We start from the raw sequence: 56,774 nt of genomic DNA, 5'->3' as shown, positions 1-56,774 counted from the left end.
TCTTTCAGCGCAAATTCCGGATCAAAATCGACTTTGCGCGGGAAACGCCCAATGACGAGTGCTGCAATCTTGTCATACGCACCCATGTGTCGTAATTGCGTGAAATAGCGGTCAATCGTTTCCGGTGTCTCACTTTCGTCATCCTCGAGCATCAAGACGACACCATCAAACGATGGCAAGTATGGTGTTCCGGCAAGCAGTAAAAGTGTTCCCGTGTTCCCCGTCAGAATCGGCCCTTCTGCAACGCCTGTCTTAACGATCGTATATCCCGCGTTCGGAAGATGTTCCCGTCTTCGGTCGTCCGCAACATCCCAGCGTAAAATCTCGTCCGTCCACTCTTCAGACGCTTCGATCCGACCGATCGGCTCCGTCTGCATGAACGTACGGTTGAACGACTCTTCCGTATACGGATCAAGACCATCGAATTGACCAAACTGCGTCAGTAGTGCGGGTCCGACGAACGTCGTCAGTCCTGTCTGCTGGTAGATGCTAGCAAACAGTGCTGTGATATCACTGTAGCCTACAAAGATTTTCGGATTGTTCCGAATCAATTCATAATCGAGTTCGTCGAGCAACTGGTGCGAGTTAAACCCACCGATCGTCGAGATGATCGCTTTGATCGATGGATCTGCGAACGCCATATGTAAGTCTTGCAGCCGTTCGCCGATCGTCCCTGCCGTATGACTATGGACAGCCGTTGCGTTCGGCATCAAGACGACTTCGAAGCCCATTTTTTTAAGTGTTGCGATACCGCGGGCAAGACGACGCGGTACGTATGCTGCGACAGCAGACGCCGGCGAGACGATGGCAATCTTATCCCCTTTTTGTAAGCGTGGTGGTTTCACGAAAGTTCCCCCTTTTTCATTACAAGTATTCCCAGTATAACAAATTGAATAGGAACCGCGTACTCTCATTTTTCCATCCATCTTACAACTTCACGAAGAGCGAATCTCCGTTCTCAAGCAATTCTCCTTTTTCCGAAACATAATCGACCTTGACTGTCATATGTTGAAGAATCTTTTGTTCGCGCAACGACTTTGCCCACGCTGTGACCTGCGCATTATCTTGTTCGTGTCGCTTACGTGGAACGTCCACTAAGAGCGTCGGAGCGACTTCCTTCCTTAAATAAGCCTTTGAATCAAAACGCGCGTCACCTAGCCGCTGTATTTTATCGTTGTCATAAAGTACGGTCACGCTCAATTGATTGTTCAGTTGTTCGAGAGTCGGCGACGGGATCCGTCGCTCTAATCGATCTTCCCAAAGTGACGCATGATACGAGTCAACGAACCTCCCCGACTCCTCTTGTTGATAGACGAAAAACTCAGTATTCGTTTTTTCGTCTATCGCGCGTGCGGCATATTCAAATGGAAAATTGCCCATGTTGTCGTAAAGACTACCGGTCACCTTCGCTTCCGGAAGATGCTGTTCTAAGTAAGTTTTTGCTTTCCGCTGTACTTCAGTCTCTTTCGCTCCATCCGAGTTCATGTCCTGTGTAAAAGCGAAAGTCATCAATAAGGCACTACCTCCGATGACTCCAATTAGACTGGCAATCCCGATTATCCAACGTTTCATATACTCCCCTCCCATATTTTTACACTTAAAATTTTACCATAAAAAAAGAGTAGCGGACGAAGTCCACTACTCAGATATTGCTTATCGGATGGATTACTGGATGACAGCGTGAACGAGCGGGCGTTCTGCTGGTTTCGTTTCACTGATATGGTACGCGTGATCCATTTTTTCGATTGCTTGATCGAGTGTTTCTTTGTTTGAACGAAGTGTTGCGATGACATCGCCGACTTCGACACGGTCGCCGACTTTCTTGTGCAACGTGACGCTTGCTGCGTGATCGATCTCATCTGCTTTCGTCGCGCGTCCTGCACCGAGAATCATTGCTGCAACACCGACTTCGTCAGCGATGATTTCAGAGACATAACCTGCTTTTGAAGCGACGAATGTTTTTTCGTATTTCGTTTCAAGTGCTTTTGTCATGTCGTCAACGAGTGACGCGTCGCCACCTTGAGCTGCGATGAACTTCTTAAAGACGTCAAGTGCTGCTCCGTTACCGAGACGTGTTTCGAGATCCGCATATGCTTCGTCGAACGTCGGGTAGAACTCACCGAGGACTGCCATGTGTGATGCAATCGTTAAGGCGATGACTTTCAAGTCTCGGACATCTTTCCCTTGAAGGACTTCGATCGCTTCCTTGACTTCGTTTGCGTTACCGATTTCAAATCCGAGTGGCTGATCCATGTCCGTAATGACAGCAACCGTCTTACGATTGACACTCTTACCGATTGAAACCATCTCTGTCGCGAGTGCTTTTGCATCTTCGAACGATTTCATGAAGGCACCAGAACCTGTCTTAACGTCGAGTACGATGCTGTCTGCTCCTGCTGCAATCTTTTTCGACATGATCGAACTTGCGATCAATGGAATCGAGTTGACTGTCGCCGTAACATCACGAAGGGCGTAAAGTTTTTTGTCTGCAGGCGTCAGGTTACCCGTTTGACCGATGATTGCCATCTTGATGTCGTTGACTTGTGAGACGAACGCTTCTTCTGAAAGCTCAACGTCAAAACCAGGGAACGCTTCGAGTTTGTCGATTGTTCCACCTGTATGACCGAGTCCACGACCGCTCATCTTCGCAACCGGAATACCGATTGACGCAACGAGTGGTGCGACGATTAGACTGATCTTGTCACCAACACCGCCAGTCGAGTGTTTGTCGACTTTTTTACCGTGGATACGCGAAAGGTCGATCACGTCACCCGAGTTGACCATCGCCATCGTCAAATCAGCGATTTCACGATCTGACATTCCTTGATAGAAAATCGCCATCGACATCGCTGACATTTGGTAATCCGGAATCTCTCCGTTCGTGAATCCTTCTACCATTGCTTGAATATCAGCTGTTGCGAGTTCGCCACCGTCTCGTTTTGTTGCAATCAAATCTACCATACGCATAATCTAGTTCCTCCTCAGGAGTGGTTTGTGAGTTTTATAAATAGTCGTTACATTTTTTTGATCGAACCGCGAACGAGTGATAGGAAGTGTGCCCGGACACGTTCAGTCGTTTCGATGACTTCATCATGATGTAACGGTTGATCGAGAATACCTGCTGCCATGTTCGAGACACACGAAATCCCAAGGACCCGCATATCTGAATGACGGGCAACGATGACTTCAGGGACCGTCGACATACCGACGACGTCGCCACCAAGCATCCGTGCCATCTTGACTTCTGCTGGCGTCTCATACGTTGGACCTGTGTTTCCGAAATAGACACCTTGACGGACACGAATTCCGAGTTCGTCCGCTGTTTCTTGTGCAAGACGAAGTAATTCTGCATCATACGGCTTCGACATATCCGGGAAACGTGGTCCCATTTCGTCGACGTTCTTACCGATCAACGGATTCGTACCGAAGAAGTTGATGTGATCCGTAATCAACATCAAATCACCTGGTTCGAACGCTTCGTTACAAGCACCCGCTGCGTTCGTGACGATCAATGTCTCGACACCGATCGCTTTCATGACACGGACTGGGAATGTGACCATATCCATCGAATATCCTTCGTAGAAGTGGAATCGCCCTTGCATCGCAACGACTTGTTTCCCTTCAAGAGTACCGAAGACGAGTTGTCCTGCGTGTCCTTCGACCGTTGATACCGGGAAGTTCGGAATTTCATGATATGGAATCGCGATCGGGTTTTCGATCTCATCCGCGAGGACACCAAGTCCTGAACCGAGAATCAATCCGATTTCCGGTTTTGCCTGCATCTTGCTTTCTAAAAACGAACGTGTTTCATTCCAGTTGACTGTCATCTGAATCGCTCCCTCGAATTATAGTTCTGTTAAAAAGCTTGTTCCATGTGCCGGCATTTTGACGCCGAAGTTTTCTGCGACCGTCGCTCCAAGATCAGCGAACGTCTCACGGATACCGAGCGGTTTTGCGACACCATTTTTATGGTAAGCAAGCAGCGGTACGTATTCCCGAGTATGGTCTGTCCCAGCATGAACCGGATCGTTTCCGTGGTCAGCCGTGATGATCAAGAGATCGTCTTCTTTTAAGCGATCAAACACTTCCGGAAGACGTGCATCGAACTCTTCGAGCGCTTGTCCATAACCTTGTGGATCACGACGGTGTCCGAACAACGCATCGAAATCGACGAGGTTCAAGAAGCAAAGTCCGTTGAAATCACGATCGAGTTGCGTCACGAGTTGATCCATTCCGTCCATGTTCGACTTCGTACGGATCGCATCCGTGACGCCCTCGCCGTCGTAGATATCAGCAATCTTACCGAGTGAGATGACATCAAGTCCTGCTGTCTCGAGCTCGTTCATGACTGTCCGGTCGAATGGTTTAAGTGCATAGTCGTGACGATTCGCCGTCCGAACCCACGCTCCTGCTTCACCAAGGAATGGACGCGCGATGATACGACCGAGCATGTACGGATCATCCCGCGTGATGTCGCGTGCATATTCACAAATCCGGTACAACTCTTCTAACGGCACGACTTCTTCGTGTGCTGCGATCTGAAGGACGGAGTCCGCTGACGTATAGACGATCAACGCCCCCGTCTCGACATGCTCTTGTCCAAGTTCGTCGAGGATTTCCGTACCAGAAGCCGGTTTGTTCCCGATGATCTTCCGTCCTGAGAACTCTTCTAAGCGATGAATCAAATCATCCGGGAACTTTTCAAAGACACGGAATGGTGTATCGATCCGCAGACCCATGATCTCCCAGTGCCCTGTCATCGTATCTTTCCCTGCAGATACTTCCTGCATTTTTCCGTATGCCGCAAGCGGTGCTTCTTCAGCTGAGACACCTTCGATCGGTTCGATATGCGAGAGACCGAGTTTTGCCATATTCGGCATATTGAGTCCGTTGCGTTCACGCGCGATATGACCGAGCGTATGTGAACCAAGATCTCCGAACTGTTCAGCGTCCGGTGCTTCTCCGATTCCTACGGAGTCCATGACGACCAAAAATACACGTTTAAATGATTGAGCCATTTGCTGTTCCTCCTATATACGAGCTGTAGTTGTGCGATTCCCGTTACGATTTTTCCCGTAAAGGGACTAGACAAAACGCATCATTTGTCTGAAGTCAGACCTTTAAAAGACAGAACCATCATGCCCGTGGATGATGTTTCTTATACACGTCATGGAGTCGTGCTTTGTTAACGTGTGTATACATTTGTGTCGTCGACAAATCAGCATGTCCCAGCATCTCTTGCACGACGCGTAAATCGGCACCGTTCTCAAGGAGATGGGTCGCGAACGAATGGCGCAAGACGTGCGGCGTGATCTCTTTTTCGATCCCCGCTTCTTTTGCCCGTCGTTTGATCATCTTCCAAAACCCTTGTCGTGACAACCGATCGCCGCGACTGTTCAAGAAAACGTCATCTGTTTGTTGACCACCAAGACTGTTACGCGCGAGGTCCAGATACGTCCTAACGCTTTCAATCGATGTCGTACTCATCGGGATGATCCGGGATTTGTTCCCTTTCCCAAGACACGACAGATACCCCAGTTCGAGTTGCAAATCGTTCAACTTCAATTGGAGCAGTTCGCTGACGCGCATGCCTGTTCCATAGAGAAGTTCAAGCATTGCTGCATCTCGTCGTGTAAGCGGATCGACACCGACGACCGAATCAAGCAAGCGTTCGACGTCTGTTTGACTCCAGACGACCGGCAACTTTTTCTCCGGCTTCGGTAAATCAAGATGACGAGACGGATCATGTGTTGCAAGTCTCTCTTCGACCAAATATTGATGGAACGAACGGATTGAGCTCGTCGCCCGGCGAACCGTCGATCGTGACTTGCGTGCTTCAAGCAATCGTTCAATATGGTCGACGATATGATGTCGGTGAACCTGTTCGAACGAGGAAACTTCCGCTTTTTCGAGCGTCTGTAAGTATTGATTTAAATCATTTCGATACGCAGCTGCCGTATTCGCGGACATTTGCCGTTCAATCACTAAATAATTGATAAATGCTTCCAGTTGTTCACGCACTGAACTCATCCTCTTCGTTTACGAAATCGCTTACTTTCCCATCATATCAAAGGTGTAAACCGTTGTGAAGAGGTCTGACCTATAAAAATTGAAAAAGAAAAACCATCCGAAATTTCGTCGGACGGTCAGACTGTTTGTGTTTGCGATTGTTCCAACGCTTCCCGAGCATGACGCTCTTGGCAGACACGGCAGACGCCATGGAATGTCAGGCGGTGATCCTTGATTTTAAAGTGGAATCGGGACACGATTTCTTTCTCTACTTCTTCCAGCATATCGTCTAAAATCTCTTCGACGGATCCACATTCGATACAGACGAGATGGTGATGCGAATGACTCGCACCTTCTTGTCGTAAATCAAATCGGGATACGCCATCTCCGAAGTTGACTTTATCAACGACTTCAAGCTCCGTCAATAATTCAAGCGTCCGGTAAACCGTCGCAAGTCCGATGTCGGAGTTCTTTTCTTTTACAAGGAGAAAGACATTTTCGGCACTGAGGTGATCCGACTCATGTTCGAGCAGGACACGCACAGTCGCTTCACGTTGGGGAGTCAGCTTATATCCTTTACCGCTTAGCTGTTTTTTGATGCGTTCTACACGACTTTCCATCATAACGCCCCCTTTGTTCGAACTGATGCTATTATCATAGCTGATAATCAGTCTTTTTTCAAATTAAAATGATTATCAACTGAAAATCATTTAAATGAGAATCATTTTAAAGTACGGATCTGCCAATGCTGGATCGCCATGATCGTCTTCGCATCAACGATCGTTCCATTTGCAACGAGTTCGAGCGCCTCTTCGAGCTTCAATGTCTTATTCTCAAGGAACTCATCCTCATCGAGTTGACGATCACCGGCAGTCAGACCAATCGCTTCATAAATATGTACACGCTCACTACAGAAACCAGGCGCACCGTAAAAATCAAAGACATGTCGTAACTCTTTCGCGACATATCCTGTTTCTTCCTTTAATTCGCGTCCGGCACAATCGAGTGGATCTTCACCTTTCTCGAGCTTGCCTGCTGGGATCTCGATCGATAGACTTTCGAATGCTTTTCGGTACTGTTCCACGACGATCAAGTCACCTTGTTCGTCAAAAGCAATGATCGCGACGGCACCATTATGATAGACCAGTTCACGGACGGACGTATTGCCGTTCGGTAACGTGACGACGTGTTTCTCGACATCAAAGACTTTTCCTTCATAAATCACTTCACGTTCAATCGTTTTTTCTTCCATCATGTATGCCCCATTTCTATTCTAGTTTCGTTCACTGTCATGATTAGTATGCCGTTTCCGACGTATTGCCGCAAGACTTCGAAACCGTCTTTTTCATCAGATATGATACACTAGAATGCAGAAGTTCCAAACTTACAGTTCATACAAGAAAAGAGGGAATTGAACATGTCATTAGGATTAGGTACGATGACGATCTTAAAGCGCGGCCAGGAAGAAGCAACGGCAATCCTGCGGACGGCACTTGATGCTGGAATCACGCACTTCGATACAGCGGACGTCTATGCGAACGGAGCGGTCGAATCCATCATCGGTCAAACCTTCTCACAAGAGGATCGAAGTCGTTTATTCCTTGCCTCAAAAGGTGGGAATCGGATGAACGCGACCGGAACCGGTTGGACATGGGATCCGAGTTATGACTATTTGAAACAAGCCTGTCTTGAAAGTTTGAATCGTCTTGAAACCCCTTATCTCGACCTGTATTACGTCCACGGCGGCACGATTGATGATGATATCGATGCATCAATCCGCGCAATGGAAGATTTAAAAGCAGAGGGGAAAATCAAGGAATATGGTCTGTCGTCACTGCGGCCGAATGTCATCGAATATTGGCTCGAGCATAGTAATTTCTCTTACTTGATGACGCCTTATTCGTTGCTCGATCGTCGCATCGAAGAGTTGTTACCACGCTTAAAAGAGAAAAACATCCAAGTCGTCGCTCGTGGTCCACTAGCAAAAGGCCTCTTGACACATGAGAGTGCTTCACGCCTGCAGTCGGTTGATCGGTTCGAACAATTCGATAAGGAAACGCTTGAGGCAAGTCTACAAAAACTTCAAGATTTCCCGCTTCCGGCGCTTGCATTGCAAGCCATCGATCAACAGGTCGACATCGTCCTTCCTGGTGCATCGAGCGTGTCACAACTTCAGTCAAACGTCCAAGCGATGAAAGAGTCGATCTCGCAATCTCAGATCGATCAGGCGCTTGCTTCACTACCGGTTCATCACTACACAGAACACCGGTGAGGTTTAATAGTTCATCTCTCCGGGAATCTCCTTCTTTGTAACGTTCATACAGAGGAGGAGTTTTATTATGGCACGTATTTTAATCGTATCAACAAGCGCAGACGACATGAATGGTCACAAAACAGGATTATGGTTCGAAGAATTCGCAGCACCTTACAACCTGTTCAAGGATGCAGGACATGACGTGACAGTCACGTCGATCAAAGGTGGCGACGTCCCGATCGATAAAGCATCGATCGTCAAAGAAATCTTGCCGAAATTCCAAGATGCACGCCGTGCGTTGCACGACACGAAAGCACTTTCTGAGGTGGATCCAGCATCATTTGATGCAGTCTACTTCCCAGGTGGTCACGGTGCAGTCGTTGACTTCCCGAATAACCCACAAGTGGCGGGTGCCATTGAAGCCGTTATCAAAAAAGATGGCGTCGTCGCATCAGTTTGTCACGGTCCTGCTGCCTTTGCGCACGTCATGATCGATGGCAAACCATTCGTATCAGGTCGTCAAATCAACGGCTTTACGGATGAAGAGGAAAAATCAACAGGTCTCGAAGATAAAGTACCATTCTTGCTCGAGACGACACTTCGCGGTGAAGGAGCTACTTTCCTGACATCGGATGCAGGTAAAGAATTCGCCGTCATCGACGGCAATGTCGTCACAGGACAAAACCCGGCTTCAAGTGAAGCAGTCGCAAAACTAGTCCTCGCGAAACTCGCGACACAAGCTTAATAGATAGTATTCATACAAAATGGAGCACACGACATCATGTCGCATGCTCCATTTTTTCATACGTTATAGACGGTGAAGTGAATCCAATCGTTCGAGATCAGCTTCTGTCTCACGTGTTTTTTGTTCGAGTCGCTTTAACTCGTCCTCGAGTTTTTGTTGTTGAGCTTGCAATGCAGATCGTTCTTCCTCTGTATAGGAACGTGATACTTCTTTTTCTTTGAGATACCACCACTTTTTGACCTTTTGAGGTGGCGGTCCGAGTTCAATCTGTTGCTCATGTTGTTGAACTTCCTCCATTTGTTCCGCATGCGCCAATTGAAGCTGCTCTAATTCCGCCTCATAGGCAGTTTGTCTAGCTTCAAGAATCGGTGTCAGGTACGCGAGAATATGCGCAGTAAAGTCTCGCTCGACGACTCGTCGTAATACATCTCGACGAAGGGAGGCTTCCGAATTGCCTATGGCATTCTCCCACACGCTCGGATCCGCTTGTTCTAGAATCTCTTCTTCTTCCGCTTCTCCGAGCCAACGTAGTTTCAGTAACAACGGTTCAAGTAGTGCTTCTTCTACATACGCCGTGAATTGCGAATACGACGTTGCTTCTCGTGTCAACGGTTCCTGATGTAAGCGAAATAAGGCTTCCGCTTCTTCTTCAATCCAGTCTTCGTAATCATTAAAATACATCGTTTAGCTCCTTACTTCATATCATCAAAAACAACACTGGCTCGAATCCGCCACTTCCATGACAGTCGAGCCAGTGTTGTTAGACGTTTGCTTCGTTTTTTTTGATTTCCGCGATTGCCCAATCACACCAATCCAAGTAATTCAACATCATACGCAAGCCGTACTCACTCGTCAAGGTCTCGCCTAGTGTTGCACCGTTCTCGAGATGATCGTGACGCCAACTATGCATCATCTCAACAGCAAATTGGTGATGGCGTTTTGATTCCTCTAAATAGGCGATAGCTTCTCCTGGCGGCAGCAGATGTAAGAGCGAAACTCGCATCAAGTTTTCATCCTTCATCTTTGGTTTGAACTCGTTTGGTGTCCGTAGCCATTCGACAAGCTCCGTCCGCCCTTTATCGGTGATGGAATAGACTTTTTTGTCCGGCAGATCTTCTTGAACGATATGGACACTCGTCACGAGTTCTGCTTCTTCCATCTTTAACAACTCTCGGTATATTTGTGTATGATGTGCGGTCCAGAAGTGGATCATCTGTTTTTTAAAAGTCGCGCTTAAATCATAACCGGTCGCTTCCCCTTGGGTCAGCAGCCCGAGTAGTGCAAATCGTAATGCCACTGGCTGCACCTTCTTTCCTTCTTTTGTATATATACTTAATTATCTCAAATATATCTTAATTTCGCTACTCTTGCGTCGAACGAATGTACGATTAAAAAAAGACCTGCGAGCGAATCACATTCGATCGTAGGTCTTCATGCGTTATTGCTTTTCGATTGTTTCTATTTACGTAATTGCTCGATTCCTTGTCGTACATGTCTCCAGTAAGAAGAAGGATGCGGAACGAATTGACGACGATCGAACCATTCGCCTGTCGTGTCCTGAATGCGCTCGATGGACTCGTCAGCGATTCGTTCAAACTGCTCGATTGGAAAAGCAATCAATCGCTTCACTTCTGTTTCCTGGAGGACGTATGCGTCTATCGCTTGATCACTTTGAGCAAGAAAGACATGGCATCGCTCACAGTCCCAAAGCGACGCATCCCGAAACTCCTCTTCCTGGATGCCAAGCGGTATCAATTGATCCAATGTACACGTCAAACCAATCTCTTCCTCGAGTTCCCGGACACCATCCTCGATTGTCTCATTCGCAAGCAAATGACCGGCTGCCGTGATATCGATCATTCCTGGAAAGTCCTTCTTTTGTTCAGACCGTTGCTGGAGCAACACGACGTCCCGCTTTGGATCATAAACGAAACAATGAAACGTTTCGTGCCACAAGCCGTTTGCGTGGACTTCCGAGCGCGGACGAGGTCCGAGCAGGTTGCCCGCTCGATCTACTGTCATGATCATCTCTTGTTCACTCATCGTAACACCTTCGAAGCTTGATGGAATCGCTCTCCGACCGTATAGAGTTCAGCAATCAAAAAGACGATTGCGATCCAAATGATGGCGCTTGGGAACAGAATCATCGCTGTCAGGAATAAAAATCCTTCCGTCCGTTCGACGAGTCCTGGTTGATATTGAAACGACTTGTAGCCGTAATTTTCACTGACCGCTCCGATTGCAAGGAACATCGTCATCCCAATGACGAATGATGCGACGAGCAACAGAATGACGACCTGCGTTTCCGGAAATCGGAGTGCAAGACCAATCAATACTGACAGCTCGACGATTCGGTCGAGAACAAGGTCAAGAATCGTGCCGATCGGAGTCGTCTTCTCTTTTCGTGCCATCGTTCCGTCGATGACATCGAGCATGCCCGAGATCCATAACAAGACAATCGCTGTTCCCATCATGTCGTTATAGACGAAAAAGCCCGTTGCACCACCGATGATACCGGAAATAATCGTCACCTGCGTTGCCGATAATCCGATTTTCTTAAATAAGGTCGCCCCTTGATCAAATAGGGGTTGAACGATTTTACGCGCACGCGTATCTAACATATCACCCCTCCTTTCTAACGATATACCCTTCTTTCACCTGAATCGTCTCGTCTGAAGAGAGCACGAGACGTTCTCCGGACGCCCGTTCTACTTCGTAGAAACGTACACCGTATTGAATGAGTTCTTTTGTAATCGTAACACGTTCATCCGTTTCCTTCGTCGGTCTTGAGACCAAGTTGACTGCCGTCAACGGATGCCATGTTTCTTCAATCTGAATGCCTTCGCCAAAAAACGGACTTGTCTGGCTAAGCGTAATCGGTGTACCATGATCGACGATTCGCCCCTGTTCTAAGACATATACCACATCCGCCATCGCCATTGCCTCTTCCCGGTCGTGTGTGACAAGGAGTGTCGTGACACCTTGTTCCTCGGTCAACTTCCGAATCAATGTCCGAAGTTCCCGTCGTCTCGGTACATCTAGACTCGAGAACGGTTCATCGAGCAACAAGAAGTCCGGTTGACTTGCTAGCGCACGAGCTAAGCTTGCCCGCTGTTGTTCACCCCCTGAGAGTTCGTGGACGGCACTTTTTTCTCTTCCCTCGAGTCCCACGCGATGTAACCAGGATTTGAGCTCGATTGGTGTTAATTGTTTTGCACCGAGACGGATGTTCTGTTCGACGTTCAAATGTGGGAACAATAGAGACCGTTGAAACATCATCGTCACACCACGTTGATTCGGCGAAAGAACAGTGACATCTCGATCCCCGAATTGAATCACTCCACTCGTCACACGTTCAAGACCCGCAATCAGCCGGAGTAGCGTCGTCTTCCCACTACCGCTCGGTCCAACTAATGCCACACATTGTCCAGACGCGATCTTTAAATCGATATCAGATAATACACGCTTCGTTCCAAATCGTTTATTGACTTGTTGTATCGTGACTTCCATTTAAACGCCTCCGTACGATTCGTATCCAACTAGAAAAAATAACGGCTTGCAACGCATAAAAGAGAACGGGCAACCCGATCAACCACAGTGTCGCGAGACGCGCCGCCCCTTGAGAATTACCGGAATACGCCGGGAACACCTCCAGTGCGATCATGCGGACGATCCCACCACCGATTAACGCCACCAGTGCATACTGACTGATCGTGATCACCGTGACGAGCAACGTCACGGATTGTAGCGTCGATCGAAGCATAGGACCCGTCAAATAGAACCAACGTTTGAATCGATTCCCCTCGATCAAAACCATCTGTTCGAGCATCCGTTCCCCGAGCGCTTGAAATCCGTTCGTGTACAAGCGAACTGTATATGGCAAGGTCGGCAGAAGTAACACGAGCAGGACACCGAAAAACCGATCTGCTAGACCAAGACGAATCCATGTCAAATAAAGACCAAAGGACAGCAACAAGACAGGAACAAACAACGGTAAACTGATCAAGAACTCCGCTATACGAACACGTTTCCCCGCTTGAAAGGCAATCGCTTTTCCTGCCATGTATCCGAAGAGATGATTCAACAACACGACGGCACAGATCATCGCGACCGTCGTACCAAGCGTCGCTTCAAGACGCGGATTCCAATTCCACTTCCCCGGAATCAATCCGATCAAGGGGACAATGAATAGGAGCACGACGAATACAGTAGTACTAATTTTTTTCATTCGCTCCGCCCCCTACTAATCTTCGCTGCCAGTGGGCGTGTCAAACCAGTCATGAGCAACAAGAGGAAGAAAAGTCCTCCCGTCAAAACGACACTCATCGCAAAAGCGAGTGGTTGCTCTGATAAATCGCCTTGTGTATATAAATCGAACGCATAGACTCCGAGTAATTTCGGATAGGTCACACCAAGTAATGCAGGGATTTCATATGCGAACAGGATGAAGGCAAGTAAGATAAAAGCTGCTTCTAGCATCGGTACAAGTAAAAATACACCTCGCGCATGCCAAAAACGGCGCACCGGTGACAAACCGAGCATCGTACCGAGCTCTTGATAACGTGGATCAAGACGCCGAACCACCGGTAAGAGATAAAAAAAGACGAACGGAATTTCTTTATACAGATACGTCAGGATGACACTAAAATAATTCCCTTCGTGCGGTCCAATGACAGGCACATCACTGAGATAGAGGATGGCGAGATACGCCGCTCCTAGATGAGGAATGAATAACGGAATCGCAAGTAACGCGGCTAGTCGTGTTCTGCTCAAGAGCCGAGCGAGCACTACACCAATGATCAGCGCGAGCACCGTACTGACAATCGCCACGTAACTACTGACGGCTAGACTTTCTAAAAAGACATCATCCGTCAGTAGCTCGCGGTAATCAGCAGGTGAAGTCATCGAGACACTTACCCATAACCCATATAAGACCATGCCTGCCATCAAGATGGCGGCGGGATATGCGTTACCGCGCCACACGAGACGGCCATTCCTTACGGATCATCTCAAAGATGGACGGGTCGAGTTCCGTCCGGACCTTTCCTTCAAAGACACTCGGTTTCGGTGTTGACGGTGCAGCCGGTACATCAGCGAACTGTTTTTGTTCTGCCGTATCAAGTGTCGATAAATCAAGACTTGAACCGTCTCCCCAGTAAGTTGCATCATATTTTTTCAACTGCGCCTCTGGTGACAACAAGGTGTTGATCGCAACGAGTGCACCTTTCGGGTTCGGTGCATTGAACGGTACAGAAAGGAAATGTGTCGACGCGATTGAGCCTTCCTTCAAGACGATTGGACGTGTTTGTTTCGGGAACGTACCTGACTTCACTTCTTGTTCTGCCCGTCGTTCGTTGAAGCCCATCGTAAAGTCGACGTCTCCTTTTGCGTATAACTGATCAAGTTGCGCAAGCGTTTTTGGATACGTCTTCCCTTTTTTCCAAAGATATGGCTTGATTTCGTTCAAGTAAGCCCATGTCTTCTTAAAATCTGCTTTTGGATCCTTTAACGTTTCATTCGATTCGACACCATACATGACATGGCGGACGAAGGCATTCCCCGTAAAGTCCGTCACTTCCGGATAAGTGAAGCGCCCTGGATTCTCCTTGAGCCAAGACTTCAACGCTTTCAAGTCGGTCGGTGGCGACTTCACATCGGCTGCGTCATAGTGCAACGTGTATTGGACTTTCCCCCACGCGGCTTCCAAACCTTCTGTTTTTGTGCCGCTATCTGAACTTTGCGCGGCAGCATCGACATACTTCATGTTCGGGAGGACTTTCGTGATTTCGCCATACAGTAAATCATCTTTTTTAGCATTTAAAAAATTATCGCCATTGATCCAGACGACATCGATGACACCTTTTTCCTTACCTGCCTGCTTCTCAGCACGCAGTTTTTGAATAATATCCGCCGTCTCGATTGGAACCCGTTCTAAGGTGATGTTGTGTTCCTTCTTCAAACGCGGTGCTACGTACTCATCGATGTAGGCATTGATGCCGTCATCGCCGCCCCACATGTACATCCGAACCGTTGATTTTTCCGCTTCTTTTTCAATCGTCTGATAAGAAGTCCCTAAGACATTTTTCGGTTCCGGTGTTGCATCCGGTGTCCCACATCCTGCAAGCAGGGTACTTAAGGCAAGAAAGCTGATTACTTTTGTTTTCATTCGTTGTTCTCCTCCGTCATCACTTTTTGTCGAAACCTGATTTTCCTAACCACTCAATCAGCTGCGGCATAACGCCGTATCCTTTTGCCGAAAGCTCCATCCACCATGGTGCATTGACTTCTCGCTTGCGGCGCCGCATCGCCCGAACGACGGTCTGTGCAAGTTGTTCTTTTGATAAGACGATCGAAGCGACGTTTTTTTCATACTTTCGGCTAATGTCCGCTCTTACGAAAAATTCCGTCGCGATTGGTCCGGGATTAACCGTCATGACATGGATACCTTTTGGACGTAATTCCAGACGCAATGCATTCGAAAACTGTAACATTGCCGCTTTCGTCATGCAGTAGATCGTTGACTTCGGTGTCGGCAACTTGCCCGCCTGACTTGCAACATTGACGATCATGCCATTTTTTTTGAGTAATGGCAGACATGCTTTCGTTAAGCGAACGGGACTTAAGACATTGATTCGGTGCATCGACTCGATCGTTTCAATCGAGGTATCGTCTAGGAAGCTGAATTCCCCGAAACCTGCGTTATTAATCAAAATATCGATCCGTCCATAACGATTTGCGAGTGTATTCGCAAGAATTTCAGGCGCCTCTTCCAAATCGTAGATCAGGTAGTCTGCCTGCAGTTCAGACGCTAATATTTGTAATCGTTCCTCGCGTCGTGCGACTAAAATCAAGTTCGCACCTTCTTTGTGTAAAGTACGGGCTAGCGCTTCCCCAAGACCACTCGAAGCTCCTGTGATGACGATTGTCCGGTTCATGAGTTGCATTAAACTTCCTCCATTTTCGAATAGTAGAGGATACCTGATCGTTTCTCAACCGTGATCGCACCACGTGCGACGAGCGTATCAAGGCGTGCCTTCATTTCACTCATGACGAGTGGGAAGGATTTTTTTAATCGGTTACCATACGTCACTTGTGCTAATTCGAATAACGTGTGCTCTCCAGAAAAATACTTGAGTAGTTGATCGCCGCGCGCCTTTCGTTGCATCAACCGTTCTTCGACGAGTGCCGCAACATCCCGAATCGGAGCACCATGACCGGTATAGGCGATTCGGATTTGTTCACCTTGTAGTTTTTCTAAGGAGTCGAGGTACGCAAGGACAGGTCGTTTGACGAGCGCATCATCTCCTGGTTGCGGTTGTTCGAGCAACGGGTTCGGTTCGACCCGGTCGAGCAAATGATCGGCTGCGAACAACACACCATCGTCACTTAAAATTCCGATTTGGTCACTTGCATGCCCCGGTAGTTCGATGACACGGTATCGCCCAGACGGCGTAATTGCGTCGCCTTCTTTTAATGTGAAATCAAGTTGACCTTTACCAAGCCATTTCAAGGCAGATTGATAGCTTGGTAACATTTCTTGAATAGCTGACGGAACACCAAACGATGTCGCCAATCGCTGCAAGAACGCATCTCCATTGTTTAAGAACGTCTCATCTTGCTCCAAATACGGGCGTAACCGCGCATGTCCGTAAACCGGAATCCCTTTTTCTGAAAAGCGATGCGCCATCCCAGCGTGATCCGCATGGTGATGTGTCACGATGACACGATCGAGATCCTCGACTTGAAGATCATGTCGTGCCAAAATTTGTTGCATCGCTTGCCACGCTTCAAGTGTATCGGGGCCACAATCAATGAGGATGTTCTCCCCTTCTGTTCGTAATACGTAGCAGTTCACGTCTCCTACCGGAAATGGTGTCGGAATCGGAATCGAAATGATTTCGTCTGATACAGTCATGCCTACACGCCTCTTTTCTCTCGTCCATTTTCTTTCATTATAGAGAGAATGAAGCTATAGCGCCAAACTTTGTGCGTCAACGGATGACATTTGTTGTTTAGCATACGTTAGCGCTTCAAAAACGGATGCACAAAAAACCGACCTTTCCGCAGATTGAAAGGTCGGTTAACAACTTATTTTAAGTTAAGAACTGTTAATTTATCACGCGTCATCGAAGCGAGGCTTCGTCCGACACCTTGTACGCCGAGACCCGATGATTTCACACCGATGAATGGGAAGTGGTCAGGACCACGTTCCGTCCGGCCATTGATTTGAACAGAACCAGTTTCAAGCGCATCTGCTACCGCAAACGCTGCATCGATATTCTCTGTGAAGACACTTGCTTGAAGACCATACTCTGATTCGTTCGAGTACGCGATCATCTCGTCAACCGAGTTAACACGGATGATTGGGAGAACTGGTCCGAACGGCTCTTCCCAAGCAACGCGCATGTCGCGTGTCACATTGTCAAGAAGCGTTGGTTCAATCAAGTTTGCCGTACGTCCACCACCATTGACGAGCGTTGCACCTTTGTCAGTTGCATCCGTGATCAAGCCTTCGACGAAATCCGCTGATTTCGTATCGATGAGTGGTACGACGACACTGTCTTGTTCAGGTGAACCGACTGTCAATTTCGCGATTCGCGTTTTAAGTTCTTCAATGAGTGCATCCGCTTGGTGATCAAGAACGAAGACGCGTTTGATTGCTGTACAACGTTGACCTGAGTAAGAGAACGCACCACTGATGATATGGTCTGCCGCAAGTGACAGGTTTGCATCTTCAAGGACGAGTGCTGGGTCTTTTCCGCCAAGTTCGAGGACGAGTGGAATCATTGCCGATTGACGAGACAAATGTTGCCCTGTTCCTGTACCACCAGTGAATGTAATCATGTTGATTCCTGGGTGAGCTGTCAAGTAATCACCGATGACCGATCCACGACCTGTGACGATGTTGACGAGTCCAGCTGGAAGACCTGCTGCGACGAGTGCCTCGACCATCAAGATACCGCTGATCGAACCTTGTGTTGCTGGTTTGAAGACAACAGCGTTCCCTGTCATGAGTGCAGGTGCAAGTTTTGCTGCTGCCAAGTTGACTGGGTAGTTGAATGGTGAAATCGCAAGCACGACGCCGAGCGGTGCTTTTTTGATAACTGCGATTTTTTTCGCGCTACCGCCAGGGAACGAATCCCCTTGCATCATCTGACCGTCAAAACGAAGACCTTCTTCCGCTGTGTAGCGAATGATTTCAGCTGTCCGTTTGACTTCTTTGACGCCATCCGCACGTCCTTTACCGACTTCGCGCATGATGACTTCACCGATTTCGTCGGCACGTTTCTCGAGTTCCGTTGCCCACGCATGAAGCAATTCAGCCCGTTTGTTTGCCGGTTGCTTTGCCCATTCTGCTTGTGCCGTTTTCGCTGAAGCGATGGCACGATCGACTTCTGGTTTCGTCATCGCTTGAACACGACCGACAAGATCCTCTTTATATGGTGAAGAGATTTCAATCGTCTCTTTTGATTCACTTTCATGCCATTGTCCATCTAGTAAAAATGTGTAGGTTGTTGCTGTAGTCATTCCACTCTACCTCCATTTATTTTTATCTCTCTCATTTCAGTGTGTGGCTGCATAGCTTATTGTAATCAATTGGTCAGACAAATGCCAAACTTTTTGCTTAACATATTATGAAAGCGATTACAACACTTTTTTTGTCAATTCAGAACTAGAATTTTTAGCGTAGCATGCCGATAACTAGTCAGAAGTGAAGTGAAGGTAATGGAAAGGGGCACAATCATATGTACAATCAGCACGATATTTTATTAGAAGCCGGCACGAACGAACTCGAGATCGTCATCTTCCATTGCGGTCCGTATACGTTCGGAATCAACGTCATGAAAGTCCGGGAAATCATCGTTCCGCTCCCGATGACACCACTCCCGGGTACACCGGATGCTGTCAAAGGATTGATCGAGCTCCGCGGTGAGGTCATGACAGTGATCGATTTGCCGACGGTCATCGGCGTCCCCCATGACGAAGCAACCGAGGATCGACTAATCATCTGTGAATTTAACGGAGAAAAGAGTGTCCTGCGCGTGGACTCTGTAACAGAAATCCGTCGCATCTCGTGGGAGCAAATTGATACACCAAACGAACTTGCTCGTGGAATCGAAGGATTGACGAACGGTGTCGTCAAAACGGGTGACAAGATGATCATCTTGCTCGATTACGAAAAAATCGCACTCGAGCTCTCACGCAAGGATATCTTCGCCCGCGAAGAAGGACGTCGCGTCCAGTCCCGTGACCGGTCCGACAAAGTCATCTGGATCGCCGAAGACTCGGAAATGCTCCGGACGTTGATCATCGAAACACTCGAGGAAGCCGGCTATCATGGACTAAAATGGTTCATCAATGGAAAAGAAGCATTCGATGCTTTCGAACAAGGAAGTAACTGTGATCTCCTAATCACCGATATCGAGATGCCGAAGATGGATGGACTACACTTGACGAAACGACTCCGTGAAGATGATCGTTATGCGGAATTGCCAATCATCGTCTTCTCTTCCTTGATTTCCGACGATTTACGCCATAAAGGTGAGTCGGTTGGTGTCAATGCACAAATCACGAAACCGGAAATCGGTCGTTTGATCGAAACGGTCGATTCATACGTCTTATAAGAAAAAAAGCCGACAGCATGTCGGCTTTTTTGATCTATTCGATTGCTCAACGCAGCGCGTCAAGATTTTTTCCAGTAAAGACATCGAGCCAGACGACACGGAATTCCACCATGCATTGCTCAATCCGATCGACGATTTCTTGTGTTCCGGTCATTGAACCAGATTCTGCTTCTTTTTCAAGCAGTTCGAAATCATCAGCTAAATCATCAGCGGCAACGGAATAGGAAGCACCTTTTAGCAAGTGAGCGAGCTTTTCAGTTTGCTCAGCATCTTGCTTGGCGACGGCATCTTTTAGTTCAGGAAACTTTCGATCGAACTGCGCGATATACGTTTCTCCGATTTTTTGAAGGAACGCATGGTCTCCACCTGCGATCGATTGAAGTTCTTCGAGCTTCTTAGCATTAAAAAAAGGCATGTCTTCCCCTCCTCTGTTTTCATCTTATCACTAATCTTCACAAAAAAAAATCGGAGAATCATTTACACGCCGTCGTATCTATTTCTATAATGAGACAGTGAAGAGCAGGAGGGATAGACAATATGTTGACGATTTATCGAAGCGATGTCACCGGGGCAGTCAACGAGATACAGGAGTTCACGAAAGGTTCCTGGATCCATCTTGTCAATCCGACAAAGGACGAAGCCGACCAAGTCATCGCTGCTACGAAAATTCCAGAGGATTTCATTTATGACCCTTTGGACGTGGAAGAAAAACCACGTTTTGAAAAAGATGAAGAAGGCCTGCTGATGATCGTCGACGTTCCCTACATCGAAGAAGAATCATCAGGACGCCGTTATAATACGATTCCACTCGGTATCATCGTGACATCCCGTCATTTCATCACCGTTTGTTCGCAACAACTCGATGTGCTGACCTTATTCTCGAGTGGTAAATTGCGTGGCTTCCGGACGAATTATCGATCGCGATTCGTATTCCAGATTCTCTACAAAGTCAGTTCCTCGTATTTACGTTTCTTGCGTCAAATCGACCGTCGCATGGACGAACTTGAGGAAGAGTTACAACGTTCGATGCGAAATCAAGAAATCTTCCAATTGATGAACCTTCAGAAATCATTGGTCTATTTCATGACTTCCTTAAAATCAAACGATGGTGTACTCGACCGAATCATCAAGACACCGAGTCTTGAGAAACATGAAGACGATGAAGATTTACTTGAAGACGTCTTCGTCGAACACCGACAAGCGATGGAAATGGCTCAAATCTATAAGGATATTATCAGTTCGACGATGGATACATTCGGTTCCGTCATCTCGAACAATGTCAACTTCGTCATGAAGTTCCTTGCCTCGATTACGATCGTCATCTCGATCCCGACGATGATTTCCGGGATGTTCGGGATGAACGTCCACGTACCCTGGGAAGGAGAAGTCATCGGTTTCTGGATCGTCTTCGGTATGATGATTTTCTTCTCTGGTCTTGCTGCGTTCATTTTATGGCGGAGAAGGTTCTTCTAGTTCAAGTAAGTTCAGAGCTTGTATGGCTCAAAAAAGACTCCGCGACGGTGTTTCCGTCGCGGAGTCTTTTCGTTTAAATACTAGTTGATCTCGACCGTCACAAGACAAAGATCGTCCGCTTCATCGCTCTGATCCGGTTGAATCAACTGATGAATGTTCGGTCCTTGTTGTTCAATCAGGTTCTGGATCGCGTGGATCCCTTCATCAATGCCTTTACTGTAGAGTTCCATGAACCCATCCGTATACAAGTACACACATCCGGGTGAGACAATGTCAATCGACTTACTCGAATACGTCGAGTCTTCGAACATACCGACAGGAAGTCCCGTATTCTCAAGCGGAATGATTTGATCATTCATGCGTAACAAACCAGGTGGGTGCCCTGCGTTCGCATAGCTGAGCTTCATCTCATCTAGGTCGATGTAGAGGTAAACGGCAGTGAAATAGATTTCTGTCTCGTCTCCCGGGAACAAACGACTCATCTGCTGATTCAATTCTTCAAGTACTTGTGCTGGATCACCAATCCGGTGCACGAGTTCGAACAAAATCGAACTCATTCCCATCGTGATCAGCGCAGAAGAGACACCGTGTCCCATGACGTCAAACAGGATGATGCCGTATTTATTTTGAGAGATGCGGTACCAGGCGTACATATCTCCTGCTAATTTCTTAGAAGGGATATACGTCGCCATGATGCGGATCTCATCGTCTTCGATATTCGCACTGAGCACACTCTGTTGCAGTTTTTGCGCCAAATCAAAGTCTTCCTGTAATACTTTTTCATATCGTTTTCGCGCATCGATTGCTTGCTTCAGACCAATCGCGTTACGAACTCGCGCGAGCAATTCCGTTTTACGGATCGGTTTCGTCGTATAATCCGATGCTCCTGCATTCAGTCCATCAACGATGTCTTCTTCGTTGGATCGTCCCGAAACGATCAGGATCGGCAGTTCATCGAGACCAAACCGTTTTCGAATCAAACGTGTTGCCTCAATTCCGCTGATCCCTGGCATTTCGACGTCGAGGAGAACAACGTCCAACTGTTCGATGAATAACGGATCTTCCATCAATTCAATGGCTTCTTCCCCGCTCATCGCTTTGACGACGTCATAGCCTTCATTTTCTAACAAGCGCTCTAAGAGCATTAAATTGGTTAACTCATCATCTACGACCAAAATACTCATCCGCCGTCACCTCGTTCCGTTTAACATATTTATCTGAAATTAGTTTAGCACACAACCTACAATTTCGTTTAGACGGAAGCTGCATTTTCCGTCATACTAGAAAGTGAACGAAAGGAGGAGTGGACTATGTGGTTATATGTCGTCTCCATTCTCATCATCGTATTCGTCTTGGTCGCCTCGATCATCGTCATTTCGAAAGGATATGGCTACAAAGGCAACAAAGATGATATCGAAATCGATTATGATGAAATCAACCGAAAACTTCGTCACGAAAATGATGATGATTCATCCAACAAATGAACCTCTTAGACCATCATATCACGATGGTCTTTTTTAGTTCATTTCAAATACATGTTTTTTTTAGATGTTTTTGATTCGGTCACAAGGGTATATCCATATCATGGTTAAATATTATCTCAAGGGAGTGTTCATCATGGAACCGAAGCTTCAACATGATCCACACGCAACACACGCAGAACATCCGAATCGTCAATTTGATCAGGAAGAATCATCAGGTCGTCAAGTCAACCTCGTCACAGGGATGTTGCTCGGTGCCCTTGTCGGCGGTCTATTGACGCTACTTAGTTCTTCGTCCCGTCAGAACACGAAACAAAGCTTACGTGGTGCGAAGGATTCTGTTTCGACGCTCGCGTCTTCTATTAAGGAAGATCCGTCAGGCAAAGCGTCACAAGTCATCAATCAAGTGAAGAGTGCTTCAAGCATCATTCAAGAAGTGGCGTCTGACGTTCAAAATGTCTATGACAAAGTGAACACAGAACTAGAAACGGTCAAATCAGATGCTTCGACAGTAAAAGACACCGTCAATGAGACAAAAGGCGACTTAAATGCCATCAGCAGTAAAGTCGTCGAAGCGAAAGATGTCGCACTCGGCAAAGAAGAACCACCAGCTGAGCATGATGCTTCCGACAAACCAGCAAACAACTCTCAACAATCTGAGGAAAAACATAAAGGCGAAGGTATCTAATCCGATATACTTCTTAAGTTACCCCGACGCGTCAAATACGTCGGGGTTTTTTAACGTAGAAATTGAACGAGAATCGCCACACGTTCGCGCATACCGAATCGAAGAACTCCTGAAAGAGGTGTCGCAGCCGGAATTGCGTCCGTCTGTAAACCAAGTTGTTGTGCTTCTTTTCGAGCTCGATACAAATGGAAATCCGACGTGACGATCGAAACTTGATTAACATCATTTGGCAACAACGCTTTTGAAAATTGTAGATTTTCTGTCGTCGATGTCGAGTTGGATTCAAGGATCAATCGCTCTTCATTAATACCAGACGCTACCATTCCACGTCGCATTGCTTCTGCTTCCGAGATATCCTCATCCGGACCTTGTCCACCACTTAAGATGAAGCGGACATTCGGATGTTGTTTCCCATATGTCGCAGCCGCCTGAATTCGGTTATGTAGGATTTGCGACGGTTTTTCTCCTTTGACACCCGCTCCGAGAACGATGACATACGGTGACGTCCCATCAGCGAGGGGGCGCTCCCCTTTGTTGACGAAAATACCGACACTGTACCAGAAGGCGACACAAGCGACGAGCCCCCCACCAACCATCCATTTGATGTTTCGTTTGTTAAACGTGCGTTTGATCATACCGTACGACCTCTCTACTAAAAAATGGCTTACGGTAGGCAATACGAATGGTTTTCTAAAAAGTTTCAGCACAACAGGTTTGGACTTAATGAAAAGAGGCTGACTCGAAAAAGAATGACGCGTCTTTTCACGCCCTTTCCTCAGGCGAGACACAAGCCAGCTTTCCTGCTTCATTCAAGCAGGAAAGCTGGCTTGTTTGTCTCTGACAGCGCAAAGATGCGCTTTTTCCTGTAGGAGTTGCGTGAAACGCGTCATTCTTTTTGTTATAAGACAGGGGTGGCAGATCATCATTCTGCCACCCCTGTCTTTGTAGAGACTAACTGTTGAGTCAGCCCCTCTCCTATTTATTGACTCGTCATCAATTTCCCCAAATTGATGTTACGTATTCCGGATGATCAATGAATGGATTCCGGTTTTTTTGCCACTTTTCGAAGATGACATCGTTACGACGCATCTCGAAGCTATCGACTGGGTCAAGCTTGTTCCATGCTTTCAGCGTCGACAATTTGCCGTGTAACGGGTTCGTACCATTATTGACGTTTTCTGAGGCTTCGAGATCGATTTCTCCGCCACCTTCATAACGAACCGCCATGTAGAAGATCATCCGCGCGATGTCACCTTTGACACGGTTCGGTGGTTCCCACGAATCACCATCGCGGTAGCAATCGCATCCACTGTACTTCGTACCGCCATTATCGAAGTCAAGATTGCCCCGTGCACTATTGACGACGACATCTTCCGGACGCAAGTGATGCAAGTCTGTTCCAGGACCGTTCGTCGTACCAAAGTCACCGTGCGACTTTGCCCAGACGTGCTCCCGGTTCCACTGACCGACATTCCCACCATTACTGCTCTTTGAAATCGATTTCCCCGTGTATAACTCGATGACGTTATTCGCATTGTTTGGATCTTGATCCGTTTCTTTCAGTGCTGTCCATACCGTGTCGTATGACACTTGTGTATGATTATCGATGATATCGTGCAGCGATGCCTTCAACGCTGCCCCTGTCTTCCCCGCTGCTGGTAAATAGTACGCATCGATCGTCGATTGTGATGTGACCATTTGCGGACCTGCTGAAACTTGTTTTGGATCAACTGTTTTTGCTGTGACCGGTGTAAAGACGATTGACCCGAGTGCAAGTGTTGCGGCAAGCGCACCTGTGACCTTTGACTTCCAGTTCATGTGTGTTCCCCCTTGATTGGTATGTATGAGAGCTGGTGTTACACGCTCATTTTCACACCGAATCCATTCCTGGTGGAAGATGGACGATAGACCTGCTTTTTTAAAGGTGATTCGTCATTCAGAATATCCATCGAAAGGCAACGGTTAGATGGTCCTGATTTTTTTCATTTATGACGTCAATCCCATCAAAATAGTTCTTCAGGAGAAATATTCTAGGGTCAAAAGTCACGAACAAAAGAGACTGACAAATAAGAATCCGGGACGATATTCCTCCTGTCTGAAGCTTCCCTATAATAAATAATGCAAGCGCTTTCACAAATCATAAGGAGGTCTTTACGTGAAACAAAAAAGATGGATTTTAGCAACCGTCGCATCCGCTGCTTTTTTAGCGCCACTTGCGCAACCGATTGCAGTCGGCGCAACGGCAGACAACGGAACGATGATGCAGTATTTCGAATGGTATGTGCCAAATGACGGTAACCACTGGAACCGTCTCGGGAGTGACGCAACAAAGCTCGATCAGCTCGGAATCACATCGGTTTGGATTCCGCCTGCCTACAAAGGGACTTCGCAAAATGATGTCGGGTACGGCGCCTACGATTTGTACGATTTAGGTGAGTTCAACCAAAAAGGAACGGTCCGTACGAAATACGGCACAAAGGCGCAATTAAAAACGGCGATCGGACAATTGCATACCGCCGGAATCGATGTCTATGGCGATGTCGTCATGAACCATAAAGGTGGCGCCGATTTCACGGAAGCCGTCACGGCAGTCGAAGTCAATCCGGGTAACCGTAATCAGGAAGTCTCTGGCGATTATCAAATCCAGGCATGGACGGGCTTCAATTTTGCAGCGCGAAATAACCTCTACTCGAACTTCAAGTGGAAATGGTACCACTTCGACGGCACGGACTGGGATCAATCGCGTTCTAAGAGTGCCATCTATAAGTTCCGCGGTACCGGAAAAGCGTGGGATACAGATGTTTCAGGTGAAAACGGCAACTATGATTACTTGATGTATGCCGATCTCGACTTTGATCATCCAGAAGTCCAACAAGAAATGAAGAACTGGGGCAAGTGGTACGTCAACGAACTGGGTCTTGATGGATTCCGTCTCGATGCCGTCAAGCATATCAAACATGGTTACTTAGCAGACTGGCTTGCGAACGTTCGTCAAACGACGGGCAAACCATTGTTCACAGTCGCAGAGTATTGGCAGAACGATCTCGGCACGTTGCAAAACTACTTAAGCCGGACGAATTATCAACAATCCGTCTTTGATGCGCCGCTTCATTATAAATTCGAGCAAGCAAGTAAAGGCGGCGGGTACTACGACATGCGAACAATCTTTGACGGTACTCTCGTTAAGAGTAATCCAGTTCAAGCTGTCACACTCGTTGAAAACCATGATTCACAACCCGGGCAATCACTTGAATCAACGGTTCAGTCATGGTTCAAACCACTTGCTTACGCGATGATCCTGACACGGGAACAAGGATATCCGTCGGTCTTCTATGGTGACTACTATGGCACAAAAGGCACGTCGAATCGCGAGATTCCAGCACTTGCTTCGAAGATTGATCCATTGCTCAAAGCACGGAAAGACTTCGCGTTTGGGAAACAAAACGATTACCTCGATAACCAAGACGTCATCGGTTGGACACGTGAAGGTGTCTCGGACCGTGCGAAATCTGGTCTTGCGACGATCCTGTCGGACGGTCCTGGCGGTAGCAAATGGATGTATGTCGGTCTTCAGAACAAAGGAGAAGTCTGGACAGACATCACTGGAAACAACACGGCATCAGTTACGATCAACCAAGATGGCTACGGTCAATTCTTCGTCAACGGTGGTTCGGTCTCCGTCTATCGTCAACAATAAGCATTCAAAAAGGGCTCTTCCGTATGACGGGAGAGACCTTTCTTCTTCATTCAGCTAAACCGACACTCGATTTGATATGATCTTCTGTTTCAATCGCTTGTAAGAGGAAATGCGCCACATCTGCGCGATTAATCTGTTTCGCATCTTCCGGTACACCTGTATCCGCTTGACGATAAAGTCCTGTTAACGGACCGTTCAGTAAACGGAGTGGTCGGGCTACCGTATAGTTCAAATCTGCTTGTTGCAAAAGCGCGATCGCTTGGCGGTGATCCTTCAGTGGATTTTTCAGAATCCGCTGAGCGAGCATCCCTTGTACACCCGGTAATTCATCATCAACACCGGCAGACGCGACATAACCGATCCGGTCTACCCCCTGTTTTTTCATCGCTGTCACGATCCGGACGAGACTCCGTTCTAAAAAGCCGCTGTATGCAAGACTCTCTGTGCCAAGAGCCGTCAGGACAGCCTCTTGCCCGGAAACAGCAGCCGTCACCGCTTCTTGATCGAGCACGTCACCCTTAACGACGTGTAACCGTTCATCACGTAGTGTCAGCTTTTCCGGACTGCGGACGAACGCCGTGACCTCATGCCCGTGATCAATCGCTTGCTTGACCAGTTCTTGCCCCGTTTGACCCGTCGCTCCAAAAATAATCAATTTCATACAAAACACCCTTTCTCTTTCAAGAACCACTGATTCCATCATACCCTCACCACTTGAAAATGAATCGTCTCACATCGTCTTTATTTTCAGAAAATTGTTTTTATTTGTTAAGCGTGTATGCTAAAATCTTCCTAAGTACATATGGATATTTTTTCCTTAAATACAGGAAGGAGGATCGCTTGTGTTACGGCAACGCTTCATCATGTCGCTAGGTGTCATTCTAATCGGTCTGTTTTTGTTTCAAACCATCACGACGTACGTCTATACGCATTACATCATGCCGGGTCCTGTTAAAAATCCATCAGACTGGCGATACGTAGATGGAGACATTGATCGTAAAACTGATCCTGGTCACTCTCATGTTAAAACAAGAGACAAGATGCCATTTAGTCCAATCGCACGAATACCTGGTCCAAAGGAACTTTGGAAATCCCTTAAAGCGGATGCGTCTGTCTCCCCTCTTTCTTATCTACAATATGTCATTTTAATCAGCTTGTTTAGTTTCATGGTCTGGAAACTCGTTCAGTCGCGTCGCGTGAAAAAACGGCGCAGGTCTATAGGAGAAGTAACGGATGACGTTCCATTTACTCAGTCGATCTTTCGTCCTGCTTCTTTAAGAAAATCGCCTTATCTGTATGCATCGTATTCGTCTTCACGTGTCCGGGATCTCGTCATCCGCTTTGAGCAACACTTACCGCGCAGTCAGCAACGTCGTCCGAACGAAACGCTTGAAGACTGGTTGCGTCGGATCGAGGTCCCTGTCGATTTTCAGCTGTATCGGAATATCCGCTATGGCGACGTGTCAGAAACGATCGTCACGGACGATGAAATTCTACGCTTTGAACAACAACTAGCACGCTACTCAACCATTTAACCTTGGAGGGATTTCCTATGAAACTACAACAATTAAAAGACCAACTCAATTCGATCTATCTCGGTAAACCGGACGTCATCGATCTCTGTCTGACGGCACTCATCGCAGAAGGGCATATTCTATTAGAAGATGTACCGGGAACAGGGAAAACGATGCTCGCGAAGGCGCTCGCTCAGAGCTTTGAGAGTGCCTTCTCGCGGATCCAGTTCACGGCGGACCTTCTCCCGTCAGACGTCATCGGGTCGGACTTCTTCAACTTAAAGACACAGGAGTTCGAGAATAAACGCGGTCCATTGTTTGCGAACGTCGTCTTGATCGATGAGATCAACCGCGCTGTTCCACGGACACAATCGGCCTTGCTCGAAGCGATGGAGGAACGCCAGGTCTCGATTGGTGGCACGACGTATCAGATGCCAGCCCCGTTCTTCGTCATCGCGACACAAAATCCGATCGAATCTGCCGGAACGTTCCCGCTACCGGACGCACAACTCGACCGGTTCATGGTCGCGATCGAAGTCGGTTACCCGGATTTCGAGAACGAACGTCGCTTATTATCTGAGATTCTGACGAACGTCCGTCGATCAGCCGTCGGCATCGCGTCAGGTGGCGACTTGATTTCCTGGCAGGAAGAGGCACGCCGCGTCCATGCATCGCAAGACGTGCTCGACTATCTATTACACATCGTTCAAGCGACACGAAATCATGAACTCATTGAAGTCGGCGTCAGTCCGCGAGGAGCGATTGCGTTGCTTCGCGCTTCGCAAAGCTTTGCTTTCTTGAATCAGCGCGATTTCATCATTCCGGAAGATATTAAATATCTCGCAAAACATGTCCTATCCCACCGTTTGACGCTGACACTTGAAGGTGGAATCAAGACGACGAAAGCGGCTGTCTTGACACATATTCTGGACGACGTACCAGTTCCGGTCGAGATGGGGTGACAAATCATGCAGATTGAACGGTCCGTCCCGTTTTGGCTTGAACGTCGACTTTTTCCACTGTACGTCACGATGACGTTCATCTTCCTCTTCATTCCGCGTCTTTCCGTCCTCGGTTTCCTGTTCGCAGCTTTGGCGACAATTCATTTTGTCGTCGGTCGAACAGAAAAGCAGCTCCGACGGGACGTGGCAATCGAATGGAAACATTATGAATCATTGATGTTCAATCAAGAACAGACATCACTCCACTTGCAAGTCTTCGGGGTCGAATCCTTGAGTCAGCTCGGACTCGAAGCGACACTTCGTTTGCACACGGATGGTGGGGTCATCTTCCCAGAGATGGACCCGCTACACCCGGCAACATTTCATGCAGTGATTGACTCTGAAGACGCAGTAACGATCCCGATTCAGACGGTTCGCCGCGGACCAGCCGAGTTCGATGAGATCATTTTGACGATTCGCCTGCCTTGGAAGATGGGCGTCTATCTCTTTACGTTCGATACGTATCCGTCGTTTACGGTCTTACCATCCTTGACGGCTCAAGCAACGCCACTTCTTTTACAGCGTTTACGGATCGGTGATCGACCGGACCGCTACTCACCGCTCAAGAACAAACTCGTTCAGCTCGGTGCAAAACCTTACACGGCAGAACCGTCTAAAGAAATCGACTGGTATGCGACAGCAAAGACCGGTCGCCTGCAGGCGAAAGTGTTCGAAACGAGCAATCAGGATACGTTTACGATTTCCTTGAACTTATCGGCTCCGAGCGGTTATGGACTCCATCAACAATTCGAGACGTTCATTGAACAAGCGGCGTTCCTGATCAGTGAATTAATCAAGGAGGGCTGTAAGATCGAACTGTTCTTGAATCGACTCGACGGAGCGAACCGAATGACGCATATCTCGTTGCAAGAAGGACAACCACAATTAAAACATGTCCTGATGACGCTCTCGACGGTCTCGACGCGTGATTCATTCATCGCGACGCAACAGTTCGAACGTTATGTGCTTCGCCGAAAACATATGAATAGTCAGTTGATCCAGATTGGGAATGACCGGATCCTCGCCATCGGCTGAGGATCCAAAGAAAGGAGTTTTTCACCTCATGGTTTTTATCGCCCGAAAATCGATTCAACTCATCGTAGCTTTTTTTGTCTTGATTGCGATCAGCGCCCTTCCGGCGCTCGTCGCGCAAATGAAATTTAACCCAGCAAGCTACTGGGAAGGTCTGAAACAGCAATTTGCTCAATTAACGAAACTTGATGAAATTACCTATTTCAACGTAACCGCTCAAAAGGAATTCTTGTTGCTTCCTACCATCAGTCCATTTATTAAAGAGACGTTGATCATCTTTACGACAGCTATGCTGGTCTCCGCTGTGTGTGCGATTTTTTATGCTTATTTGTTTTATCGGAGTGGTCGCAAAACACGCATGATGCTGAAACAGACAACGCGGACGCTTGAGATGGTTCCGGATCTGTTCTGGATCATTCTTTCACAATTCCTTGTCCTTTATCTGTTTAAAACGACCGGGTATGACAAAATCGAAATTGCGGGATCCTATGCTGAGTACATTCGTTTTTTACCGATTCTTACCCTAACATTGACAACACTATTCTTCTTCATCAAATGGTTGACGACGCAAGTACTCGAACAGGAAGCTGCTCCTTTCCTTGAACTCGCACGGGCTAAAGGCATTCGTCCTGCCGCTCTTTTCTGGAAACACTTGATTCCGACAATGATCTATCGGTTTTATCTTTTTTTCCGAGCGAATATCATTACGGTCTTATCGAGTCTCGTAATCATTGAATACACATTCGAAGTCCAAGGTATGTTCCGGTTCGTCTTTTATAATGGACAAATGCCGATTTTGATGGTCATCTTGTTCTTAATCTATCTGCCGATCTTTATCATTGATTTACTGGCAGAATGGCTAATTCCGAACGCCTGGAAAGGGGGCATTTGATGCGTCGTACTTTGATGCGAGATCCTATCTTCTGGCTATGTTTAGTTTTACTCGCTGGTTTACTGCTGCTTAGTTTTGGAAATACGATCTTCCGTGATGGTCAAGTCGATCAAATATCGAATCGTTATGATGAAGATGGCACATTCATTGCAACTTCTCCTTTAGAACCTTCAAGTGATCAATGGCTCGGTACAGACCGCTCTGGATATGACCTCTTTCAATTGATGATTGAAGGATTTAAATGGACAGCCGGTATTTGTATGATTGTTGCGCTCGGTCGAATGTTTCTTTCGCTAGTGATTGCGATTCCGCTAGCATTTAGAAGTGCTCGCGTCAATCGATACTTAAAACTTATTCTTGATGGATTTTTAGTTTTACCGCTCTCGCTTGTCGCGTTGCTCATTTTGCTTCCATCACTTACGTTCTTTGATTCGACTGCTATCCCACCACTTTTTGATCGTGTATCGTTTGAATTGATCGTCTTGATTTTGCTTGGTCTCCCCTCTTTATCGCTTTATCTGATTGCTGAGACCCGTCAGTTGCTTAGTCAAGAATTCATGATTGTCGCTCAGACGCTCGGTGGCAGTCCATGGCATCGTTTCAGACACCATATTTGGCCACACCTTATTCCGACGTTGACAATCGTCTTTATGCAACAGTTCATTCAAACGTTGATGTTATTAGTGCATTTATCACTTTTCAAAATCTTTTTCGCTGGCACGGTTAATTTACATGTCGGAACTGCCCCAACGATTTTTGAGTGGTCCTCGATGTTCGGTTATTATTTCAACCAGTTTTCAGCGACGTCGTGGCTCAATCATATGTTCCTCGTTCCATTGATTGGACTAGCACTGGTTGTCTTTTTCAGCAATCTATTCATGAGTCGACTCGAACGGGCTTTCCGCTTCCGCCAGCAACTAAAACCAATCAAGCTATCGGTATCTCGTGCTCAAGACGAAGCCGCCGCGACATCGATGGTCGACCCTTTTACACTCGTTGCCCGGAACTCCCGTCACGATTCTGATTGACAATCCATTTTTTTCCTCTTACACTAGAAAAAAAACATGAAATGAGGGCGTCCAATGTAAGTCATTCTGAATTCTCACTCCTAACTAAATACGTACGATATGGAGGTCATTCAGAATGAACCGGTTTACGCTTTTATTGGTCAGTCAATGGATTGCGAATGCGGGAGATGCGCTCTATATCGTCTCCCTGATCGCGATGATCTATCAAACGACAGGGCAAGCGAGTCTCGCTGCCCTGTTTCCCGTTCTCGTTACAGCAGGCATGACGGGAAGCGGCTTCTTATTCGCCCAAGTCGCTCAACGTGTTCCCCATGCCTCCTTGTTGTTCGGCAGTCAACTCCTCAAGACGATTCTATTAGGCGTCATCTGGGGATTTGATTTACCACTGCCACTTATCCTCGCACTCGTTGGGTGTATCGCTTTCTTCGACGGATTTGCTCGTCCGATCGAAAGTGCCTTCATCCCTCGACTGTGTCAGGATGTCCAAAAAGCTAACAGTCTCGTACAAGGTTCGAATCAAGTGATTCAGCTCATCATGTGGCCGCTCGGTGCCATCTTGGTCAGCTGGTTATCGCCTCTTTCCGTCTTGTCCGTCTCGGCTGGTCTCTTTTTAGGTGCGAGTCTCATCAGCTATCTGTTCTACCGAAGCGTCCGCTCTCTACCTGACCCTTCGATGGAAGGGGAAGACGTCTCCTTCCGGTCAAGTATTCGCTATACGCGAACGCATCCTTTCGCGAAAGCCAACACGGTCCTCGTCGGAATCGATGCGTTCGTCAGTACGGCGTGGATTTCTGCTCTGTTCCTTGTCTACATCGACACACATTTCCAGCTATCGGAACGCTGGTGGGGCATTCTAAATGCCTTCTATCTGCTGAGCATGATTGCCGGTAGTTACATGATGTTACGTCGACGCAGAACACGTTCGTTGCTTTATCGTAGTATCGGCTTTTCGATTGGGGCGACCTTCTTGTTTGCCTTCGCTCCAATCGTCACACTTGCCGTGATCGCTTGTCTGTTCCAAGGCTTTGCGAGTCAAGTCCGAGCAATTGAGCTGAATACGTTGTTGCAAACGACGACACCACTCGAGCGATTACCATATGTCTACAGCGTGCAACAAACCGTTTATGCACTCTGCTTCTGTCTCGGTAGTCTATTGTTCGGATGGCTTGCCGATCTGTTTGCGATCGAGCTCGTCTATGCGCTTGCAGGCGTCCTCTCCTTGTTGATGTGGCAACCAGCTCGCCAAGTATTAGCACGTTCCTCTACAGAACAACGACACGTGTCGTAATAAATGACAGTCAAAAGGACAAAGGTCAATGCACCTTTGTCCTTTTTTTGATTCAGTTCTGACGCGTTCGCGTCACACCATACAATAGAAGCAACATAAGTGAGACGAGACTGAGCGCGGCATAGGTCATCTGAAGCGAAAAGACACGTTCGACGAAAACGAATAGTATGCCGGTCCCAAGTACGGATATGCGTTCGATGACCGAAATCAGCGACGCAAACGTCGCACGTCCGCTTTCTGGCGCTACTTTTTGAATAACTGTCGTCACATACGGCTCAGCCCAGCCGTAGCACAAGTACAGCATGCCGAGTAACCCGATACTGACAAGCGGGGAGGCAACCGACAATCCCGCAAGACACACGATATAGATTATCGCCCATCCGACAGGTGACCGGAAACGAGATAAGGACGCACCGATCGCCTGCATGATTTGGAATAACACGAAAACGAGACCCATATAGATCATCGGTATCGTTTGATCCCGTAGATAGAGTTGCCAAAACTCATCGACGAAATCAATCGTCGCCCCGTATAACAAGACAAGACAAAGAATTCGGACGTAGACGCGTCGAAACGAAAAACCGTTTAGCAACGTCTTCAACGAACTCGTCTCTCCGTCTTGTTCTCGCGATGCTTCCTTTAAGAAAAACGTCAGGAGTATTGTTCCGAGCAAAACCCACCAGGACACGTAATAGTGCCAGATCAAGTCTACCGATTGTGCGGCGTAACTCCCGACGAGTGCTGCGAGTCCGGACGTTAACAAACCACCAATCGAGATCTTTCGCCAGACCGTCTCGAATCGCTCCTCTATCCTATGCATTCGCAATGTTTCATAGACGTGGGCTTCAAGCGCTCCACTAAGTGCTGCGCCACCGATCCCGGCAAGGATCATCGCCAAGAGGAAGGCAGATAGTGAGTAGGCTTCAAGCAACACAGTGAATGACAACCACTCGCATACGAAACCAACCAGAATGAACGGCTTTCTCCCCCACCGGTCGGATAACAAACCAAACGGAACCTCACCAATCAGCATGACCCAAGCAAAGACAATCTCTGCGATGACAACGTCGGCAATACTCATTCCCCGGTCTTCCCAGTAAAAGCGCTCAATCACATACGCTGGAATGAACGAACTACTGGCTTCGATCAGGATCCAAAGAATGAGTGATCGTCGGACTTAACAAGGCCATCTGCTTCGCCGCATCTCCTCACTTCCTTTCTGTTTGATAGTAGTTAATTCCCGTTTTGCAGATGAAACCAACAAAAAACGTTCTTTGATTTTTCAATCAAAGAACGTTTTTGACATTAACAATCCTCCACCGGTTCCGTGACCGGTACGACGGACTGGACGATCGGTAGTTCGACGATGAATGCCGAACCGACACCTTCTGTTGATTCGACATGAATCATCCCTTCGTGCGAACGAACAATTTCCTGACAAATCGCAAGACCGAGACCGGTACCACCGATTTTTCGACTATCCGAATTATCGACTCGGTAAAACTTACTAAACAGTTGTGGTAACGCGTGACGCGGAATGCCGATTCCCTCATCTTCGATTTTCAGCTGGACACGATCTTCGACTTGACGCATCGTAATCGTGATTTGACCACCATCCGGTGAATACTTGATCGCATTGTTGATCAGGTTCGTGAACAGCTGACGCATTTTTTGTTCGTCAGCATGAATCCGCCCCGTCGTCGTTTCTTCAAAATCAAGGACTAGCTCGTGATCTTTTGCCGAAGCCGTATGGAACTCGACCGTTTCCTGAATGACTTTCGTCAAATCAAGCGGTTTGAAGTCATATTGTTGCTGACTCGATTCCATCCGTTGGACATCGAGGAAGTCGTTGACGAGGTTCGTCAACCGTTCGGTTTCCGCATGAATCGTCTCGAGATACCGTTGACGTTTTGATTCCTGGACGTCGCGCGCAAGCATCAATTCCGTGTAGCCGTAAATCGAGGCAAGCGGTGTCCGCAACTCATGCGAGACAGTCGAGACGAATTCCGATTTCATCCGGTCGATCGCTGTCTCTGCCGTCACGTCACGTAAGACGAGCATCGTACCGCGGAAACAACCACCGTAATGAATTTCCTCTGCATACAGCGTGACGAATCGCTCTTCCTTGTTCAAGGACAACGCCAAGCTCTCCGTCGGAATTTCCTGACTGCAGACATGATCCATGTAGGTTAAGAACGCCTCATGTTGATCGACTTGCACTGCCAACTCTTCGATTTTGACGTCGAGCGTCATCAATCCTTCTTCCGCCACTTGATCGTGCGCCGGATGATGGAATAAAGCGAGCAATGGTTTATTGGCAAAAATCGTCTCTCCTTCGATATAGATGACCGCTTCCCGAATCGAATGGAGAAGTTTCGACGTCTTTTCCCGTTCTCGTTCGACTTCTTCAAAGACACGCATCCGGAGCAAGGAGAGTGCCAATTGACGGGAGAACGACCAGATTTCGTTCGTCTGCTCTTCCGTAAAGGCATCCCGGTAACGGACGAGATAAATGCTTGCAATCATCGTGTTCGTCGCTGGATCCATCACCGGTACGACGATTTCGTACATTGTGTACGGATATGGGAGCGGATGATGACTCGCGACTTGTTTCGTCGAGCGAACAGCACGCTTGTTAAGACGAGCGCGTTCGAGTAATGACGTCGAAGCATGTAATAACTGGTGCTCCTGAGCTGCCGTCATCCCGTAAGAGACGAGATCCGTATAGCGGTCTTGCTCTAGGAAGACGATTGCTCCGAGCTCCGCATCGGTGATCGTAATCAATTTTTCGATGATCGCCGGATACGCCGTCAACGTCTCGCGAGACGCGAGTGTCTCGGTCAACTCATTGCGATAACGCAAATGGGTCTCGTTACGTAACGTGATGTCGAGTGCTTCTTCGAGCTCTTCCTGTTGCGATTGAAGCTCTTCTTGCTGGGCAATTAATTCTTCTTGTTGACTTTGGAGTTCATCGTTACTTGCGACGAGTTGATGTTTTTGCCCGGAAATGGCGGCTGCCATCTGGTTGAACGTCGTCGTCAATTCACCAATCTCATCTTGACGATTTATGATGACGATCGGTGTCGCATCCTCACCTTTAGCCAGTCGCCCACTTTCCCGGTTCAACTGACGCAACTGACGCGTCATTCGACGAACGAACGGTCGAACGAAAACGAGTGTGATCAACAAGAGGATTGCAATATTGACAGCTCCGAGAATTTGCGACGAGTTGACTTGTTTACCAAGCCGCTCTTGCGCTGCCATCTCTTGATCGTTCAAGGAATTACGATATTTCGTAAAGACCGTCTCCATATCAACGATACTTGAACTCATATCAGCTGCACTCTTCGTCTTGATGTTGAACTTTCGCTGTGGATCAAGTGGTTTTGATTTCGTCACTTTTCCGAGCGTCGGCATCTGCAAGAATGGCTCCGTCACTTTTCCATCTTTTTTCGCTGCGACATAATTGACGAGGCTCGGCATGACACGCTGCGTATACGCTGTATAGAGTTCCCGTGCGTCCGTTGCATACTGTCGTTCTTCTTTGAAGCGTGCATTGCGCTCGAACCATGTCGTTTGTCGATTGATGCCATTTTTCTTTTCTTCAATTTCTTTTAACATCTCTTCGTCACCCAGCAAGACGAAGCCACGCATCTCGTACTGCATGCTTTGCCATGATTCGTATAAATCGGTCGCCCGTGTCCGATGTTCGTTTAACATCTTTAATTCTTGCCGTGATTCATCCACCTGTTGTTTCGTATATAGGTAGACACCACCTGTTGTTAACAGCAGTGTCAGAAAAATCACATAAAACGCAGACATGATTTGCCGTCCAATCGTTCGATTCAGCCATGTTTTCATTGGAGGAATTCAACTCCCTTCCCTTTATCCATATCCAGCAATAAAGGTATTCCCGTCCATTCATTGTAAACTTTTTTCAATCGATACACAGTATTCTGCTCAAAAAGATTTCAATTTCATACAACTTTAATCTAAATCGTTGTATATGACAATTAGATGTCACGATTCAACCGTTTTCAACAAAAGAAGAGTCCCTGAGGACCCTCTTTCAATGATGATGGTGATGGCTATGACTGTGATTACGGACTGGCTGTTCGTCCGCTAGATGATCCGCATCCAAAATGCCGAGCCGTAAGTACTGGGACACGACTTGTTTTTTCGTCGTTTCGGAAATCTGGTCCGTTCCTTGGACGAGTCTTAAGATGCCGGTCGCAATCCGAAACGGTTCGAGATTCGTTTTTTCGACCGGAAAACGTGTTAACGTTTCTAAGTAAGCGACGTAATTCTGTGCATCCGATTCATCCGGACTAACGAGACGCGCCGCATGCTCGCGCAGTTGTTGCGTCAATGAATTTGTTGAGATTCCTTTTGAGGCTGCAGAAATAACTCCAAACAGAATGAAACCGATGATGAGAACGAAAAATCCGACCATAAAAAGCGGCATACCTGAAAAGAAACTGTCGCCTCCCAATTCACCTTCCATGAATGCTAATGTGAACATAGTGAACCCTCCAAATGACTAGAATGATGACGATCACTTATCCTACGTCATTCTCTTCAAGGAAGTTTCACTTAGTTAGGTAGTTTTTGTAAGTCAGCTTGGAACCAGTCTTCGACGAAGAAACGTTCCGTCTCCGTCTCGATTTGATACGAATACAACACTTCGAAGTCACCTTCGGTCAACATCGGTAACGTCAATTCGCGTACGAGTTGGCGTAATTCTTCTGTCAGCTCAGCTTCATAGCGGATGAATCCATCTTCCCGGTGCTCAACTTCCGTCAAATATGGAAGCAGGATATGCTTGCCGAATGATTGTGGATCATCGATCACTTCCGCTGTCACACCAAACAGTTCTTCTGCTTCTTCGACGAGTCCTTCTGCCGACTGCACTTCGATGTGGTCCGGAAACCAGACCGTCAAGCGGCGCCCTTCCTGTAACAGTCGTTCAAAGACGGGACGAAACGTTTGATTTTGAATCAGTTCGTATTGCATCAGTCTTCCCCTTTCGTGAATTCGAATTTTAATTGATCGCGTTCGAGATAGAGCATCGCCTTGAACTGGCGCGCATTTTTTTTCATCTCAAGTGGCTTTGTCTTTTGACCTGCGAGTACTTTTTTGACTTCCGTTTGTGTCAATTTGGCACCAAGGATCGTTTTCGGTAACGTAAAGCCACAGTTGTTCTTCTGATAGCCGCTGCAGCCATAGAACTTCCCACGATCAAGCACTGCTGATTGACACAGCGGGCACGGACCGACCGGACGATTCGTTGCACCCCGCGGGGACTTGCTTTTGACTTGTGTCGGATCAACGGCGAGTTGTTCAATTCGTTGTTTAGCATCGACGACGAGATGCTCCGACAATTTTTTCGCCTGTTCAATGAACTGGGCGGCAGACGCTTCCCCTTTACCGATCTGCTCTAACCGGCTCTCCCACTTCGCTGTCATCTCCGGCGAGGCAAGAATACTCCCCGTCACGGCATCGATCAAGATCCGCCCTTTCGGCGTCGGATGAATCTCTTTTTTGACGAGTTTGATGTATTCCCGCCGTTTTAGTCCATCGATGATCCCGGCACGGGTCGCTTCCGTCCCGAGTCCTTCGACTTCCTTCATGATTGCTTGTAGATCGTCTTCAAGCAACTTACCGGCTGTTTTCATACCGAGGATGAGTGTCCCTTCTGTATAACGTTTCGGTGGCTCCGTTTGTTTCTCAAGCAGACGGCAGCCTTTGATCGGCATCTCTTGTCCTTGTTCGACGGCTGGCAGTTCGACTTCCTTTGATTCGATTTGTAAGACCTGTTTAAAGCCCGGATCAATCGTCCGACTGCCGCGTGTCAAAAAACGGTCCATCTCGCGTGTCGTCACGATTTCAGTCTTCTCCGAGACGGCGTCCGGTGCAAAGGCAGCAAGGAAACGGCGAACGATTAAATCGTAGACTTGCGCATCTCGTCCCGAGAGCTTGGCAACGGCACCCGCCTCTTCTGTTGGAATGATCGCATAGTGATCGCTGACCTTTGCCGGATTGACGTAGCGTTTATCGTTAGCTGGATTGTTCGTCAGGACATCCTTGATTGGACTATATTCCGCTTGCTTCAGTAAGCGATCAAGAATGACTGGGAACTGTCCCGCCTCCTCTTTCGTCACGAACGACGAGTCCGTTCGCGGATAACTGATCCAACCACGGATATAGAGTTTTTGCGCGATATCGAGCGTCTCTTTTGCACCGAGACCAAACCGTCGGCTCGCTTCTGTTTGTAAGAGCGACAAACTGAACCAAAACGGTGGACGTTCCGTCTGCCGCTTTTTCTCGATTGATGCGACGACTCCGGTTCCTTTTGTCCGATCGACGATCGCTTGTGCCTGTTCCCGATCACTCAGCTTCGTCTGTTTTTTGGCATTGATGTATTTCCCTTTGTATCGCGTAAAATCCGCTTCGACTTCGTAGTACGTCTCCGGTCGGAAATTCTCAATCTGTTTTTCCCGTTCGACGATCAGTGCAAGCGTCGGTGTCTGGACCCGTCCGAGGGAAAAGACATCGGCGATGCCCTTTTTCTTCAGTAACGTCGTATAGGCACGTGACGCATTCATCCCGATCAACCAATCAGCGCAAGCGCGACTCATCGCCTCGTGGAAAATGTTCTCCGTTTCCTTACCATCGAGCAAGTTCGCAAACCCATGGTCAACGGCTTGAGGCGTCAGACTCGAAATCCAGAGTCGTTGCAACGGTTTTGCGTTGTTTGCGAGACGTAAGATCAATCGGACGATTGCCTCTCCCTCTCGCTCGGCATCCGATGCTATAATGATGGAAGTCGTCGTCCGCTCATTCAATAATTTCTTGATGACCTGGTATGGTTTACTCTTCCCTTTTGCCAGTCGGTAATCAAATCGTTCCGGGATGATCGGCAGATGATCGTAGTTCCATCGTTTCCATTTGGCGTCATAATGCGCCGGCTCCTGCAGTTCACATAAGTGTCCGACCGCATAAGCGAGTTTTGCTCCTTGCGGAAACCGGTCACATGGTTTGATTTCAATGTAGCCGTCCCGCTTCACGGACGGGTACGGAGCTGCCAGTTTTTCCGCTTGTTTTGGTTTTTCAGCAATGATCAATTGCACACGCTTCACCCTCATTTCCTTACTTCAGACATGTGGAGGTACCCATGCCCTATTTTACGTTATTCATGGCTTTATTCTTTATTTCAACATCGGCAATCTTCGTCAAGTGGGCGGAGACCCCGATTGAGGCTGTCGCCTTTTACCGCATGTTGTTCTCGACCTTGTTGTTGCTCCCACTCATTCGATTGAAGGAACTATTGCAACTCAGTTCGTCGACGATCCGGCATATGCTGTTAAGTGGCATTTTGCTCGCCGGGCATTTTTGGCTGTGGTTCCTCTCTCTTGATTATACGACAGTTGCGAGCTCAACGCTCTTCGTGACCGCGAGTCCGATTTTTGTCCTTGCCGGTAACGCGTTATTCTTCAAACAACACCCGTCGCGCAAGGCACTCCTGTTCGTTGCTGTCGCTTTATTTGGTGGCGGTCTCGTCGCTTACGGAGATATCGCCGTCGGCATGCGCGCCTTGATCGGGGACGGTCTTGCTTTGCTTGCAACGATTTTAGTTGCTGGTTACTGGTTGCTCGGTCAACACGTTCGCACAAGCGTTTCGACGAATCTCTATTCGTTCGGTGTCTACGCCGTCGCATCGCTCGTCTTGCTCTTGTTATCGTTGATTCAATCAACGAATCTCGTTGCTGCGTTTCAACAGGATTGGTGGCTGTATATTCTTCTGGCGGTCTTCCCGACGTTACTCGGGCACAATTTATTTAACTGGGCGCTCGCTCGTGTCAGTGCCAGCATTGTCAGCATCACGATTCTTGGCGAAGCGGTTTGGGGGATGATCTTCGGATACTATCTGTTTGACGAGAAGCTAACATGGATTCAAATCACCGGTGCCGCTTTACTGTTGATCGGAATCGGATTGTTCCTCCGACGCAATGAACGTGACATCCGTGAACAGCTCGCCCAGCGTGAGAGTGCCACTAGTCAATCTACTTAACAACAAAAGCGAACCAAGATGATCATCATCCTGGTTCGCTTTTTCATTACGATCGTGGATCGTCAGGTCGAACTTTTGGTAAACGCCAAGTCATCGCGAACGCAAGAATGGCACAAACGACCCCACCAATGAAGACGTAACGTAATCCATGTGATAACGCGATTTCTGCCGCATACTGCACGTCCTGTCCGAACGTTTTTGCCGTACTCGATTGGAAGAATGGATCAATCGCGTACCCTGACAGCGTGTCCGACGCTGCAAACGAACGAAGGATTGATAGGTTGAAGATCGTACCAAAGATTGCAACACCGAGCGTCTGCCCCGTCGTACTCAAGAACGAGTTGACGGCGGTCGCTGAGCCACGAAGTGACCAATCGACGGAAGTCTGCAAGACGACCATAAAGACCGGTTGTGAGAGACCAAAACCAATTCCAATCAGCGAAACGGCAAGATAGATGAAGACATCACTTGATTCGCGCGTGATCAACGATAAAATCGTCGTACCAACGATCAGCAGTCCCATTCCGGTCATCGTCCGGTACCGGGGTGAAGCCACACCAATCGTCCGTCCACCGATGATGGCGGTCAGCGTCCAAAAAAGCGACAGTGGCATCAACATGAAACCGGCTTCGGTCGGACTCTTCCCGAGTACCCCTTGGGCGAAGATCGGAATATACGCTGACATCGAGACGAGTACCCAGGCGGAAAAGAAGACCGCTAAGTTGATCACGAGAATGACCGGATGGCGAATGACTGCTGGCGGTAAGAGTGGATCGCTCGCCTTTTTCTCGACCCGATAAAATGTGAACAATAAAACGAAACTGATGAAAAAGCTCGCTAGAATGATCGGACGCAAGAACGTCTCCGACTCACTCCCCGACAATAAGCCGTACAGAAACGCACTCATCCCGAGCGCAAACAACAAGGCACCCCGGTAATCGATTTTCCGCTCCGTTTCACGGACCGTCTCTTTGTAGTAAACGACGATCATGAAGAACGACAATAACGCAAACGGTACGTTTAGTAAGAAAATATACCGCCACGAAAGCGATTCGACGAGGAATCCACCAACAAGTGGTCCAGCGACACCTGAGATTCCCCAGACAGCGCTGAGCACTCCTTGGATTTTCCCCCGCTCCTCATATGTATACAAATCCCCAATGATCGTCATCGCGATCGGCAATACAGCTCCTGCCCCGATTCCTTGGACGGCGCGGAAAACGATCAACATCTCCATCGATTGAGCGAGTCCACAGGCTAGTGACGCGACGGTGAAGACGCCGATCCCGAATAACAGAACCCGTTTTCGACCATATAAATCTGCCATCTTTCCGTAAATCGGTGTTGATACCGCCATGAACAACAAGAATCCAGCAAAGATCCAACTGACTAATTTCGCCCCGTTCAATTCACTCGCCATGACAGGTGTTGCTGTTGCAACGATCGTCCCCTCGATCGCGGCTAAAAACGTCGCGAGCAACAAGGCGACGGTTACTTTTTTCCTCATTCGTTCCACTTCCCCTCTACTGTTCTATCATACTGGTTGAACCAGTGATAAGAAAAGTAAATGCTTACGAAACAGGATTCGCGGGAACGGTATGGAATGGTATACACTAGACTCAGATTCACGATTTCGAATGGAGGAATGTCCTATGTTACGAAAAACGGCACTGATTACCGGTGCATCGGGTGGAATCGGACTAGATCTCGCTGTCCTCGCGGCGCGAGATGGCTTCGATTGTGTACTCGTTGCCCGCAATGAGAAGAAATTGAAGGAGCTTCAACAGGTCCTTGAAAAACGCTATCAGATCAAAGTCTATGTATTCGCTGCTGATTTATCGCTAAGCGACAGCGTTGATCGTCTCGTGCAATACTTAGAGGAACAAGAATTGACGGTCGATCTATTGTTCAATAATGCCGGCTTCGCCACGTCGGGACGCTTTGCGGAAATCGATCCAACAGAAGACATTAACTCGATCCAGGTCAACGTCGTCGCCTTGACGGATTTGACGAAACGTCTCTTACCGGGAATGGTCGAACGTGGCTTTGGACGCATCTTGAATGTCGCGTCGGTCGCTGCCTTCATGCCAGGACCATACATGAGTGTCTACTACGCAACGAAAGCCTATGTCCTGTCGTTCTCAGAAGCACTTGCGACAGAAGTCGACGGCTCTGGCGTCAGCGTAACCTGCCTCTGCCCAGGACCGACCGATACGAACTTCTTCGACCGGGCGAACATCACGCTACCGTTCAAGAGTATGCCGTCACACCTCGTCGCCTTCGCTGGATACCGTGGCATGCTCAAAGGACGCCGCGTCGTCGTTCCAGGTGCGAGCAACCGCGCCATGGTTTCCTTGTCTCGTCTCTTGCCACGCCGCCTGTTAACAGAAGTGACAGGTCGAATCCAAGATCCTGCTCGCCAGCAAGAATCGTCGACAGAAGAAGACCTCCTGTACGCGAATTCATGAAAAAAACGGAAGGACCAGATAGCTGGTTCTTCCGTTTTTGTATTTATGCCTCGTGATGACGAAAACGCCGTGTCGCATAACGTTTTACGCGATCAAAGGTCGTCGTATAGCGATACAGATAACGAATGACGAGCGCACCCGTGATCGAGACGATGTAGCCCGTCGATAAGACGAGTAACCAGGAGACAATCGCGAGGAACCATGAACTCTCGAATCGTAAATGTTGCCAAAGTAATCCTTCTGACGAGGTAATGAGCATGGCGCTTGGGAAGATGGCGGCAGCAAGTAAGTAACAAGCAGCGTAACGTCCTCTAATCGTACCTTTTATCAACAGAATACTGCCAAACACTAAGCCGACACTCGAGACGATGAGCAACATGACGACATAAGCAAGCGAAATCGACGATTCCAGCATATGCCTTCCCTCCTGTTCGGTATGTTACTATTCTGTACCCCTCTTTTCATCGAATGAATGCATAATTCGTAAAAAAATCGGAAACAATATCCAAATGAAGATCGCGTTACTGAATCCGTGAAGCATATCAAACGTTCCCCCGGCTACAAGCAGTGTCAAAAAAGCTTGCCACGAGAATCCGGTCAATACTAAGAAACCGAGATTGCTCACCCATCCATATAAGAAACCAGCGAGAAATCCATACCCAGTCAATACGATCCGGTAACGAAGAAACGGGATGAATCCTAGACTGGCGATCACCGCATAGGCTAGTGCTTGAAAGAGAACGAACGGACCGCTTCCGAGAAACAAGCTCGTCAACACGACGACAAGCATCCCAGAAATGGCACCGACGATCGGATGGATGAAGACGGCTACTAATAAGATGAGTGCCGTTGCCGGCTGGACGTTCGGCAAACTGGAGAACAACAATCGTCCGACGATTGCCGCTGCCGTGATGATAGCGATGAACCGTAATCGTTGATCCGTCATCGGTAGTTTTTCGAAGATGATCAAGAACAGACCTATAATCAGAATCGTTGCGACGATCATACGAACAACCGGCTTTCACGTAAAAATTGCTCCGTTGGTCCGTCAAACGCTACTTCTCCGTGCACGAGATAGATGATGCGCTGTGCTGCTCGAATCAGAGCTGAGTCATGCGTCGCCATGACAATGAGCGTCGTCGGGTTCGTATTCCACGAATTGATGAAAGTCGTTCGATCTATGTCATCGAGACCCGCTGTCGGCTCATCAAAGTAATAGCTGTCTTTACTCCAATCGATACCGTCCAAGAGACGTTTTTTTTGTGTCGTAAAACTACCGCTTCGATCGTCTAATGGCGCAAGCATCGGATGCGCTGGTACATAATGCGTCTCCCCCGACCGCCGGACTTTTCCATACAGCGGTCGCTCGACACCGAGCGCGAGTCGTAGTAACGTCGATTTCCCACTACCATTCGCACCAATAATCGCAATCCGTTCACCTTGATGAAACGATAATTTTTCTGTTACGAGTGCATAGCGTGTCTGTAACGGATAACGGTGTTGGACGTTTTCGATCCGATTCAGGGTACGACCTGCCAGTTCAGCGGCGCGACTCGTAATCGACAAGTCGGATTGTATCGTCATCGAGCAATGGATCTGACAAACAAACCGTCGTTCGATTTCTTCAAGCAATCCCATCAATCGCTTTCGCCTGACATGATCAAGAAAGAGAAACGGTTCCGACAAGAACAGCGTCTTTGGTGACGAAGACAACGCATGACCGAGTCCGACGAGCTGTTGTTCCCCGGATGAGAGTTCACTCGACTCCGCTTCAAAAAAAGCTTCTAGTCCAAGCAAGGTCGCGAGTTCTCCTGCCCGAAACAAGGAACCCGTCGCCAGAAGATCTCGGACACGTCCATGTAGTAAGCGCTCCGGTGTCAAGACGGGTTGTTCATGTTCGCTCGCCTGTTGACGTAGTCGCTCTTCGCGATCGATGTCGGTATACATGATAGGCATCCCGGATTCCTCCTTTTGTAAATAATAGCGCTATGGGCAAAATCATCGCCGGAATGATTGCCCATGGTGTCAGACAAAGAACCAGTCCTGTCGCAAGCAACAAACCTGTCTGAACATCACGTCGCGTGATCGGTCTTAAACGAGACGGTACCGCTTCAATTGGTAGGATATGATAGGCTGCCATCCGCTCCAAGCGAACAGCAAGCGACGCATCCGGATGACTCATCTTGACTTCCGGCCAGGTTCGTAAGAAAGACGGAATCAGCGCCAGCACCATCCCCGTCAATCGTGTCAGTCGAGGTAAGAAACGAAACAACGGTCCCATCTGATCGAGTCGAACCAACGTAAAAATCCATTGACTCGACGTGATGAATAGCGTCACTTGAACCGTCGTTTCATAAATCGCTACTGTGTCGATACTTGCACCATAAAGAAGCGGGACACACATCATGACGGCATAGAGGGCTGGAAGTAACAGATATCGAAAAATAGTCCGTTCTTGAACGAATAAAAACAACAGCAGATGATAGACGACGATCACGGATTGATCATGTGTGAGGACGAACGGGATCGTAATCATCCCGATGAAAAAGAGAGCGACGTTCACTGGGTGAAGTCGCTCCCGTTCTGGTTTACTCAAAATAAGCCATTGCATCTTTTTCAAATCGCCATTCGAGACGATCTCCTTTTTTCAGTTCATAACTTCCGGCACCGACTTCGCCTGGTTTACCGTTGACTCCGAAGACCCAGCCACTACCTGCTCCGGCGGACTTTTCGCGAATCCCATCAACTGCCGTGACATATGCCATCTCACCTTTACCTGTTTTGACGACATCGAGCGTCGTATCTTCAAGTGCATCCAGTGCTGTATCGTTTTCGTTCAAGCATACGTCTTTATCAAACAACGTCTTATCTTTGACGTGATCCACGACTGATACCTTGACTTCCGCCTCACAAGACGCCGTTTGTTGCTCCTCTTTTGCTTCCGCGCAACCGGCAAGTAACACGATACTTGCAGCAAATAACCATTTTTTCATCGTACGACTCCTTTTCGCCTTGATGTCTCAAAGCTGTAATTATATAACAGAATAGTTTTATCGCGTAAGGATTGACCGTCAGAACGGTAATAGGTCAGACGGACCGCATTCGCTAAGACATCGTCCCCTGTATTGACGTACGGAATCAGTTTCCCTTCGTCATCAATCAAGAAGACCGTTGCATCCTGCAGACTAAACGTTTCATAGAGCCCATCGAGATCCATCTCGACATAGGGTGTTTTGGAATCATGTAAAATCTCATGAATCGAAAGCTTTCGCAACGTCTCAAACGATTGATTCGCATCAATCAGTTTCTGGTAATACGACGTCAACGATTTTGTTGTCAACTCTTCACGTGGTCGATAGGAAATCGTTCCTGTCAGCTCCTGGTAACTCACATCGTAACGAATGAAGCGTTTCGGCGTTTCGACGAGCATCTCAAACGATGCGTTCCTGAGATTCCCGCCCCGATCGAACATCAACTGACTTTGTTCCATCCGCAGTCCCTCTTCACCGACACGTCGTTCGATTTGAGAAAGGAAATTGTCGAATGAGTCATCCGTGATCGTCACACGACCAATCTGTTGTGTTTCTTCCCGCAACATTCCAGCATCAAACGGACCGAGAAAGAGTTGGAACAGGAAGAATAAGAACCCAAAGAGTGCCATGTACCGTTTATAACGCGAGTTCTTTTTTGGGTGCAGGACGATTAGGAAAATAATGATGCCGAGCGGTAACTGAATATCATAGACTGGAAACGACACGGCACCGAGGCACGCATAAAAAATGAACTTCATGTACAAGTATTTTTCTTTTTCCGTCCGACGTTCGAGCAAAAAACCTAATCCGATAGCAGCCAGTAAAAAGAGCGCCCATAGAATGAGAAAGTCCATCGTTTATCCTTTGACCGGGACGGTCCGGTGATCATACATGAGATGGCTGTTCGCGAATACTTCTCGTGCCTCTTGTTCCAGTACTTCTTCCTGATCGACATAACGAGCAGATACATGCGTCAATAGAAGCTTTTTCGCCTGGGCCGTTTCTGCAATGACAGCTGCCTGTCGAGCGGTCGAGTGACCGAAGCGTCCCGCATGTTCGACTTCCCGATCGGCAAACGTCGCTTCATGGACTAATACATCAACATCTCGCGCCAGTTCGATCGAGGCCGCACACGGCATCGTATCGCCAAGAACAGCTAACTTGACACCCGGTTTTGGTGATTCTAAAAAGTCGGACGATGGATAGACTGTTCCTTCGAATTCGAAGGTATCTTCCAGTGTGATTCGGCGATAGATCGGACCAGATGGCACTCCAAGTGTCTTCAGTGCATCCACACGCAAGGCCCCCCGCTCTTCTGGTCCTTCGAGTCGGTACCCGAACGCCGGGAAACGATGCTCAAGCGACCGCGCCGTCACGCGGAATCCGTCCTGTTCATAGGTTTGACCGTCTTCGACTTCAACGATCCGGAGTGGATAACGTAGATATGTTCCTGTGATGCGTAATGTCGCGTCCATCCATTCCTTGATCCCGGTCGGTCCATAGATCGTTAGCGGTGTCGTGCCTTCAAGCGCTGCTCTTGTGCTAATGAATCCTGGTAAACCAAAGATATGATCCCCATGTAAATGGGTAATGAAGATTGCGTTGACTTTTCGTGGTTTGATCGGGCTGTGTAAGATTTGATGTTGCGTTGCTTCTCCACAATCGAACAACCAGGTCATTTTGGGGTGTAACAAGGCAATCGATGTGACGTTTCGTTGTTTCGACGGCATACCGGCTCCTGTCCCTAAAAAATAAAATTCCATCTTTTTCCCCTTTTCGTAAAATTAGCATTTTTTATACACAAAATACACCTTTCTTCTGGTGAAGCATGGTAAACTGTACCTATTCAGATTTGGAAGGTGGTTTTTTCCATGACTAAGATTGAACGGACCTATGCCCGCATCGTCCGGGAAGCCCGCAAACTGAACGAGAGTTATCGGCAAAAATACGGAAAGTCGATTCAAATCGATGAAATCGCTTCGACCTTATTATGTACAGAAGAACTCGTTCTAGAGTCTATGGAATATGTTGATCGTCCTCAAGTAGTTTAATCGTACAATGATAAAGAGTGTACCGCAATGTTGCGGTACACTCTTTTTTGTGTTTCATCAGCTTATTTGTTCGTGATGTAATCAACTAACGTCACGCACAGTTCCGCTGTTTTGACGAGTTCTTCGATCGGCATCTTCTCATTCGTCGTGTGGATATCTTCATATCCGACAGCCAAGTTGACCGTTGGGATACCAAAACCAGCAATGACGTTGGCATCTGATCCACCACCAGAATGTAAGAGGCGTGGTGTGCGTCCGAGTTGTGTGATCGCTGCTTTCGCGACTTCGACGACTTGATCTCCATCCTCGAACTTGAAGCCCGGGTACATGACTTTGACTTCGACTTCAGCACGACCACCAAGCTCTGCTGCCGCTTCTTCGAACGCCGCTTTCATCTTCTCTGTCTGTGCTTCCATCTTCGGAGCGACGAGTGACCGTGCTTCCGCGAAGATTTCGACATAATCACAAACGATGTTCGTTGATGGACCACCACCGCTGAACCGTCCGATGTTAGCTGTCGTCTCTTCATCAATCCGACCGAGCGGCATTTTCGCGATTGCTTTTGACGCAATCGTAATCGCCGAGACACCTTTTTCCGGTGCGACACCAGCGTGAGCTGTTTTCCCGAAAATCTTCGCATTGACTTTTGCTTGCGTTGGAGCAGCTGTAATGATGTCTCCGACTTTACCGTCTGAATCGAGTGCAAAGCCATAATCCGCATCGATTTTTGATGGGTCAAGAACCATCGCCCCGACGAGTCCAGATTCTTCACCGACTGTGATGACGAACTGAATTTTCCCGTGAGGTTGTTTCGTTTCATTCAATACATGCACGAGTTCGATCAGAGATGCGAGACCTGTTTTATCATCTGCCCCAAGAATCGTTGTGCCGTCCGTCTTGACGTAACCGTCCTCGATGATTGGTTTAATGCCTTGCCCCGGAAATACCGTGTCCATATGGGAAGTGAAATAAATTTTGTCGACCCCTTCTTTTGTTGCTGGAAGTGTGACGATCAAGTTATTTCCTTTATGTTCGGTCTTAGATGAAGCGTCATCCTCAAACACATCACATCCGAGATCCTCGAACGTTTTTTTCAAGTGAGCACAAATCCGTGCCTCCTCTTTTGATTCCGAATCAATCTGGACAAGTTCTAAAAACGTATCTAATACGCGTTGTTCATTGACCATGACAAAACCCTCCTCCTAATATGTTTCAATCCATTAGCGCTTTTTTAGTATACCATCCCCATCGTCATTTGCACTTCTGAAAGGTTGTTTGTACAATGGCATTAATCAGTTGATGTAAGAGAGGAGTAGTGGATATGGCAAAACCATCGAAACAACAACGCATCATCAAATGGACGACAATCGGGATTTTAGCAATCTTCCTGATCGGTACGTTCGCTTCGACGATGTTTTATTTCTTTTGATTAACGTAGCGTTGTTTTAAACGTAAATATTGCTCCGCTTCTTGTAGCATGTGCAGTAAGGCAGAGCGGACTTCGAATTCCTCCCGCGTGACGGGTAAGGCAGAGGCACGAAAACGTGTCAATAATGCCTCTAGTTCTGAAATGTACACCATTGCGTCGGCTTCAGGTCGGACATTGTCACCAATCGTCCGAAAGAAGTCGGCGACTTTTTTTCCTTCTTCGACGACGAGGACGAGTTCCTCGGCATGATGGACGATACCGCGTAGTAACTCGAATTGTTGTTCGCGCATCCGGAAGTAGGCATAATCTTCATCATCGTTCCGACGACCGATCGCGTTTCCCATTCGTTTTAAGGCGGCATCCTTCCCTTCACGTAACAGACGTTCTGTCTCGTCAAGCGTCAACGCATGATGATTGACCCGCCCTGTCTCGATCGCAGCGGCGACTTCGAAGAATAAGGCGGCGATTCGTTGGTCGATCTTTTCTCGCCGGTCGTCAATCAATAAATCAAGACTTGGCATGTACATGTTGACAAGCAATCCGACACCAACACCAATGCCAAGCAATAAGGATTCGTTCAATAAGATGTGCGCGTTAAGCTGACGTTCCGTATACAAATGGGTCAAAATGACGACACTCGTGATGAAACCGTCCTGAAGTCGGAGGCGTTGCACGGATGGAAGGAATAAAATGAAATAGATCAATAACGTCACCGGACGATAGCCGATGACTTCGAATAGAATAAATCCGAGCACGATGGCAAGTAATGATGCCATGATGCGCTCGTAAGAAGACCGGAACGTCTTCTTTCGTGTCGACTGGATGCTCAAGATGGCGATGATGGCAGCGAAGACGTAATAGTCGAGCTTGAGTTGTTCTGCGATCCACATCGCGAGCGCAGCAGCGACCGCTGTCTTCAGCGTGCGATAACCGATTTGCAACAGGTTCACCCCCTTTTGTTTTTCTTTGTTAGACTACCTACGTTGGACAGGAATGTCCATTGCTTTTTAAAGGACGTGATTTACTTTGACGACACGCACTATCCGCCCCGGTCGTCCCGTGCGCCGGACCGGTTCGATAAAAGGATTACTTTTTTTCTTCCTCATCGGAGTCCTCTTGTTCTTTTGGCTCCGCGAGGAACCGAAGACTGTCTTAACCCCACCAGCGCCTTATACGGCTGAGCGCTATGAAAAAGGCAAAATCAACGAGCAAGACTTCCAGACGTTCGCCGAAGCGAAGGAGTACGCGGGACAGCGTGGTGCTGTCAAGCGTTCATCGGACGACCGCTACGTCTACCTCGGTGGACCAGGTACTGGGATCGTCGATGATCGTGGTATTCTATCGATTCATCGTGATCCTGAGTTAAAGAAACGGCTCACGTACGTCGCTTCCGGCACACGTGTCCAGTTGCTTGAGTTCGGTGAACAGACAAGTCGTGTCAGCATCGCCGGCGTGACGGGTCATGTCCCAACGGACCGCTTACGTCCGTTCCCGGCAGAACGAGTCTCGAATGCATCGTATTATCAGACGAAAGGAGATCGTCTCCTTCACTACATCGTCGCGGACAGCGGACTTGGTGGACTGATCGTTGCCGGTGAAGCGACGAAAACGACTCCTCGGACGACAAAATATGTTGAATCGAAGACATTAACACGTGATTTGACGAAGCCGACGCGCCTCAGTGCCAAACAACTCGATGCGTTCATCAAGGAGCAAGCACCGGACAGCCCCTTGATCGGTAAAGGAAAAGTCTTTAAGTCCGTTGAAAAGAAATACCGTGTCAACGCGGCCTATCTACTCGCACACGCCATCCACGAATCCGATTATGGACGGTCTGAGATTGCCCGCGAGAAAAATAACTTGTTCGGCGTCAATGCGACCGATTCCGCGCCGGGAGAAGATGCGACAGTCTATAAATCCTTGACGGACTCGATTCAGCAGACCGGTCGTTTCATTGCAAAGGATTATCTCGATCGGGACGGTCGCTATTTCCGTGGCGCGTACCTTGGGAACAAACAAAAAGGGATGAACGTCTTTTACGCGTCAGACCCTTTCTGGAGTGAAAAAATCGCTGGTATCATGGTGAAAATGAACGCTTTCTAAATCCGAGATATGATACACTATAGGGCGAGACAACAATCATTGAGGAGTGAACACGTCATGGAAAAAGTTTTAGTATTTGGTCACAAGAATCCTGATACCGATACGATCACATCGGCAATCGCTTATGCAGAATTAAAGAAAGCACTCGGTGTCAATGCCGAAGCCATCCGCCTCGGTGAAATGAACGATGAAACGTTATTCGCACTTGATACGTTTAAAGTTTCAGCACCACGCCTAGTGACAGAAGTCGCAACAGAAGCATCGCACGTCATTTTAGTTGATCACAACGAACGTCAACAAAGCGCGAACGATATCGATGCTGTGACTGTCACAGAAGTCATCGACCATCACCGGATCGCAAACTTCGAAACATCAGATCCTGTTTACTACCGGGCTGAACCGGTCGGCTGTACAGCAACGATCCTGAACAAGCTCTACAAAGAGCATGGTGTTGCAATCAAACCAGAAATCGCTGGTTTGATGTTATCCGCAATCATTTCCGACTCGCTTCTGTTCAAATCGCCGACTTGCACGGAGCAAGATATCATCGCAGCGCGTGAACTCGCAGAAATCGCTGGTGTCGATGCGAACGTCTACGGTCTTGAGATGCTCAAAGCTGGAGCTGATCTCTCGAAGAAATCGGTCCCTGAATTGATCTCACTTGATGCAAAAGAATTCACGATGGGAACACTCAAAGTCGAAATCGCTCAAGTCAACACGGTCGATACAGCAGAAGTCTTGCTTCGCCAAGAAGAACTCGAAACAGCAATCAATGAAGTCATCCTTGCAAAAGGTCTTGATCTATTCGTCTTCATCGTCACGGATATCTTGACGAACAACTCAGTCGGACTCGTCCTCGGGAAAGAAGCAAATCTCGTTGAGCGTGCTTACGGTCTTGAAGCGACGAACAACCTTGTTTACCTCGAAGGTGTCGTTTCACGTAAGAAACAAGTCGTTCCTGTCTTAACAGATACAGCTCTTGCAACACAATAAGTTCAAAAAAGAAGGAGTTCGCTCCTTCTTTTTTGAATAAAGAATATGAATGGCTGTTCATTCATTACATAAAGGAGGAATCAATATGACACAAACGATCATGGTGACGGGTGGAACAAACGGAATGGGGAAAGCGATGGCGCTCGCCTTAAAGGAAGCCGGCTGGAACGTCGTCGTTACAGGACGCGACGCGGAACGCTTGCAGCTGATGGACGAAGCTTTGAGTCAGGTTCAAGGCGAACATCTGACGATTCAGATGGATGTCCGTGACGCAGACGCTTGTCTGGCTGCTGTCAATCAAGCACGCGAACGGTTCGGTCGTCTCGAGGCATTGATCAACAATGCTGCCGGGAACTTCATTTGCCCGACCGACGAGTTATCACCAAATGGCTGGAAGACGGTCATCGATATCGTCCTCAACGGGACATTCAACTGCTGTCACGCTCTGGTCAAAGGATGGCAGGAAGATCAAGTCGTTGGCGGACAAATCGTCAACATCGTTGCGTCGTATGCGTGGCAGGCTGGCGCTGGTGTCGCTCCGAGCGCCGCTGCGAAAGCCGGTGTCCTGAACTTGACGCGGACGCTTGCCGTCGAATGGGGCTATAAATATCAAGCCCGTATCAACGCGATCAGTCCAGGACCGATCGAACGGACAGGTGGTGCTGACAAACTCGCATTATCACCAGAACACGCGGAACGAATTCGCCGCAACGTCCCGCTCGGTCGGTTCGGGACACCGGAAGAGATCGCAACACTTGCAACGTGGATGGTGTCAGATCAAGCTCTCTACTTAAACGGAGAATGTATCGCTCTTGATGGTGGACATTGGTTAAATAAACAACCGTTCTAATGATTGAGATGTAATGGCTCAAGAAGTCGGTCTCCACAAAGATAAGAATGACGCATTTCACGTCACTCCTACAGGAAAAAGCGCATCTTTGCACTGTCAGAGACGAACAAGCTAGTTTTCTTGCTTGTGTCTCGCCTGAGGAAAGGACGTGAAAAGACGCGTCATTCTTTTTTTGAGTCAGCCCCTTGTATGCGTCTCGAACTATTTTTCTTTCTTTTCGCTATGTTTATGAATTATCTAGAACAGGTAGAAAGGACAAGAAGGAGGCGATCGTATGTGGGAAGCGTTCGGTTGGGGAGCGTTAGCAGGTGGTGCCGTCGTCATCGGTGCCTTGTTTGGATTGTACTTACCCTTAAAACAACGACTGATCGGCTATATCATGTCGTTTGGGACCGGCATCTTGATTGGAGCAGCGACGTTTGAGTTACTCGATGAAGCATTAAAGAAGTCAACAACACTCGTTGTCGCGATTTCCTTCATCGTCGGAGCACTCGTCTTTACAGGATTCGACCTATTCGTTTCGTCACGCGGCGCGAGTAAACGAAAACGCTCATCTGGTGGGAACGAAGGCACGGGAACGGCGATTTTCTTCGGGACGATCCTTGATGCGATCCCTGAATCAATCATGATCGGTGCCAGTCTGTTATCCGGAAATGTCAGCGCGGCACTCGTCGCGGCCATTTTCGTCAGTAACATTCCGGAAGGTTTATCGAGTACGACCGGTTTGCGAAAAGATGGCTTCTCGAAGAATAAAGTATTGCTGATGTGGGGAGTCGTCTGGTTGATCTCCGCTCTCGCTTCTCTCGCTGGCTATACGATTCTTGCAGAACTCCCGGACATGCAGTTTGCCATGATTGGTGGCTTCGCAAGCGGTGGGATCATCGCGATGCTCGCTTCGACGATGATGCCGGAAGCTCACGAGGAAGGTGGTGCGATCGTTGGTCTGTTCGCAGCACTTGGGTTGATTACAGCAATCATCCTCAGTTAATAACAAAAACAATGCGCATTTTCCGTAAGCTTAGTCGGAAACGCGCATTGTTTTTTAGTCATTTCGAAAATCAGTCTTCAGCTGTCTGTCGTACCGTCCCACTCTTGCTTGAACCGAGCAACAAACTCTTGCATATAGCGATGCCGCTCCTCTGCTAAATGAAGTGCTGCTTTCGTATTCATTAAATCTTTTAGTCGGAATAACTTTTCTTCAAAATGATTCAGGGCACTCGTCTCTCCCGTTCGGTCACCGGGCTCTCGTGGTGCTAGTCCAGGCACATGCATCGGCTCTCCGAACCGACCAGCGAACTGAAACGTTCGTGCAATTCCAATTGCACCAATCGCGTCGAGACGATCAGCATCCTGGACGATTTTCCCTTCGATTGTCCGCATTGGTGGGCGTGTACCGTCTTTATAGGACAAGCCCGTGATGATGGCTAGAATCTGTTCCTGTTCTTCTTCCGTCACCTTTCCTTGCAAGAAGGTCGCGACCTTCTCTGCCGTTCCCCCGAGTTTGCTATCTGCTACGTCATGAAGTAAGGCAGATAGTTCGATGATTTTGACGTTTCCGCCTTCTTGTTTGGCAATATGTAACGCTAAACGACGAACCCGTTCGATATGGGCATAATCATGACCTGAAAAGTCCGTCGCGTGAAACGACCGGACGAAGATTTCCGTTTCTTGAATCATTGTCGATTCCTCCATTCTGGTTCGAGTAATCCATAAAGTAACATGTCATGCCGCTCTCCGTCTCGTCGTAAAAAGGCACGGTATCTTCCTTCCTGTACGAATCCAAGGCGTTCGTACAGCTTAACCGCACGTGTATTATACTCAAAGACCGTCAATTGAATCCGGTACAGGTTCAGCTCTAAGAAGGCGTATTCGAGGATTGTCTGTAGCGCATCCGTCGCATACCCTTGCCCTTCACAATCCGGATCGATCCCGATCATCAGCCATGCCGTTCCGTGTGTAAATAGAATATCTTCCAGTGCAACGACGCCAATCATCCGTTCATCTTCAAAATTGCGAATGGCAAAACGGAATGTTTCCGGTGCATCTGTCG

General features: G+C 48.0%; 61 protein-coding genes (2 of these 61 cut by a window edge). 20 read left to right on the top strand and 41 right to left on the bottom strand.

Annotation, left to right across the window (positions count from 1 at the left end):
* From ACZGCQ_RS01785 to ACZGCQ_RS01750, 8 genes are all read right to left on the bottom strand, one after another.
* On the bottom strand, positions 1-845 hold the 5' portion of the coding sequence (locus ACZGCQ_RS01785; RefSeq protein WP_481265196.1) for a S66 family peptidase. Its footprint begins 160 nt before the window's first position; only the first 845 of its 1,005 coding nucleotides appear in the window; the start codon lies at positions 843-845; its stop codon lies off the left edge, out of view.
* An 82-nt stretch (positions 846-927) separates the two neighbouring features.
* Positions 928-1,572 (bottom strand): hypothetical protein, encoded by a 645-nt coding sequence (locus ACZGCQ_RS01780; protein ID WP_481265195.1) that lies wholly within the window; start codon positions 1,570-1,572, stop codon positions 928-930.
* Positions 1,573-1,665: 93 nt separating this feature from the next.
* Entirely contained in the window at positions 1,666-2,967 is a 1,302-nt protein-coding gene (locus tag ACZGCQ_RS01775) for a pyrimidine-nucleoside phosphorylase (RefSeq protein WP_023467679.1), read from the bottom strand.
* Between the two features lie 47 nt (positions 2,968-3,014).
* The gene (locus tag ACZGCQ_RS01770; RefSeq protein WP_029341181.1) at positions 3,015-3,827 is read right to left on the bottom strand and encodes a purine-nucleoside phosphorylase; all 813 of its coding nucleotides are present in this window, start codon (positions 3,825-3,827) and stop codon (positions 3,015-3,017) included.
* An 18-nt stretch (positions 3,828-3,845) separates the two neighbouring features.
* Positions 3,846-5,018 carry a phosphopentomutase gene (gene deoB / locus ACZGCQ_RS01765; protein ID WP_047391041.1) on the bottom strand — a complete coding sequence of 391 codons (1,173 nt, stop codon included), beginning with the start codon at positions 5,016-5,018 and terminating at the stop codon, positions 3,846-3,848.
* 118 nt (positions 5,019-5,136) lie between these two features.
* Positions 5,137-6,021: a site-specific tyrosine recombinase XerD gene (xerD, locus tag ACZGCQ_RS01760; protein ID WP_481265194.1), complete on the bottom strand. Its 885-nt coding sequence runs from the start codon at positions 6,019-6,021 to the stop codon at positions 5,137-5,139.
* A gap of 125 nt (positions 6,022-6,146) precedes the next feature.
* A complete protein-coding gene (gene fur / locus ACZGCQ_RS01755; protein WP_023467675.1) occupies positions 6,147-6,629 on the bottom strand; it encodes a ferric iron uptake transcriptional regulator in 483 nt (160 codons plus the stop codon).
* A 101-nt stretch (positions 6,630-6,730) separates the two neighbouring features.
* Positions 6,731-7,261 carry an NUDIX domain-containing protein gene (locus ACZGCQ_RS01750; RefSeq protein ID WP_023467674.1) on the bottom strand — a complete coding sequence of 177 codons (531 nt, stop codon included), beginning with the start codon at positions 7,259-7,261 and terminating at the stop codon, positions 6,731-6,733.
* 165 nt (positions 7,262-7,426) lie between these two features.
* On the opposite strand from ACZGCQ_RS01750, the gene ACZGCQ_RS01745 reads away from it, so the two are divergent.
* Positions 7,427-8,281: an aldo/keto reductase gene (locus tag ACZGCQ_RS01745; RefSeq protein ID WP_481265193.1), complete on the top strand. Its 855-nt coding sequence runs from the start codon at positions 7,427-7,429 to the stop codon at positions 8,279-8,281.
* A 67-nt stretch (positions 8,282-8,348) separates the two neighbouring features.
* A complete protein-coding gene (locus ACZGCQ_RS01740; protein WP_023467672.1) occupies positions 8,349-9,008 on the top strand; it encodes a type 1 glutamine amidotransferase domain-containing protein in 660 nt (219 codons plus the stop codon).
* A 63-nt stretch (positions 9,009-9,071) separates the two neighbouring features.
* Here ACZGCQ_RS01740 and ACZGCQ_RS01735 read toward each other — a convergent pair whose 3' ends face one another.
* The 11 genes from ACZGCQ_RS01735 to ACZGCQ_RS01685 form a co-directional block, all read right to left on the bottom strand.
* Entirely contained in the window at positions 9,072-9,689 is a 618-nt protein-coding gene (locus ACZGCQ_RS01735) for a hypothetical protein (protein WP_481265192.1), read from the bottom strand.
* Positions 9,690-9,768: 79 nt separating this feature from the next.
* On the bottom strand, positions 9,769-10,305 hold the full coding sequence (locus ACZGCQ_RS01730; protein WP_029341175.1) for a PadR family transcriptional regulator: 537 nt from the start codon (positions 10,303-10,305) through the stop codon (positions 9,769-9,771).
* A gap of 161 nt (positions 10,306-10,466) precedes the next feature.
* The gene (locus tag ACZGCQ_RS01725) at positions 10,467-11,051 is read right to left on the bottom strand and encodes an NUDIX hydrolase (RefSeq protein WP_029341174.1); all 585 of its coding nucleotides are present in this window, start codon (positions 11,049-11,051) and stop codon (positions 10,467-10,469) included.
* A complete protein-coding gene (locus ACZGCQ_RS01720; protein WP_023467668.1) occupies positions 11,048-11,629 on the bottom strand; it encodes a CDP-alcohol phosphatidyltransferase family protein in 582 nt (193 codons plus the stop codon). The genes ACZGCQ_RS01725 and ACZGCQ_RS01720 overlap by 4 nt, the downstream gene beginning before the upstream one ends.
* A gap of 1 nt (position 11,630) precedes the next feature.
* Positions 11,631-12,518, bottom strand: a complete 888-nt coding sequence (locus ACZGCQ_RS01715) for an ABC transporter ATP-binding protein (protein ID WP_029341173.1) — start codon at positions 12,516-12,518, stop codon at positions 11,631-11,633.
* On the bottom strand, positions 12,490-13,236 hold the full coding sequence (locus ACZGCQ_RS01710) for an ABC transporter permease subunit (RefSeq protein WP_029341172.1): 747 nt from the start codon (positions 13,234-13,236) through the stop codon (positions 12,490-12,492). The genes ACZGCQ_RS01715 and ACZGCQ_RS01710 overlap by 29 nt, the downstream gene beginning before the upstream one ends.
* Complete coding sequence (locus ACZGCQ_RS01705; RefSeq protein WP_481265191.1) at positions 13,233-13,991, bottom strand: ABC transporter permease; 759 nt, start codon at positions 13,989-13,991, stop codon at positions 13,233-13,235. Before ACZGCQ_RS01705 ends, ACZGCQ_RS01710 begins: the two co-directional genes overlap by 4 nt.
* Positions 13,978-15,174, bottom strand: a complete 1,197-nt coding sequence (locus ACZGCQ_RS01700; protein WP_481265190.1) for an ABC transporter substrate-binding protein — start codon at positions 15,172-15,174, stop codon at positions 13,978-13,980. Before ACZGCQ_RS01700 ends, ACZGCQ_RS01705 begins: the two co-directional genes overlap by 14 nt.
* Positions 15,175-15,193: 19 nt before the next feature.
* Entirely contained in the window at positions 15,194-15,952 is a 759-nt protein-coding gene (locus ACZGCQ_RS01695) for an SDR family NAD(P)-dependent oxidoreductase (RefSeq protein WP_481265189.1), read from the bottom strand.
* Complete coding sequence (locus tag ACZGCQ_RS01690; RefSeq protein WP_481265188.1) at positions 15,952-16,923, bottom strand: MBL fold metallo-hydrolase; 972 nt, start codon at positions 16,921-16,923, stop codon at positions 15,952-15,954. The genes ACZGCQ_RS01695 and ACZGCQ_RS01690 overlap by 1 nt, the downstream gene beginning before the upstream one ends.
* A gap of 173 nt (positions 16,924-17,096) precedes the next feature.
* Positions 17,097-18,536, bottom strand: coding sequence for an NADP-dependent glyceraldehyde-3-phosphate dehydrogenase (locus ACZGCQ_RS01685; RefSeq protein WP_481265187.1), 1,440 nt, complete (start codon positions 18,534-18,536; stop codon positions 17,097-17,099).
* A gap of 218 nt (positions 18,537-18,754) precedes the next feature.
* Here ACZGCQ_RS01685 and ACZGCQ_RS01680 point away from each other — a divergent pair, with 218 nt between their 5' ends.
* Positions 18,755-19,633, top strand: a complete 879-nt coding sequence (locus tag ACZGCQ_RS01680) for a chemotaxis protein CheV (protein WP_432237215.1) — start codon at positions 18,755-18,757, stop codon at positions 19,631-19,633.
* A 46-nt stretch (positions 19,634-19,679) separates the two neighbouring features.
* Here ACZGCQ_RS01680 and ACZGCQ_RS01675 read toward each other — a convergent pair whose 3' ends face one another.
* A complete protein-coding gene (locus ACZGCQ_RS01675; protein WP_023467659.1) occupies positions 19,680-20,048 on the bottom strand; it encodes an Hpt domain-containing protein in 369 nt (122 codons plus the stop codon).
* Between the two features lie 122 nt (positions 20,049-20,170).
* Between ACZGCQ_RS01675 and ACZGCQ_RS01670 the strand changes: the two genes are divergently transcribed.
* Positions 20,171-21,106, top strand: coding sequence for a magnesium transporter CorA family protein (locus ACZGCQ_RS01670; protein ID WP_029341164.1), 936 nt, complete (start codon positions 20,171-20,173; stop codon positions 21,104-21,106).
* Between the two features lie 80 nt (positions 21,107-21,186).
* On the opposite strand, the gene ACZGCQ_RS01665 is transcribed toward ACZGCQ_RS01670, so the two are convergent.
* The gene (locus ACZGCQ_RS01665) at positions 21,187-22,290 is read right to left on the bottom strand and encodes a PP2C family protein-serine/threonine phosphatase (protein ID WP_481265186.1); all 1,104 of its coding nucleotides are present in this window, start codon (positions 22,288-22,290) and stop codon (positions 21,187-21,189) included.
* Positions 22,291-22,416: 126 nt separating this feature from the next.
* Here ACZGCQ_RS01665 and ytzI point away from each other — a divergent pair, with 126 nt between their 5' ends.
* Both ytzI and ACZGCQ_RS01655 read left to right on the top strand, forming a co-directional pair.
* Complete coding sequence (gene ytzI / locus ACZGCQ_RS01660; protein ID WP_023467656.1) at positions 22,417-22,590, top strand: YtzI protein; 174 nt, start codon at positions 22,417-22,419, stop codon at positions 22,588-22,590.
* A gap of 133 nt (positions 22,591-22,723) precedes the next feature.
* Positions 22,724-23,275 (top strand): hypothetical protein, encoded by a 552-nt coding sequence (locus tag ACZGCQ_RS01655; RefSeq protein ID WP_481265185.1) that lies wholly within the window; start codon positions 22,724-22,726, stop codon positions 23,273-23,275.
* Positions 23,276-23,325: 50 nt separating this feature from the next.
* Here ACZGCQ_RS01655 and ACZGCQ_RS01650 read toward each other — a convergent pair whose 3' ends face one another.
* Both ACZGCQ_RS01650 and ACZGCQ_RS01645 read right to left on the bottom strand, forming a co-directional pair.
* Entirely contained in the window at positions 23,326-23,910 is a 585-nt protein-coding gene (locus ACZGCQ_RS01650; protein ID WP_481265184.1) for a YdcF family protein, read from the bottom strand.
* Positions 23,911-24,268: 358 nt separating this feature from the next.
* Positions 24,269-25,093 (bottom strand): endonuclease I family protein, encoded by an 825-nt coding sequence (locus tag ACZGCQ_RS01645; protein WP_050678504.1) that lies wholly within the window; start codon positions 25,091-25,093, stop codon positions 24,269-24,271.
* A gap of 337 nt (positions 25,094-25,430) precedes the next feature.
* On the opposite strand from ACZGCQ_RS01645, the gene amyS reads away from it, so the two are divergent.
* A complete protein-coding gene (gene amyS, locus ACZGCQ_RS01640) occupies positions 25,431-26,972 on the top strand; it encodes an alpha-amylase (RefSeq protein ID WP_481265183.1) in 1,542 nt (513 codons plus the stop codon).
* Between the two features lie 46 nt (positions 26,973-27,018).
* Here the strand turns inward: amyS and ACZGCQ_RS01635 are convergent, their stop codons facing one another.
* Positions 27,019-27,633 carry an NAD(P)-dependent oxidoreductase gene (locus tag ACZGCQ_RS01635; protein WP_481265182.1) on the bottom strand — a complete coding sequence of 205 codons (615 nt, stop codon included), beginning with the start codon at positions 27,631-27,633 and terminating at the stop codon, positions 27,019-27,021.
* A 181-nt stretch (positions 27,634-27,814) separates the two neighbouring features.
* Between ACZGCQ_RS01635 and ACZGCQ_RS01630 the strand changes: the two genes are divergently transcribed.
* From ACZGCQ_RS01630 to ACZGCQ_RS01605, 6 genes are all read left to right on the top strand, one after another.
* The gene (locus ACZGCQ_RS01630) at positions 27,815-28,507 is read left to right on the top strand and encodes a hypothetical protein (protein ID WP_481265181.1); all 693 of its coding nucleotides are present in this window, start codon (positions 27,815-27,817) and stop codon (positions 28,505-28,507) included.
* Between the two features lie 17 nt (positions 28,508-28,524).
* Positions 28,525-29,448: an AAA family ATPase gene (locus ACZGCQ_RS01625; RefSeq protein ID WP_481265180.1), complete on the top strand. Its 924-nt coding sequence runs from the start codon at positions 28,525-28,527 to the stop codon at positions 29,446-29,448.
* A 6-nt stretch (positions 29,449-29,454) separates the two neighbouring features.
* Positions 29,455-30,522 (top strand): DUF58 domain-containing protein, encoded by a 1,068-nt coding sequence (locus ACZGCQ_RS01620; protein WP_481265179.1) that lies wholly within the window; start codon positions 29,455-29,457, stop codon positions 30,520-30,522.
* 28 nt (positions 30,523-30,550) lie between these two features.
* The gene (locus ACZGCQ_RS01615; protein WP_023467647.1) at positions 30,551-31,411 is read left to right on the top strand and encodes an ABC transporter permease subunit; all 861 of its coding nucleotides are present in this window, start codon (positions 30,551-30,553) and stop codon (positions 31,409-31,411) included.
* A complete protein-coding gene (locus ACZGCQ_RS01610; RefSeq protein WP_481265178.1) occupies positions 31,411-32,439 on the top strand; it encodes an ABC transporter permease in 1,029 nt (342 codons plus the stop codon). Before ACZGCQ_RS01615 ends, ACZGCQ_RS01610 begins: the two co-directional genes overlap by 1 nt.
* 115 nt (positions 32,440-32,554) lie before the next feature.
* Positions 32,555-33,727 carry an MFS transporter gene (locus ACZGCQ_RS01605; RefSeq protein ID WP_481265177.1) on the top strand — a complete coding sequence of 391 codons (1,173 nt, stop codon included), beginning with the start codon at positions 32,555-32,557 and terminating at the stop codon, positions 33,725-33,727.
* 52 nt (positions 33,728-33,779) lie between these two features.
* Here the strand turns inward: ACZGCQ_RS01605 and ACZGCQ_RS01600 are convergent, their stop codons facing one another.
* The 5 genes from ACZGCQ_RS01600 to ACZGCQ_RS01580 all read right to left on the bottom strand — a co-directional run bounded on the left by ACZGCQ_RS01600 (position 33,780) and on the right by ACZGCQ_RS01580 (position 40,866).
* Complete coding sequence (locus ACZGCQ_RS01600; protein WP_481266360.1) at positions 33,780-34,853, bottom strand: MFS transporter; 1,074 nt, start codon at positions 34,851-34,853, stop codon at positions 33,780-33,782.
* A 179-nt stretch (positions 34,854-35,032) separates the two neighbouring features.
* Positions 35,033-37,588 carry an ATP-binding protein gene (locus tag ACZGCQ_RS01595; RefSeq protein WP_481265176.1) on the bottom strand — a complete coding sequence of 852 codons (2,556 nt, stop codon included), beginning with the start codon at positions 37,586-37,588 and terminating at the stop codon, positions 35,033-35,035.
* Positions 37,589-37,796: 208 nt separating this feature from the next.
* On the bottom strand, positions 37,797-38,249 hold the full coding sequence (locus ACZGCQ_RS01590) for a hypothetical protein (protein WP_481265175.1): 453 nt from the start codon (positions 38,247-38,249) through the stop codon (positions 37,797-37,799).
* A 71-nt stretch (positions 38,250-38,320) separates the two neighbouring features.
* Positions 38,321-38,740: a hypothetical protein gene (locus ACZGCQ_RS01585; protein WP_023467641.1), complete on the bottom strand. Its 420-nt coding sequence runs from the start codon at positions 38,738-38,740 to the stop codon at positions 38,321-38,323.
* The gene (locus tag ACZGCQ_RS01580; protein ID WP_481265174.1) at positions 38,740-40,866 is read right to left on the bottom strand and encodes a DNA topoisomerase III; all 2,127 of its coding nucleotides are present in this window, start codon (positions 40,864-40,866) and stop codon (positions 38,740-38,742) included. Before ACZGCQ_RS01580 ends, ACZGCQ_RS01585 begins: the two co-directional genes overlap by 1 nt.
* A gap of 35 nt (positions 40,867-40,901) precedes the next feature.
* Between ACZGCQ_RS01580 and ACZGCQ_RS01575 the strand changes: the two genes are divergently transcribed.
* Entirely contained in the window at positions 40,902-41,798 is an 897-nt protein-coding gene (locus ACZGCQ_RS01575; RefSeq protein ID WP_481265173.1) for a DMT family transporter, read from the top strand.
* 46 nt (positions 41,799-41,844) lie between these two features.
* Here the strand turns inward: ACZGCQ_RS01575 and ACZGCQ_RS01570 are convergent, their stop codons facing one another.
* Positions 41,845-43,305, bottom strand: coding sequence for an MDR family MFS transporter (locus ACZGCQ_RS01570; protein ID WP_047390922.1), 1,461 nt, complete (start codon positions 43,303-43,305; stop codon positions 41,845-41,847).
* Positions 43,306-43,450: 145 nt separating this feature from the next.
* Between ACZGCQ_RS01570 and ACZGCQ_RS01565 the strand changes: the two genes are divergently transcribed.
* A complete protein-coding gene (locus tag ACZGCQ_RS01565; protein ID WP_047390919.1) occupies positions 43,451-44,266 on the top strand; it encodes an SDR family NAD(P)-dependent oxidoreductase in 816 nt (271 codons plus the stop codon).
* Between the two features lie 43 nt (positions 44,267-44,309).
* Here the strand turns inward: ACZGCQ_RS01565 and ACZGCQ_RS01560 are convergent, their stop codons facing one another.
* Genes ACZGCQ_RS01560 through rnz form a run of 7 tightly spaced genes read right to left on the bottom strand, consistent with a single transcriptional unit; the run spans position 44,310 to position 49,061 of the window.
* Entirely contained in the window at positions 44,310-44,681 is a 372-nt protein-coding gene (locus ACZGCQ_RS01560; RefSeq protein WP_481265172.1) for a hypothetical protein, read from the bottom strand.
* Between the two features lie 27 nt (positions 44,682-44,708).
* Positions 44,709-45,272, bottom strand: coding sequence for an ECF transporter S component (locus ACZGCQ_RS01555; protein ID WP_481265171.1), 564 nt, complete (start codon positions 45,270-45,272; stop codon positions 44,709-44,711).
* On the bottom strand, positions 45,269-46,222 hold the full coding sequence (locus ACZGCQ_RS01550) for an ATP-binding cassette domain-containing protein (protein WP_481265170.1): 954 nt from the start codon (positions 46,220-46,222) through the stop codon (positions 45,269-45,271). The genes ACZGCQ_RS01555 and ACZGCQ_RS01550 overlap by 4 nt, the downstream gene beginning before the upstream one ends.
* The gene (locus ACZGCQ_RS01545; RefSeq protein WP_481265169.1) at positions 46,158-46,877 is read right to left on the bottom strand and encodes a hypothetical protein; all 720 of its coding nucleotides are present in this window, start codon (positions 46,875-46,877) and stop codon (positions 46,158-46,160) included. Before ACZGCQ_RS01545 ends, ACZGCQ_RS01550 begins: the two co-directional genes overlap by 65 nt.
* Positions 46,855-47,259, bottom strand: coding sequence for a DUF4430 domain-containing protein (locus ACZGCQ_RS01540; RefSeq protein WP_214747685.1), 405 nt, complete (start codon positions 47,257-47,259; stop codon positions 46,855-46,857). Before ACZGCQ_RS01540 ends, ACZGCQ_RS01545 begins: the two co-directional genes overlap by 23 nt.
* A complete protein-coding gene (locus tag ACZGCQ_RS01535; RefSeq protein WP_481265168.1) occupies positions 47,256-48,152 on the bottom strand; it encodes a hypothetical protein in 897 nt (298 codons plus the stop codon). Before ACZGCQ_RS01535 ends, ACZGCQ_RS01540 begins: the two co-directional genes overlap by 4 nt.
* A 3-nt stretch (positions 48,153-48,155) precedes the next feature.
* Complete coding sequence (gene rnz / locus ACZGCQ_RS01530; protein WP_481265167.1) at positions 48,156-49,061, bottom strand: ribonuclease Z; 906 nt, start codon at positions 49,059-49,061, stop codon at positions 48,156-48,158.
* Positions 49,062-49,169: 108 nt separating this feature from the next.
* Between rnz and ACZGCQ_RS01525 the strand changes: the two genes are divergently transcribed.
* Positions 49,170-49,349 carry a hypothetical protein gene (locus ACZGCQ_RS01525; protein ID WP_023467629.1) on the top strand — a complete coding sequence of 60 codons (180 nt, stop codon included), beginning with the start codon at positions 49,170-49,172 and terminating at the stop codon, positions 49,347-49,349.
* 62 nt (positions 49,350-49,411) lie between these two features.
* Here ACZGCQ_RS01525 and ACZGCQ_RS01520 read toward each other — a convergent pair whose 3' ends face one another.
* A complete protein-coding gene (locus ACZGCQ_RS01520; protein ID WP_029341139.1) occupies positions 49,412-50,536 on the bottom strand; it encodes a M20/M25/M40 family metallo-hydrolase in 1,125 nt (374 codons plus the stop codon).
* Between the two features lie 229 nt (positions 50,537-50,765).
* Positions 50,766-51,728, bottom strand: coding sequence for an aromatic acid exporter family protein (locus ACZGCQ_RS01515; protein WP_235147627.1), 963 nt, complete (start codon positions 51,726-51,728; stop codon positions 50,766-50,768).
* A 76-nt stretch (positions 51,729-51,804) separates the two neighbouring features.
* Here ACZGCQ_RS01515 and ACZGCQ_RS01510 point away from each other — a divergent pair, with 76 nt between their 5' ends.
* The 4 genes from ACZGCQ_RS01510 to ACZGCQ_RS01495 all read left to right on the top strand — a co-directional run bounded on the left by ACZGCQ_RS01510 (position 51,805) and on the right by ACZGCQ_RS01495 (position 55,712).
* The gene (locus ACZGCQ_RS01510) at positions 51,805-52,881 is read left to right on the top strand and encodes an N-acetylglucosaminidase (protein ID WP_481265166.1); all 1,077 of its coding nucleotides are present in this window, start codon (positions 51,805-51,807) and stop codon (positions 52,879-52,881) included.
* 57 nt (positions 52,882-52,938) lie between these two features.
* The gene (locus ACZGCQ_RS01505) at positions 52,939-53,874 is read left to right on the top strand and encodes a manganese-dependent inorganic pyrophosphatase (RefSeq protein ID WP_023467624.1); all 936 of its coding nucleotides are present in this window, start codon (positions 52,939-52,941) and stop codon (positions 53,872-53,874) included.
* Between the two features lie 85 nt (positions 53,875-53,959).
* Positions 53,960-54,724: a 2,4-dienoyl-CoA reductase gene (fadH, locus tag ACZGCQ_RS01500; RefSeq protein WP_481265165.1), complete on the top strand. Its 765-nt coding sequence runs from the start codon at positions 53,960-53,962 to the stop codon at positions 54,722-54,724.
* Positions 54,725-54,998: 274 nt separating this feature from the next.
* On the top strand, positions 54,999-55,712 hold the full coding sequence (locus ACZGCQ_RS01495; protein ID WP_047390876.1) for a ZIP family metal transporter: 714 nt from the start codon (positions 54,999-55,001) through the stop codon (positions 55,710-55,712).
* A gap of 77 nt (positions 55,713-55,789) precedes the next feature.
* On the opposite strand, the gene ACZGCQ_RS01490 is transcribed toward ACZGCQ_RS01495, so the two are convergent.
* The gene (locus ACZGCQ_RS01490) at positions 55,790-56,416 is read right to left on the bottom strand and encodes an HD domain-containing protein (protein ID WP_481265164.1); all 627 of its coding nucleotides are present in this window, start codon (positions 56,414-56,416) and stop codon (positions 55,790-55,792) included.
* A protein-coding gene (locus ACZGCQ_RS01485; protein WP_214808240.1) for a GNAT family N-acetyltransferase crosses the window boundary here: on the bottom strand, positions 56,398-56,774 show its 3' portion. It continues 160 nt past the right edge of the window; only the last 377 of its 537 coding nucleotides appear in the window; its start codon lies off the right edge, out of view; it ends in the stop codon at positions 56,398-56,400. Before ACZGCQ_RS01485 ends, ACZGCQ_RS01490 begins: the two co-directional genes overlap by 19 nt.

The organism is Exiguobacterium sp. HSB13, assembly GCF_056764755.1.
This window is presented reverse-complemented; position numbering and strand designations above follow the sequence as displayed.

Bases quoted from the DNA above. Each gene is read 5' to 3' on its own strand.
- ACZGCQ_RS01555 (WP_481265171.1), bottom strand. From the start codon at position 45,272: ATGATCGTCGCAACGATTCTGATTATAGGTCTGTTCTTGATCATCTTC.
- ACZGCQ_RS01550 (WP_481265170.1), bottom strand. From the start codon at position 46,222: ATGCCTATCATGTATACCGACATCGATCGCGAAGAGCGACTACGTCAA.
- fadH (WP_481265165.1), top strand. From the start codon at position 53,960: ATGACACAAACGATCATGGTGACGGGTGGAACAAACGGAATGGGGAAA.
- ACZGCQ_RS01490 (WP_481265164.1), bottom strand. From the start codon at position 56,416: ATGGAGGAATCGACAATGATTCAAGAAACGGAAATCTTCGTCCGGTCG.
- ACZGCQ_RS01495 (WP_047390876.1), top strand. From the start codon at position 54,999: ATGTGGGAAGCGTTCGGTTGGGGAGCGTTAGCAGGTGGTGCCGTCGTC.
- ACZGCQ_RS01635 (WP_481265182.1), bottom strand. From the start codon at position 27,633: ATGAAATTGATTATTTTTGGAGCGACGGGTCAAACGGGGCAAGAACTG.
- ACZGCQ_RS01780 (WP_481265195.1), bottom strand. From the start codon at position 1,572: ATGAAACGTTGGATAATCGGGATTGCCAGTCTAATTGGAGTCATCGGA.
- ACZGCQ_RS01740 (WP_023467672.1), top strand. From the start codon at position 8,349: ATGGCACGTATTTTAATCGTATCAACAAGCGCAGACGACATGAATGGT.
- ACZGCQ_RS01685 (WP_481265187.1), bottom strand. From the start codon at position 18,536: ATGACTACAGCAACAACCTACACATTTTTACTAGATGGACAATGGCAT.
- ACZGCQ_RS01695 (WP_481265189.1), bottom strand. From the start codon at position 15,952: ATGCAACTCATGAACCGGACAATCGTCATCACAGGAGCTTCGAGTGGT.
- ACZGCQ_RS01670 (WP_029341164.1), top strand. From the start codon at position 20,171: ATGTTGACGATTTATCGAAGCGATGTCACCGGGGCAGTCAACGAGATA.
- ACZGCQ_RS01745 (WP_481265193.1), top strand. From the start codon at position 7,427: ATGTCATTAGGATTAGGTACGATGACGATCTTAAAGCGCGGCCAGGAA.
- ACZGCQ_RS01700 (WP_481265190.1), bottom strand. From the start codon at position 15,174: ATGAAAACAAAAGTAATCAGCTTTCTTGCCTTAAGTACCCTGCTTGCA.
- ACZGCQ_RS01575 (WP_481265173.1), top strand. From the start codon at position 40,902: ATGCCCTATTTTACGTTATTCATGGCTTTATTCTTTATTTCAACATCG.
- ytzI (WP_023467656.1), top strand. From the start codon at position 22,417: ATGTGGTTATATGTCGTCTCCATTCTCATCATCGTATTCGTCTTGGTC.
- ACZGCQ_RS01615 (WP_023467647.1), top strand. From the start codon at position 30,551: ATGGTTTTTATCGCCCGAAAATCGATTCAACTCATCGTAGCTTTTTTT.
- ACZGCQ_RS01590 (WP_481265175.1), bottom strand. From the start codon at position 38,249: ATGTTCACATTAGCATTCATGGAAGGTGAATTGGGAGGCGACAGTTTC.
- ACZGCQ_RS01525 (WP_023467629.1), top strand. From the start codon at position 49,170: ATGACTAAGATTGAACGGACCTATGCCCGCATCGTCCGGGAAGCCCGC.
- ACZGCQ_RS01625 (WP_481265180.1), top strand. From the start codon at position 28,525: ATGAAACTACAACAATTAAAAGACCAACTCAATTCGATCTATCTCGGT.
- ACZGCQ_RS01595 (WP_481265176.1), bottom strand. From the start codon at position 37,588: ATGAAAACATGGCTGAATCGAACGATTGGACGGCAAATCATGTCTGCG.
- ACZGCQ_RS01675 (WP_023467659.1), bottom strand. From the start codon at position 20,048: ATGCCTTTTTTTAATGCTAAGAAGCTCGAAGAACTTCAATCGATCGCA.
- rnz (WP_481265167.1), bottom strand. From the start codon at position 49,061: ATGGAATTTTATTTTTTAGGGACAGGAGCCGGTATGCCGTCGAAACAA.
- ACZGCQ_RS01710 (WP_029341172.1), bottom strand. From the start codon at position 13,236: ATGAAAAAAATTAGTACTACTGTATTCGTCGTGCTCCTATTCATTGTC.
- ACZGCQ_RS01610 (WP_481265178.1), top strand. From the start codon at position 31,411: ATGCGTCGTACTTTGATGCGAGATCCTATCTTCTGGCTATGTTTAGTT.
- ACZGCQ_RS01665 (WP_481265186.1), bottom strand. From the start codon at position 22,290: ATGAGTATTTTGGTCGTAGATGATGAGTTAACCAATTTAATGCTCTTA.
- ACZGCQ_RS01585 (WP_023467641.1), bottom strand. From the start codon at position 38,740: ATGCAATACGAACTGATTCAAAATCAAACGTTTCGTCCCGTCTTTGAA.
- ACZGCQ_RS01535 (WP_481265168.1), bottom strand. From the start codon at position 48,152: ATGGACTTTCTCATTCTATGGGCGCTCTTTTTACTGGCTGCTATCGGA.
- ACZGCQ_RS01605 (WP_481265177.1), top strand. From the start codon at position 32,555: ATGAACCGGTTTACGCTTTTATTGGTCAGTCAATGGATTGCGAATGCG.
- ACZGCQ_RS01750 (WP_023467674.1), bottom strand. From the start codon at position 7,261: ATGGAAGAAAAAACGATTGAACGTGAAGTGATTTATGAAGGAAAAGTC.
- deoB (WP_047391041.1), bottom strand. From the start codon at position 5,018: ATGGCTCAATCATTTAAACGTGTATTTTTGGTCGTCATGGACTCCGTA.
- ACZGCQ_RS01715 (WP_029341173.1), bottom strand. From the start codon at position 12,518: ATGGAAGTCACGATACAACAAGTCAATAAACGATTTGGAACGAAGCGT.
- ACZGCQ_RS01775 (WP_023467679.1), bottom strand. From the start codon at position 2,967: ATGCGTATGGTAGATTTGATTGCAACAAAACGAGACGGTGGCGAACTC.
- ACZGCQ_RS01560 (WP_481265172.1), bottom strand. From the start codon at position 44,681: ATGCTGGAATCGTCGATTTCGCTTGCTTATGTCGTCATGTTGCTCATC.
- ACZGCQ_RS01620 (WP_481265179.1), top strand. From the start codon at position 29,455: ATGCAGATTGAACGGTCCGTCCCGTTTTGGCTTGAACGTCGACTTTTT.
- ACZGCQ_RS01545 (WP_481265169.1), bottom strand. From the start codon at position 46,877: ATGCAATGGCTTATTTTGAGTAAACCAGAACGGGAGCGACTTCACCCA.
- ACZGCQ_RS01540 (WP_214747685.1), bottom strand. From the start codon at position 47,259: ATGAAAAAATGGTTATTTGCTGCAAGTATCGTGTTACTTGCCGGTTGC.
- ACZGCQ_RS01645 (WP_050678504.1), bottom strand. From the start codon at position 25,093: ATGAACTGGAAGTCAAAGGTCACAGGTGCGCTTGCCGCAACACTTGCA.
- ACZGCQ_RS01565 (WP_047390919.1), top strand. From the start codon at position 43,451: ATGTTACGAAAAACGGCACTGATTACCGGTGCATCGGGTGGAATCGGA.
- ACZGCQ_RS01520 (WP_029341139.1), bottom strand. From the start codon at position 50,536: ATGGTCAATGAACAACGCGTATTAGATACGTTTTTAGAACTTGTCCAG.
- ACZGCQ_RS01655 (WP_481265185.1), top strand. From the start codon at position 22,724: ATGGAACCGAAGCTTCAACATGATCCACACGCAACACACGCAGAACAT.
- ACZGCQ_RS01690 (WP_481265188.1), bottom strand. From the start codon at position 16,923: ATGACTGTATCAGACGAAATCATTTCGATTCCGATTCCGACACCATTT.
- ACZGCQ_RS01725 (WP_029341174.1), bottom strand. From the start codon at position 11,051: ATGAGTGAACAAGAGATGATCATGACAGTAGATCGAGCGGGCAACCTG.
- ACZGCQ_RS01570 (WP_047390922.1), bottom strand. From the start codon at position 43,305: ATGAGGAAAAAAGTAACCGTCGCCTTGTTGCTCGCGACGTTTTTAGCC.
- ACZGCQ_RS01720 (WP_023467668.1), bottom strand. From the start codon at position 11,629: ATGTTAGATACGCGTGCGCGTAAAATCGTTCAACCCCTATTTGATCAA.
- ACZGCQ_RS01735 (WP_481265192.1), bottom strand. From the start codon at position 9,689: ATGTATTTTAATGATTACGAAGACTGGATTGAAGAAGAAGCGGAAGCC.
- ACZGCQ_RS01505 (WP_023467624.1), top strand. From the start codon at position 52,939: ATGGAAAAAGTTTTAGTATTTGGTCACAAGAATCCTGATACCGATACG.
- ACZGCQ_RS01650 (WP_481265184.1), bottom strand. From the start codon at position 23,910: ATGATCAAACGCACGTTTAACAAACGAAACATCAAATGGATGGTTGGT.
- fur (WP_023467675.1), bottom strand. From the start codon at position 6,629: ATGGAAAGTCGTGTAGAACGCATCAAAAAACAGCTAAGCGGTAAAGGA.
- ACZGCQ_RS01770 (WP_029341181.1), bottom strand. From the start codon at position 3,827: ATGACAGTCAACTGGAATGAAACACGTTCGTTTTTAGAAAGCAAGATG.
- ACZGCQ_RS01680 (WP_432237215.1), top strand. From the start codon at position 18,755: ATGTACAATCAGCACGATATTTTATTAGAAGCCGGCACGAACGAACTC.